Raw genomic sequence first — 57,671 nt, forward strand, 5'->3', positions numbered from 1 at the left:
TCCATTTCTAACATTACTGTGTTTTTTAGCATATACAAAATATATAAATACACCTATTATTACCCATGCTACAAAACTAATTAACGTAAGCTCAGAGAGGTTCAAAGCTAAATATATACAACTTACTATTGAAACGATTGGTAAAAAAGGTACTAGCGGCGCACGGAATGGCCTTTTCATATTAGGATGTGTCTTTCTTAATACAATAACAGCTATAGATACAAAAACAAATGCTGTTATCGTTCCCATATTCACTAAATTAGCTAATAAATTCAAATCCACTAATCCTGCTAATAAAGCTGCAATAATACCTGTAACCCACGTATTAAAAAATGGGGTTTGTAAACGTTTATGTACACTTGAAAGTCTTTTTGGTAACAACCCATCTCGACTCATCGAATAAGATACACGAACAAATGCAAACATAGCTACTAATAGAACTGTCGTTAGCCCCGCTATCGCCCCCACCGATAACAATCCAGCAATTCTATCTTCTCCCACAATACGCAATGCATATGCAACTGGATCAGCGACATTCAACTCCGTAAACGGAACCATTCCAGTTAATACAAATGAAACACCTACGTATAGAATGGTACAAATGAACAATGAAACCAGTAGCCCAATTGGCACATTACGTTGTGGACGCTTCACTTCCTCTGCAGCTGTTGCAACTGCATCAAATCCTAAAAAAGCAAAAAATACAGTAGCAGCACCTCCTACTACACCATGAAAACCAAAAGGTAGAAATGGTTGCCAGTTCTCTGGTTTTACATATTGTGTCCCTACAACAATAAACCCTACAATAACAGCCAGTTTAATAATAACCATTATATTATTTATTCGTGCACTTTCTTTTGCACCACGACTTAATAAAAATGTAACAACTAAAATAATAAGAACTGCTGGTAAATCAATAATTCCACCCTTTCCCATACCAGGTGCCGAAGCAAAGATCGTAGGGATGTGAATATTAAACCCTAGTAACAATGACTGAAAATACGCTGACCATCCTGCAGCTACCGCAGAAGTCGCTAATAAGTACTCCAACATAACGCACCAACCGACTATAAATGCAAAAATCTCACCTAGTGTCATATATGTATATGAATATACACTTCCCGAAACTGGAACTGTAGAAGCAAATTCAGCATAACAGAAAGCTACACACGCACATACAATCGCCGCTAATATAAACGATAATACAATCGCTGGGCCAGCATGTTTCGCTGCTACAATACCTGTTAATACGAAAATCCCTGTACCAATAATTGCTCCAATCCCTAAAAGAGTTAAGTCAATTGCACCTAAAGTTTGATTCAATACTTTTTTCTTTTCTTCATCCATTGTTTTCTTTATTAAAAGACTCATTCATTGAAACCTCTTTTTCAAGTTTATCTCTTACTTATTGCAATCTTTATTACTGTTCTGTTTAAAAAATAAAAATATACATAATTCACTCTCCATAAACTTAATAATTTAATAAAAGACTGAAAAATCAATCTTTTTAAAATGTAGTAAATTGTAAAACAATTAATTCAGCAACACATCACTAAGAATGCTGATTGAATTTATCATACAATTAATTATATTGTCAACAATAAAATTAATTAAACAATAACGGTTAATTATGTATCAAATGTTATTTTTAAACATAATTATTTTCTTGAAAACATTGTTCCTTCTCATCTTTATATTTATACTCATTTTTTTATATTGATTTTTATACATTTTTCATTATATGAAATTTAAGAAACATCATCGTATCCTTAACTGAACTGTTATCTTCAAATAACAATCCAGTTAAGGATATGGAACCATTTAAAGCAAATAAAAAGTGCAGATTTTCATCTGCACTTTTTTTATTCTTCTACTTCAGCTTCTGCACTGTTATTTTCAAGATGTTCCTTCTGAGCCTTTTCTTGTAGCTCAGCTGAAATCATTCCATAATAAATTTCTGGATACAATCCAAATATTTGATATACACTTCCTAAAAACGGCATCGGAATCCCTCTTTTCTAAAGTTGTATTGCCACTTTTAAGGATTCCCTTTTCATTCATTATACATTCGTTTTTGGCGTTTCCTCTTCATCATGAACGCTTAATAAATTTTGCCACTTTTTATAAGGAGCACTATTTGGATCTACATAGCCTTTCGCGTACGAACGATCCCACAATTGTTTAATAAACATTTCTTTCTCTTTCTTTGCAACCATATCGGCACCTGTACCGTAATAGTTTTGGAAATACAATTCAATTTCATCAAGGAATAATCTTAATAATTCATCAGAAGTTTCTTCTAACGTTGGATCATATTTCGCCTCACGGTCATACATTAAAATCATATCTAAAATATTATGGACATGCTCTTTACGAAGCCATCTAATATCTTGAGCACCTAATACGAACGGATGTGTATATAAATGTCCGCCCTGTATCATAGCTTTTTCTTGTTCTTCTTCAAATCTGGACAAGATGTTTTCATAAATAAACGGATTATGAAGCAATGCTCTGTGTAATTTGTAACTTTCATTTGAAATATTTTTTCCCATCGACTGAATTAAGAAACTACGTCCAACGCCGTTATATTGATACACGAACTGACCATCAACAGCAACTAAACTAATCCAGCGATACATATACGCGTATAGAAGAGCTCGATTACATTTATCGTAATCCAATTTCGTTTGCGTTGCATTTAAGTCTGGCATGAATGCTGGTAAGTGCCAATACTTATCTAAATGCGGCGTTAAACTAGATTTTTTACTATTCAACTTGTTCACACGGCGATAGTATGACTGAAAATAATCACCTTTATCATTCATAAATCCATTTGCAATATGCCCTGAGGAAAGCTTAGGAAAGTCTTGCAATGATAAACCATAATGCGCACGATAACAAATGACTTCAAATGGCGAAAAAGCTTCATGTACTGTATCTTTTTCTTTAAACATTTCTTGAATTAATTCTTCTTGCAGTTCTTTCTTTAAGGATGGATGTATACCCCAATATTGTAATTCCCTATGGTGGGAAACTTTCGGAACGAATGGACTTGCTAAATGAAACAAGTCTTCAATTTTTTCACGAACGTATTCATCACGATCACGCTTCTTATAATCCGCTTCTTTTCGTAATGCCTCAACGATATTCAGCTCTAATTTATCACGATAGCGGATTTGTAATTCATCATAGCAATAACTTAGTATGTGCTCACGATAAAAGTCTTCTACCTTTTTCGATTGAATCTCTTCTGTTTTCGCATCCCGGCTATATTCCCCGTATAAACTCATATAAATTTCCGCAGATATATCTTTCGGTAATACACCTAAATTCAAATGTTGCTGCATATCTAGCCATATCTTTTCTTGCAACTTCTCTTCAGCTAATACGTATACATTCGTTGGGTTTGTTTTCCCTTCAAATTCCTTGCTTCGTTTTTGAATTTCAAACAATAAATTTTCACGCGTTTCATGTAAATTATCAAAAAACCTTTCCCAATATTGAATCATTTTATTAACTGCTTGATAAAGTGATTGATAAACGAGTTCTAATAGCATTTCTTTACGATACTCGTTTAATTTGTGTACGTACTGCGTTACAATATCTTCAAATTCTTTTTTAAACAAACGCTGCTGATTATTCATCATTTTTCCAAACCAGCCTTGTTGCTGCGCGATTTCTACTCGGCGAACAGCTGTTACCGTTCCATCAATATTACTCACATTAAATTTCTTATCGTAGTTTTGAATTAAATTACGCTTTTGCTCATTATTTTCATGTAGTCGATTCATTTTCTCAACTAACTGCTTTCGAATTTCATACAACATAAAACGAGCTGATACTGGATGCACAGGATCTGTTTTCTTTAAAAACCATGTATTTAATTGATAGGACTGCCCTTCAGAACCACTTGGTGAAAAACGGTCTGATTCAATCATGTCATACAATAGTGTCGTTACATGCTCATGTACACGGCTCGGAATCGCATACGCATATAAACGAATCGCATGATCCACCCTTGCTACTTCACCTTTCATTTGCTCCATCATTTTCAGTTTCGCAGCCGAAATTTTACACTCGTGCTGCAGACGGTTTAATTCCTCATCTTTTTGCACCGTACGCTGTACATAGCTTTCTACAGCCTCTAAAAACAGTTTAGATTTCGCCACACCAACTTTACCGCCCTCTGCTCCTTCACGCGTTTCATTGTACATTTGTCTATAGAAAATATGGGCCTGTTCTGGACGAGTAGCAAGATGTTCTAAGTCTTCTAAATAACTTTTCCCACGCTCTGGCTTTTCACGTTGCATCCCACGTTTTACATCTTGATCATATCTTTGCTTCTTCTCTTGAAACAATTGATCTAAATGCAGCCACGATTCATCTAAACCTTGCACAGCCCATTTTAAAGCACAATATTTTAACACGTGCTCATACGGATAAATAATCTTGGCCGTTCCTGCCCCGCAATATCGCCCTTTCCCGCTTGATTCTGCTAATTGTTGAATTTGATTATCTTCCTGTGCAAAATGATTGGCAGACATCGGACTAAATAACTGTAAATAAATCGTATTTACCATTTGCTCCATATAATCTGATAAATTGTGCAGATGGTGTCCATGTAGATTTTCGTAATCGTATAAGAAACAATAATTGTACGGTAAATGATGTTGTTTAATCGTATGATTCGTTCTTCCTTCTTCATCTACTTGATCAGGTCGATATTCTAATTCAATTGTAACACCACCACGTTTGGATAATTCTCCAGTAGAACCGAGTGTAATGGCATGTAATTCTTTTAACGAAGCATAGCCGTTTGCTTGCACCGTTTCAAACTCTTTCGCACTAACCGTTCTCGTCTTAACTAAAACGTCCGGCATTAAAAACGCACCACGAATTAAAATGTTGTGATGCTGCAGTTTTTTCCGAAGCATTTCACGTAAATATAATGCAATTTGTAGAAACATCCCTGAACCTGTTCCGCCCGCTAGTGATGTTACGATAATGACACGCACTCCATATTCCGTTTGATCGCTTGTAACCGGAAAAATTTTCTCGATTTCTTGCCAAAAGGATGTCAATTTATCTTCTTTCATCGCAGCAAGTAACGCTAAACGGGAAATGACACGTAACTGTCCTGCCCCTTCTGTCAGTGGTTTATCAAGTATAGTCGGGTCCATCGGAAACCACTCTGGAATCGTTGGATCTCCCGCAATATACTCTCTTGGCGTTTTACTAGAACTCGTTTGCGTCTTAAACTTTCGAATATGATCAAATTTACTCAATGTATTCACATCTGTATCAAATACGTGCATTGCTACCTTTTTTCGGCGCTCCTCAGGTAGCCTTTCATATATTTGATGTGTCACAGTACTACCGATTCCACCTAAACCAATTAATATCGTTGGAACTTGTAACGTCATGTGAACCACCTTCCTATTCTTGCTTGTTTGAAAAGAGGGGGAGAAAGATGAGACTCCCTCCTTTTCCATACCTACTATTCACACTCATATTTGTAAATTTCTTTACCATACCCTCTATCAATTACTAAAAGTTCATTTGGATATAGCGTCTTATGTTCCATTCCAACCTCTTCCTCTGTTATAAACATTCCATCAATAATCATTCCTACTACTTGTGACTCTTTCGCTACAAATATCGATTTTGATCCTTTCTTCGCTATAAACGTAACGGATTGCACAGTCTTTCTTTCTGCTCGGAATGGAATGCCAAAATAGTGTTTCCACCATTTATTTTTAAGTAATTCTGGTTCAGATTGATATAACCAATCTTTCGCTACCTCTTGATCCCATTCGTAATACAATAGTGCTTTTCGGTGAAATCTTGGACGGATAATCCATCCTAAAACGATTATTCCTACTACTAACAGTAATAAAGTGATAGGAATAACAAACTTAAAAATAAGCGCATATTTTTCATAAAACGGTGCATTTTGAATATGAAGTGATATATTTTTCTTTACTTCTTGTAATTTTGAATCTTGTATAGTGATGGTAGCATCTACGGTGCCAGTATCTGTAAAATTGAATGTATCGGAGTAATGAGGGCGAGGATAAATATAAATTTGATTATCCTGTTGTTTTATTTCATAGTTGATTGATTGTTTAGATGTGACACCAGTAGATTTTAATAGTTTCTTTACAGCTTCTTCTGTCATCGGCTTACCATCTAACTGTGGTTGTATAATAAACGGTTTACTATTCTCTAAATTCGTTACTTTTTCTTCATAATCTTTCGTTATCGTTTGCAGTGATAATTTTGGTTTTTCCGTTACTTCGATTTTAAATTCTTTCGTCTGTCTGTAAAATCCCTTTATGTTCATATGAACTTTCCCGCGCACTAATCCTTTATCAACCTTCATTTCGTAGTAAAATACATGTTTTTTATCGTCCCACTTCATCGGGTACTGTTTTCCGTCTATTTCTACTTCTGCCTGAAAATATGAAGACTGAATTGGTAATTCCGTAGGCTTCGCTTCAATAACAGCAGTAACACCTTCGTACATTTTTCCCACATTTTTTTGACTACTATCGTCTTTGTCATAAGTAGAAACAGTATAGTTAAGCGCCGGTTCAACTAGTACTTGTAGTCCTTCTTTCTCAATATCTCGATCCACTTCTATCGTATACGTTCCTGGTTTAATAACTTCCTGATTTTCCGTACTTATATGAACTATATTTCCGAATAATTTCGCTTCTCCTGGTGCATGTATGGAATAGGAAGATTGTAATTGTAACGGTTTAGAAATTTGTGTGACCTGATAATTAGACAAAGAAGGTGATTGTCGTACAAGCGTCATGCGCTTTAACGGAAATGGTGTTGTAATCTCTACTTTCTTCCCTACTACTTTCGTTTTTACAATCGATTCAACAGAAGAGAACGGATCACGATTTGCAACTAATGCTGCCACTTGATTGACGCTTTTTACAATACCATCCTCTCCACTAGATGGCATCGTAACTCCGTTTATCTCTTTCTTCCATATTTCTTTAAACGTATTTAGTTGTGCCTTTTCTTGCTGTCCTAAATCCTCTTCCATCGTAATTAAAATTGGATGTAGCGATATCTTTTTTGTATCCATTTCTTTCTTAAACTGTGCTAACTTCTGTGTAATTTGTTCTTTTCCGCCAACCTTATCTTTCTCTAAATCATTAAATGCCCCGTCAGTTAAGACAATAAGCCAAAATTCACGTTTTCCATCTATATCTGCTTCCTTTTTTATAGATTGCATCGCCGTTTCTACTGCGCTAAACGGGGTATTTAAATACGTTTTCCATGCTCCAATTCCCTCAATTTCTGTTTGTCTCTTATCCTTCGTTAACGAAATGTTTAATGGATCATTCGGCTTGCTCATTGGAACATAAGAGAATTTATCTTTTTCATCTAATAGCGCAACTAAACTTTGCAAAGCATAATTGGCATATTTCCAGCGATCGTTATTTCTCATACTGCCCGAATCATCATATACAAGTGAAACGACCCTTTCCTTTCCCTCCTCTCCTTTTGCAAAAGTCCAAAAAGGATGTAACCATATAAATAGAAACAACATGAATGTGGCACAAATTCGAATTTTCATGATGAGGCTTCGCCACCTTTGTAGACAAATTCCTATGTTTAAATTTATGAGAGGATACAAGATATATGACTTGTATTTTAGGACAACTAGCTCATCATAACTTTATTATGTAAACAGTTATATATACTGAATATGATTCCTTCTAGCGTTTTCTATCCGATAATATAAGTAAAAAAGCCTGTTTAAGCTCTACACTTAAAACAGACTTTTCCTACTTTTCACATTGAAAACAAACATCAAAAAGTTTGATTTTGAATTAACACATCACTTCAATTGTAAATCCACCAGGTGCTTCCACATAAAACGTATACGCATGTGCATGCTTAGGAGCCTCAACCAAAAATCCAGCTTCCTTCAACCTTTGATTTATCTTATTTACTTGTTCTTCACTTTCTTGAGGAAACCCTACATGAAATGTTTGCGGATAATGTACGTCTTTCCCTTTCATTAACGTTAATATAAACCCATCATTATCACGCAAAACTGCAAAACCATTTCCCCTTGTTCCGCTACAAGTTAAACCAAAATATTTTTCTAAAAACTCTCTAGCAGCTACTACATCTGAAACTGTTAAATTAAGATGTTTAATTTCCAAACCGTCACCTTCTTTCTTAATTTTCTAACATTTTATCATACAAATAAAAAACACGCCTTTCACAGCGTGTTTCATTGCTTCACATACACTTCAACAATCGGATTATCTTTATTATCCGCATGTAAGCGTAAATTCTCTTCACTTGTACTATAAATGCTAGCTAATAACATAATCGTTAACACATTAGGAGTTTTTGCATCGCTCCCGTATTTCCTTTCCAGCGCTTCCTTATATTCAAAATCCAAATCCCCCTGCACATATGTATACACTTCAAAACCATCTTCTAAATTGCAAACTACTGTATCAATAATATCTGCCCCAACTTGCTTCTTCATTTCCTCTCGCAAAGCTTCAATAAACTCTTCCCACGGTACTTCGTATATCTGAAACTGATCTGTAGATTTCATTACTTTTTCCTCCTTATATATCCTTCTCCTATATTTCCCCTTTCTATAACAATTATGATAGATAGGACATTCGTACAAGCCGCACTTGTCCCCATTACATATCGTATTACTGTAATGGGGAAGGAGGAAAGAATATGCATAGACAAAAATGTTACGATACGTGCCAACGTTATTTCGGTAAAGTCGTTCGAATTGAAGATCGTGATGGTCGTATTCATTTAGGCAAAATAATTGATCTGACAAAAAGCTCTGTATGGATTGAACCAGTGCAACAGCGCTCATCTTTTGATATAGGATTTGGATACTATGACGCATATGCAAACGGTGGCTGTGACCTTTGTGGTGGCATTAGCAGATGTGATAGTTGCGGATTTGGTTGTGGTGGTGGATTCAGCGGCTGTGGATGTGGCGGTCGTGGTTGTGGTAGTTGCGGCGGCTGGGGAGGCGGCGGTTGTGGCTGGGGCGTCGAACTCGGATTTGGTTTCATCTTCGGAATTACATTAGCTGCATTATTTTTCATTTAATATAGTAAAGAGTTGACTATCTTTAGTCAACTCTCTTTCTTTATTTTTCACATATAAAAATACGATGACCTAAAATATGTTGGTACATAAGTCGTACATTTTCATGCTGTACCCATGCCTCATATAACTCATTCGGGACAAATTGTGATACATTCCATTCTGGCTCTTCTATATAGCCAGAGATCGTTTCTGCAATTGTACCGCCGCCAGCAATTGTAATTCTTTTAAAATTTGCTTTCTGAAATAATTGTACCCATTCATTCTCAGTTAATAGTTCTTTCATCCCGTATAATCGGGCAATTTTTTCTTCCTCATTCTTCTCAATGTGCCTATCAATAATCATTTCAATGACAACAAGCTTGCCATCCTTCTGTAATACACGATAGCACTCCGAGATAACTCTCTCTTTCTCTGTAAAAGCGAGTATCGATTCTCCGAGTACGAACTCAAATGAGTCATATAAGCAAGGTAATTGCTCTACATTCCCTTCAATTAATTGAATGTCTATTCCTTCAAACGACCATCTATCTTTCGCCTTTTGAATCATAATCTCATTCTTTTCAACCGCCGTTACTTTATAACCATACTCTTTTGTCATGTACGCCGCTGTTTTCCCTGTACCGCAGCCGATTTCAAGGACATTTGCACCATATTTAAAAGGCAATTGTGCTAACAACTGTTTTGTTAACGTAAAACCACCAGGATGAGCACTTCCTATTCCGTAATAAGCTAGGAAATCGATGTAAGTATTTCGTTTCATGGGATTCTCCCTTTTTTATTTTATATATTCGAAGAAGGAATAAAAGTGCATAGAAAAAGCATTTTCAAGTGCTCTAATACCGCAACTTGAAAATGCTTTTTCTTTTTATCTCACTATTCACCAGGCAGCCAGATTAAGGTTTCCCTTTATTATTTCTCTTCTACATACGCCCATTTGAAACTATATTCTGGACTAATGTTATGTTTCACAATTCCCTTTATATTTGGTTTCATTACATATGATCTAGCATTTTGATATAAAGGTACGAGTGCTACATCTTCTTCAAGTAACACTTTCTCAGCCTTTCCTAACTCTGTCCAGCGTTTTTTTGCATCAGCCATCCATTCTGTCTTACTTTTAGTAATAACGTCATCATATTTTGAATTTGAGTAGCTCATCTGGTTCTGAGAATTTGTCGTTTCAAACATATCAAGATACGTCATTGGATCCGCATAATCTGGATTCCAGCCACCATATGAAAAATCATAATCTTGGTCTGATTCTAATTTTAGTTTTTGCTTAAATGGTTGCAGTTTAATATTTACTGTCACGCCTTTTAAATTCTTTTCAACTTGATCTTTTACATACTCCCCAACTTTTTTCGCATTACCAGTATCATAATTTAACAGTTCAATTGTTACTTGATCTTTTCCAAGTTCTTTTTTCGCTTCTTCCCAAGCTGCTGCTGCCTTTTTGGAGTCTTGTTTTAAACCATTTTTGAACGTTTCTGCGAAATCTTTACCGTCTGGTCCACTCGCTAAACCTTTTGGTACTAAGTAATCCACTGGTTTTGAACCATCATTTAAAATGACATTCGTTAAAGCTTTTTTATCAATTGATAATGCGATTGCTTCACGTAGTTTTTTGCTCTTTAATGGTGTATCTTGCCCACCACGTTTTTGGTTTAGACGTAAATAAAATGTACTCGTTTCCGAATATGTGCCAAACTCCTCTTTATTATTTCTATACTTATCAACAAATTCACCTGATAAAAGTGCGAAATCAATTGCACCTGTATCATATAAATTTACTCTAGTAGCTGGTTCTTTTACTACACTAAAGTTGATTTCATCTAGTTTTACAGTCTTTTTGTCCCAGTACTGCTCATTTTTCTTTAATTTCCAGCCTTGCTCATGCTTCCAATCAGTAAGAATAAAAGGTCCGTTATATACTGTTGTATCAGATTCCAAACCGTATTTATTCCCTTTTTCTTTTACGAATTTTTCATTTAATGGATAGTATGACGCAAATGCCATTAAATTCAAGAAATATGGTACTGGTCTTTCTAGTTCAACTTCAAGCGTATAATCATCTACCGCTTTTACACCTAACGTAGAAACTTCTGCTTTGCCTTGATTAATTGTTTCTGCATTTTTAATATAGTAAGCAATAAATGCATACTCAGCAGCTGTTTTTGGATCTACTAGACGTTGCCATGCAAATACGAAATCTTTCGCCGTTACTGGATCACCATTTGACCACTTTGCATCTTTACGTAGTTTAAACGTATATTTTTTACCGTCCTCGCTTTTCGTGCTAGATTCTGCTACAGCTGGGATTGGCTTATTATCTTTATCAAGGCGATATAAGCCTTCCATCGTATTCCCTAAAATTTGTGCACCAAGCGTATCTGTACTTTTTGAAGTATCCATTGTCGGAATTTCATTCGTTTCTGTACGATTTAGCACTTGCTTTGCCGCATATTTAATATCAGATTTTTTCTCTTCTCCACCATTATTAGACGTTGTAGTCGGTTTCTTCTCCCCACCAGATCCAGAAGAGCATGCTGTTAAAGCCATACTCATTGCTAAAACTGGCGCTACAACTGCCGTGAACTTTTTCATCTTTTTCTTCATTCTTGTACCCTCCCCTATTATATGTACGAAACTAACTTTGAGAGATTTTCAGTTAACTTAGTGATTAGTACCTGTTCACCAATAAACATTCTGTTAATTACCTTCACTTTTGAAGTTTCAATTATTTTATTTTTATAGTAACTATGTATTTTACTATTATTACTATACGAATTCTCCCCCATCTACTATATGTCAGTACCACTTTTCTTATTCTTCTCTATTTAATTAAATTGAATAGTAAAAGAGCGTTTTAAAAGTAATGTATCTACTTTTAAAACGCTCTTTTTTATTATTTCCCTTCCGTTACATAAGCCCACTTAAAGCTATATTCTGGACTAATGTTATGTTTCACAATTCCTTTTACATTCGGTTTCATTACATACGCTCTACCAGTTTGATATAAAGGAACTAATCCTGCATCTTCTTCAAGGAATAATTTCTCTGCTTTTCCTAACGTTTCCCAACGCTTCTTCGGATCAGATAATAATTCATTCCCTGCTTTTGCTACCATTTCATCGTATTTTGGATTCGAATAACTCATTTGGTTATACGGGCTCTTTGATTCAAACATATCAATAAATGTCATTGGATCCGAATAATCTGGGCTCCAACCTGCAAACGAAACTTCATAATCTTGTGCAGACTCTAATTTTAGTTTTTGTTTGAACGGCTGAATTTTCGTGTTAACCGTTACACCTTTTAAGTTTTTCTCAATTTGGTCTTTAAAGTAGTCAGCAATTTTTTTCGCAGTTCCATCATCATAGCTTAGTAATTCAATTGTCACTTGATCTTTTCCAAGTTCTTTTTTCGCTGCTTCCCAAGCTGCTGCACCTTTTTTCGGATCATATTTCAGACCATTTTTAAATGTATCTTGGTAATCTTTACCGTCTGGTCCTGTCGCAAGTCCTTTTGGTACTAATTGATCGGTTGCTTTTGAACCGTTATTTAAAATAACGTTTGCTAAACCTTTTTTATCAATTGATAATGCGATTGCTTCACGAAGTTTTTTGCTCTTTAACGGTGTATCTTGTCCGTTACGCTTTTGATTTAAACGTAAGAAGAATGTACTTGCTTCTGAATACTCACCGTATTCCTCTTTGTTTGATTTATATTTATCAACGAATTCTCCAGATAGTAATGTAAAATCAATTGATCCTGTATCATATAAGTTTACTTTCGTCGCAACTTCTTTTACTACACTATAATTAATTTCTTCTAATTTTACAGTCTTATTATCCCAATACTTATCATTTTTCTTTAGCTGCCATCCTTGTTCATGTTTCCATGAAGCCATAACGAACGGTCCGTTATACAACGTTGTATCTGCTTCTAAACCGAATTTATCTCCTTTTTCTTTTACGAACTTTTCATTTAAAGGATAGTAGGATGGAAATGCCATTAAATTCAAGAAATATGGTACTGGCTTTTCTAATTCTACTTCTAGCGTATAATCATCTACCGCTTTTGCTCCTAATTCTGTTGCGGCTTTTTCACCTTTATTAATCGCTTCTGCATTTTTAATATAGTAGGCAATAAACGCATATTCCGCAGCTGTATTTTTATCCAGTAGGCGCTGCCATCCGTATACGAAATCTTTCGCCGTTACAGGGTCACCATTCGACCACTTTGCATCTTTACGTAATTTAAATGTATATTTTTTGCCATCCTCGCTTTTCGTACTAGATTCTGCTGCAGCTGGGATTGGCTTATTATCTTTATCTAATCGATATAAACCTTCCATTGTGTTCCCTAAAATTTGAGAACCTAATGTATCAGTAGATTTTGAAACATCCATCGTCGGAATTTCTTGATTCTCTGTACGATTTAACACTTGTTTCGCTGCGTATTTAATTTCTGATTTTTTCTCTTCCCCACCACCACTAGACGTCGTAGTTGATTTCTTCTCCCCACCAGATCCAGAACACGCTGTCAACGCCATACTCATCGCTAAAACTGGCGCTACAACCGCCGTGAAATTTTTCATCTTTTTCTTCATTTTTGTACCCTCCCCAATTATATGTACGAAACTAGTTTTGATAGATTTTCTAATAACCAGTTATCAGAAAATTCTTATTAATTAATATTCTACTAACTTTTCAGATTTTGTAAAGTTATTTTTAAAATATTCTAAAAATTATTTTTTTGTGATAGTAAAAAGTATTTTTTTACTATCATCACTATACAAATTCTTCCTATTTACTATATAAGTACTATTCCCCTTGTGCTTATTGGTTTGTTTACAATTTAATCTCATAATAAAAAAGCATTCCAAAAGTAGTCTACTTTCGGAATGCTTTTTTATTATTCAGTTACATAAGCCCATTTAAAGCTGTACTCCGGACTAATATTATGTTTAACAACCCCTTTTACAGTCGGTTTCATTACATAAGATCTAGCATTTTGATATAATGGTATAAGTGCTACATCTTGCTCAAGTAATAATTTTTCAGCTTTTCCTAGTTCTTCCCAACGTTTCTTCGCGTCACTCATTAACTCTCCGCCAGCTTTTTTAACCATTTCGTCATATTTCGCATCAGAGTAGCTCATTTGGTTGTGAGAGTGATTAGATTCAAACATATCTAAATATGTCATTGGATCTGCATAATCTGGGCTCCATCCACCATATGAAATATCATAATCTTGCTCCGATTCTAATTTTAGTTTTTGTTTAAACGGCTGCAGTTTAATATTTACTGTTACACCTTTTAAGTTTTTCTCAATTTGATCTTTTACATATTCCCCAACTTTTTTCGCATTACCAGTATCATAGTTTAAAAACTCAATTGTAACTTGATCTTTTCCAAGTTCTTTTTTCGCTTCTTCCCATGCAGCAGCTGCTTTTTTCGCATCTGGCTTAATACCATTTTTAAATGTTTCTTGGAAATCTTTCCCATCAGGTCCGTTTGCTAACCCTTTAGGTACTAAGTAATCAGCCGGTTTCGATCCATCATTTAAAATAACATTTGCTAAATTCTTTTTATCAATCGATAAAGCAATTGCTTCACGTAATTTTTGGCTCTTTAATGGTGTATCTTGTCCACCACGTTTTTGGTTTAAACGTATGAAAAATGTACTTGGTTCTGAATATGTTCCAAACTCCTCTTTATTATTTCTATATTTGTCAACAAATTCTCCAGTCAATAAAGAGAAATCAATTTGCCCACTATCGTATAAATTCACACGAGTTGCTGGCTCTTTTACAACACTAAAGTTAATCTCATCTAATTTCACAGTCTTTTTATCCCAATATTGATCATTCTTCTTTAGTTTCCATCCTTGTTCGTGTTTCCAATCAGTAAGAACGAATGGACCGTTATAAACTGTTGTATCAGATTCTAAACCGTATTTATCCCCTTTTTCTTTGACGAACTTTTCATTTAGTGGATAATACGACGGGAATGCTACTAAGTTTAAGAAGTATGGTACCGCTTGTTCTAATTCTACTTCAAGTGTAAGATCATCAACCGCTTTTACACCTAATGTAGAAACTTCTGCTTTCCCCTGGCTAATTGCTTCTGCATTTTTAATCGGGAATGCGATAAATGCATACTCAGCAGCTGTTTTTGGATCTAATAGACGTTGCCATGCAAATACGAAATCTTTCGCTGTTACAGGATCACCATTTGACCATTTTGCATCTTTACGTAATTTAAATGTATATTTTTTACCATCCTCACTCTTCGTGCTTGACTCTGCCGCAGCTGGGATTGGTTTGTTTTCTTTATCTAATCGGTATAAACCTTCCATTGTGTTCCCTAACATTTGAGAACCTAAAGTATCTGTACTTTTCGAAGTATCCATTGTTGGAATCTCATTCGTTTCTGTTCGATTTAGCACTTGTTTCGCTGCTAATTTTCCTTCTGATTTGCTATCCCCGCCAGAGCTAGAATTTGTGCTTGTCTTCTTATCTCCACCTGATGTAGAACATGCTGTCAATGCCATACTCATTGCTAAAACTGGTGCTACAACTGCTGTTAGTTTTTTCATTTTTTTCTTTTTCACTTTCTGTACCCTCCCTAATTCTTAACGCTCTCATTTAAGAGTTTTCTGATAATTCTGTTTTTCTTTATATATTTATCAGAAGATTCTTATTAACTATTATTCTACTAATTTTTCGAGTTTTGTAAAGTGTTATTATTGAAAATTTTTAAAAAATTATTTTTTTACAGTAATATTCATAAAAATTCCATACTCTTTCGAAACATTATATCTCATTGAATTCTATGTATTGATTTAATAGTCTTTATCTTCCTACACTATAAAACACTTGTAAATTATTGTTAATAAATAATGTATATCGTAACAAACCTCTTTTCTACAAAAATAAAAAGCAGACATTATGCCTGCTTCAATTCTCCTCAATCTGCTTTTCACTTAATCCTAAATGTGTTCTAAGCGTATTACTCAAACTCTGTAGATCTTTTTTATTAGGATTATAATAATATACACGTTGCCCATTTGGACCGTTAGGTAAATATAAATCATCACCAGCTAATTGTATTTTTTCAACTGAACCGTTTAAACCGTATTTATAAAATGATAAAATATCATCCATTACTAAGTTTGTTTTAAAATCGCCGTCAACCGCCTCAACTATTTTTTCTAGCTTCGTAATCGAGCCTACACTTTTTAATTTACTTAACATCGCTTCAATAACAAGTTGTTGACGCTGACCTCTCATTGCATCACTATCAATATGACGCGTCCTTGCCAGTGCAAGTGCTTCTTCCCCTGTTAATTTTTGTATTCCCTTTTTCAAATGGATTGCGCCAGGTTCATCTTTACTATTTTGCTCCGTAAATTCAACTGGGACATTTACTTCAATCCCATCTAATCCATCAACAATTTTAGTAAATGAATTAAAATTAAACTTCACAAAATAATCAACAGGCACTTGTAACAATTTTTCTACCGCTTCCACTGAAGCTTGCGGTCCTCCATCTTTACCATTTTTAACGAAACCACTTCCATATGCATGTGTTATTTTATCTTTTTTCTTTTCAACTGGAACATATGTATATGTATCACGTGGTATGCTCGTTAATTTCACTGTCTTATCATCTTTATTAAAAGTAGCTAACAGTAGTGCATCTGTATGAAAAGCACCATTATACTCCTTTTGTCGTTCTTGATTTTCATCAATTCCCATAATTAAAAGTGAAACATTATTTGTAATTGGTTTTACGGCGTTCTCACGTAAGTTTGATTTTTCACCACGCGCTAAATTCAAACTAGACTTTTGTACGAGATTAGAAGTTTTCATATATACATAAGTACCATATCCAACTCCGCCAAATAGTAATACTACTAACAGGACACTTATTATCATTGTCTTTTTATATTTTCTTTTATTTTTCTTTTCTCTTGAAGAAGAGTTATTCTCCATATAATTCCCTCCGTTTTCTATTCATCTAATATGTTTTTCAATTTTTTATAATTAACGCTATCCTTTTGAAATACATTCTCTTTCAACCCTTTGTTTATTTGTATCCATTCAGTCGTAATCGAATATTGAATCATACCTTCGTGGAAACTAAGGAACTTTAGCATAATCCCCGTATTTTTCTCTACAACCATTTCAAATTTCCCTCTTAAATCTTCAGATGTACTTACAGGCATTTCTATGTTTATTGTCCCTTCTATTTTGTAGCAATCCAGTCCCAGATACTTCGTTTCTTTATAATTCCAATCTTTATATCGAATTAATAGATCAGCAAATTCTGATTGAATACTATACTTAGAGAATCCCACATATTCATCATCATATCTTTTTTTCTCACCTGATTTTCTCAATAATCTTTCCGTAGGATTTAATTTTAATAGTTCATAGTTCCTTTCTTTCGGGCTCCATTTTGTCTCTTTATATGTATACTTCTCATCATCAAATTCTTTTTTCTTGCCCTCGTTATATATAATTGTTCGTTTGTTCGTTAGCTTATCTTCTTTCGAAGAGATACCTCTTTGTTGCTCCGTATCAATCGCATATTTGTATGTTGTAGCAATTCTTGACGAACTAGAATATTCCTCAAATTGTCCTGAAATATTTTTAAAATGATCAATGGAATCTAGCATCTTTTCATGAATCTTTTCTTTATCTGGATAATTTACATTCAATTTTATTTCTTCTTCATTTTCATAATCAGAAAACGCCTTTTTCTTTACATATTCAAATACTCCACCATTTTGAGCAAAAATTTGATCAGAAAACTCCGACATAGACACAATTGAAAGTGTTAGAACCGCAGCGCTTATAGCCATCATATAAACTCTATAACCTTTCTTTTTTACCGGAAGATTATGAAGTGTACTATTAATCTTTTCATTTAACTCTGGCGGTACTATAACATTCTCGTCTTTTATTCTCTTTTTTAATTTCTCATCAAATAATTTTTCATCATCCACCTTATACACCCCCTATTCCATCTTTAATCGTTTTTGCAGTTGTTCCCTCGCACGTGACAATCTCGATTTCACTGTTCCTTTTGGTATTTCTAAAAGCTTGGCAATACTCTCTTGATTCATATCTTCATAATAATAAAGCACCGTAACAGCTCTTAACTCTTCATGTAATGATTGAATCGCATTACATAAATCTATATCTTCATACTGATCATAAGCACTCATATTGTAATCATTTTCTTCTATTACCATTATCTTTTTGTATGATCTAATAATATTGTTACACTCATTTATCAAAATTCGAATTAACCAAGTTTGAAAAAACTCTTCTTTCTTTAATTTTTTTATATTTTCATATGCTTTTAAAATTGTTGCCTGTATCGCATCCTCTATATTTGTCTCATCACGTAACATTGCCTTTGCAATGCGATACATCTTCACTTTTTCTGTATGTATAAGCGCCATAAATGCTTCATGATCACCTTTTTTCGCTAAAGAAACATCAGTTTCTTCTTTTATAATCATTTTATATAAAGGGATTACTTTCACAATTGCTCCTCCTGTTTCATCCTCACTTCAAATTTAACTTTACATGTATTAGACGGATGAGCCTAGAAAAAGGTTCATTTTTTTGAATATTTCCATAAAAAAAGGTAAACATTTTTCATGTTTACCTTTACTCAGATGTAATTCTAAGGAAATATCCATCTGGATCCACAACTTTAAATCCCCTCATCTCCCATGGATAAGTTTGAATTTCTTCTTGTATTGTGCATCTCTTCTCTTTACAAAGTTCATATACTTCTTCAATTCGATTGACAACAATAATTAGTTCAAAGCCATTCCCCTTTATTTCTTTTCGATTGTAAAAATAGTGATTTTCATTCAATGTTAAATTACTAGCTAGTAATAGAGAAAACTGGTCGTGATTAAAACGTGCTGCATGCATACTTCTTTTATACAACTTTAAACCAATTACTTCTTCATAGAACAATAATGACTTTTCGATATCATTTACATATGGCTTCACCCGGAACAAATGATTCATTCGTTTCCTCCTCATCAAAAAAAAGCCCACTTTCTCAGTGGACTTCCTACTTTACAACGGTAAATCCCTCTTTCTAAACACTACAATTGCTACTATGAAAATACAAAGTGCTCCAGTAGTTAAACCTATACTCACTGGCCATATATTATACGTTCCCTCAGCAATTTCTTTCGGACGAAATAGCGTAAATAATGATATATTTCTCATCCACTCTAACTTATCGCTTAATTTACCTACCATGTCCGTTACGAAAAATAAAATAGTTAAACTTGCTGAGTAGCTAAGTGCCTTTCTTTCGTCATTACATATACAAGAAAAGAAAAATGAATACGCACTAACGACTAAAAATATTAACCCACCGACTATATTTATCTTCAGGAATAATTCTTTATTTAAGTTATTACCTTGTAGAAACCACTCTGCACCTACTATACCCGCTACATACGTAACAGTTACTATGATTAGTAGCCCTAATACGAGAATAGCCGCTTGCGTGATTGCAATTTGCACTCTAGATACAGGTGTTGCTAGCAAGTATGCCATCGCTCCTTTATCTACATGACGAGCAATTAAATGCGTTGCAACTGTTACACAAAAAATTGTTAATATGATAATAAACAATAGACTATAATATTCGCCAGCTAAAAAATCCATTACGTTTTGAATCGGACTTTCCATTCCAACAATTTTTTTCACACTATCAGGCATAGCACTTATTAATTCATTTAACCCTTTCGCTGATACCATTGAAGGGAAGATCCAAATTAATAACCATAAATATAGAGCTGCACCAGTTGCATAACTCAAAATACTTTTTTGTGTTTCTTTCAAACTAGCTAAAAACAATTGCTTATTCATGCTTTACCCCTTCTTCCTTATCGTAATAATGCATAAATAAATGTTCTAAATCCATTGCTCTCGTTTGAAGTGCCGTTACATTATAGTTTGAAAGTATTTGTAAAACAGCTTGATAGTTTCCTTTTACAATAATCGATGCTTCTCTTCCTTTCACTGCTTCAAATTGCAAATTACATTGTGTAAGAGAGTCAATCTCTTCTTGAGATGATACGGTTACATCGATTACCTGTCGTCTCATACTTTGTAAATCATGAATATTTTCAACCGTTACAAGGCGACCATCTTTAATAATCGCTACTCGATCACACGTACGCTCAATTTCAGTGAAAATATGCGATGACATAAGGATTGTTTTTCCTCTTTGCTTTTCCTCTACTATTAAATCTATAAATACTTGCTGCATAAGTGGATCAAGTCCTGATGTCGGTTCATCTAAAATTAACACTTCCGGATCATGCATAAAAGCAGCAACAATTCCTACTTTTTGCTTCATTCCTTTAGACATTTTTCGAATCGGTGTTTTCACATCAAATTGTAGACGTTCTATTAATTCATCTCGTCTTTTCGTATCCTTTAACCCACGCATTCCTTGCATTAACTTTAAAAACTCTAATCCGTTCATTCCTTCAATAAAAGAAATTTCTCCTGGTAAATAACCAACTTCTCTTTGAATTTTCGCTGCTTCATCCCAGCAATCTAATCCAAAAATTGTCGCTTTACCAGCTGTCGGTTTTATAAATCCCATTAAATTACGAATTGTTGTGGATTTCCCAGCACCATTTGGTCCTAAGTAACCAAATACTTCCCCTTCTTTTACATCAAATGTAATATGAAACAAACCTTTTCCATTTGAAAACTGTTTTGTGACATTTTGAACTGAAATCATAATTCCACCTCATTTTTTGAAATATTTAATATGTGATATTTCAAAAATATTGTACTCCTCATCTTTCATATTCGCAACAACTTTTTGAAATATTTATATGTCCATATTTCAAAAATATTGTTTTCCATTATTTTTTCTTGTATATTTTAATTGAGGTGATTGCATTGAACGGCTTTGAAAAAGTGAAAGAAAAGAAAAAACGTGCTATTAAAGAAGCTGCTTTCGTATTATTTTCAGAACGTGGATTTAATGAAGTGAAAATAGAGCACATTGCAAAAGAAGCAAACGTTTCTCAAGTTACCATTTATAATCATTTCGGAAGTAAAGAAGCATTATTTAGAGAGCTTATACAAGAATATATCATATCTGAATTTCAATATTATAAAGATCTTGCAGCGGAAAAATTACCTTTTCATGATATGATGCAAAAAATGATTGTAAGAAAAATGAATACTGGTGGGTTATTTCAGCCAGATATGTTACTACAAATGATGCAAAGAGATGAAGAGCTCCGCAAGTTTATTTATAGTTATCAAAACGAAAAAATCCTGCCTTGGTATTTAGAAATATTAGAACAAGCACAGCAAAAAAATGAAATTAACCCTCACCTTACTAAAGAAATGATGTTGCTATACATTCAAATGTTCACTAAATTAGGTGATGATTTCGGAGCACAGCTTCTTGAAGGAAATCGCGAAAAACATATACAAGATATCGTTACGATGTTCTTTTATGGACTGTCCGTCCCAAAAAAATAATGTTTCTAAAGAACAACTAACATCACAAAAAAAGCCCTTTGGATATTTAAATCTCAAGGGCTTCTTGGTGTTAAAAAAATTATTAATACTAACTTTATCTTAAAGAAATTAAATGCTGCTTTATAGATAATACCTTATTATAAATTAACTCTTTTAGCATAACTGGCTGAATTGAGATAATCGTTTCTCCGAAATTCAGAAAATAGTTCGAGATAAAATCAACTTCTTGTTTGTTAAAATAGCCTGTTATACTATAATTTTCATTTTCTTTTTGTATCCTCATGGAAGGATAATTCTCTTTATCGAAAATGTCTTTTCCTTTTTGATTAACAATGACAATAAAATCAGTTGCATCAGGATTTCTGTGAAAAGTAGTAAGATAACTTAATAATTCTTCAAGACTTTTTGGATTCGTATTGCTTGTTTCCTCAATAGAAAGAATTTTATCGCATCTAATTATTTGAACATGATTTGCCTCAAAGTTAAAGATTTTAGCATACCACTGGCCAAATTTAGATTCGATTCGAATAAATTGGGCGACCAATACTTTCTCCGCATCTTTTTTTAAATATGTTAACTGGTAAACTCGCTCCGCAAAAATCCCCTGTAAAATTTCTTTTAAGAACGGACTAAAATTACTATGATTTGTTACTTCAAAAGAAAGGGTTCGTTCCATAATTGAAATATTTTTACTCACATTATCAGGTAATACATGTTTAAATTTATTTTCAAGCGCAATACTTTCTATATTAAATGGTTTTGTCTTGTATCCATTTAATGTAAGAATCGAAAAATATAACGCATACATTTCATCCACACTAAAATAAATTGGCGATAACACACTATTTTCTATAATTTTATAGCTTCCATTTCTACCTAGCTCAGAATATATTGGTACACCTATTTCTTCCAATGATTGAATATCTCGCAACGCGGTACTTTTAGAAATATCATATCTAGCCATTAAATCTTTTAAATTAAAATATCTTTTATTATTTAAGAAAATAAGCATATCATTTATTCGTTCCGTTTTTTTCATATTTCCCTCCCAAAAAGGTGTCATGTATTGAAACCTTTTTAGTCTATATTATAATTATTAACTAATAAAGGAGTTATACATTTATGACATTAGAAATAGCTATTTTTCTTTCAATGAATGGGCAAGCAAAGGAGGCAATTAATTTTTACACACGTAATTTAGAAGCTAAGCAGTTAATGATTGTTACGTATGAAGAACTGGCGAAAAGAGATCGTTCTTTTAAAATTACAAGTGAAAATAAGGATCATATTGCTCACTCTGTTTTACAAATTGGGAATACAAAGCTAATGATAGCAGAAGATACAATGAGGCCTAATGAACGTTATAACGTTGGAAATAACATGTCACTTTGCATTCAAAGCGCTAATTTAGAAGAAATACAAAGGTTTTATAATAATTTAATTTCTGATAAGCATGTGAAGATAATCTCTCCGCTAGAAAAAAATATATTTAGTGAAGCATATGGTATTATTGAAGATCCTTACGGCATACAAATCCAGTTAATGTATGACAAACGATTAAACTAAATAATTATCCATATTCACATATTCCTAATAAAAAAGACACGAAATTCGTGTCTTTTTTACTTTACAGTGATGACTCTACCGGTTTCACTACTTTCAATCGCTAATTGAATAAGTTGAATAACTTCTAAGCCTGCTTGTGCTGTTACAGGTGGTTTCTCACCATTTACTATACTATCTCTTACACCTTTATAATACATGTCATAACAGCCAACTTCTGTTGGAATACGCTCTAGATTTTCTTCCGTATGTAAAGTAGCAAAATTCTCTTCAGCATCTATTCCATAACCGTTATCGCCTGGCTTCATTCCATTTTTTAATTGTTCTTCCTGTGAATCCATACCGTATTTCTCGATAGAACCTTTTTCTCCATGCAATGTAAAGTGTGGACCTGCTTGCTTTACGTAACTGCTACTATGTAAAGTGACACGTTTAACACCGTAGTGAAGTATAACATGGAAGTAATCATCAATCTCTGCGCCTGGTCGTTGTTTGATTACATCTGCACTTATCGCATCTGGTTTCCCAAATAATGATAATGCTTGGTCAATTAAATGCGATCCTAAATCATATAGTATACCTGATCCTGGTAAATTCTTTTCTCTCCAGCGATCACGTACATTCGGGCGAAAACGATCGAAATGCGCTTCATATGCGTATAGATTCCCTATTCTGTTTTCTTCTAACAATTTCTTTATCGTTAAGAAATCATTATCAAAACGGCGATTATGATATACGCTTAACACCACATTATGCTGTTTTGCTAATGAAATTAGTTCTTCGCCTTCTTCAATTGAAACAACGAATGGCTTCTCCACAACTACATGCTTACCATGTAAAATTGCTTCTTTTACATATGGAAAATGAGTTGTATTCGGTGAAGTAATGACCACTAAGTCAATATCAGCACGATTTACTAATTCCTCAATTGTGCCAACAACTTCAGCATTTGGTAATGCTTGTTTCACGAGTTCTTCTTTTGATGATAAAATAGCACGAATATCATATTCTTCTATCGTTTGTAATAATGGAATGTGAAATGTTGTACTAGAAAATCCAAATCCTACAATCCCTACACCTATTTTTTTCATGTTGCCCCTCCATTTATCACGCTTTAACGGACAGTAAGACCTCTACCTCAAAATTCAGCGAAAGTAAAGAAGTTAGTTGAGGAATCAACTGCTCGTAAAAGTCCGATTGATTAAAGTTTCACTTTATGAGAACGATTTCATTCAGTTATTATAACAAGATTATTATTATTTACATAATAATTTGCCTAGAAAAAAGCATCTTACCATTATTCATAGCAAGATGCTTTTCTTTACTCCGGTCGTTTTTTCGTCCACGTTTCAATAACTTCACCTGTATCGTTAACATCTAGCACTAAACTACCGTTACTATACCGGTCTTTATTTCGATACGCTTTCGGATCAATTTCTTCTACGATGTGTTTCTCTGTCTTCATGTAAACTAGTTCATCGTCTCTAACAATTTCAATACCGACAATACGGTATGGATTACGTTTTAACTCTTTGAAAATAACAAGACCTCGCTTCGCCCTCGTTGATTTCTCAATTTCTGATGCTTTTAGACGTTTTACAGCACCTCGCTGCGTTACGAGAATAAGTTGATCTTTGTCACCATTTAACGGTTTACCAGAAGCGACATAATCATCTTCTTTTAAGTTAATTGCTTTCACACCAGCGGCCCTTACACCGACTGGACTTACTTCATCTTCATGGAAAATAAGTGCATATGCACCATAGGTTGCAAGAACAATATCACTCGTTCCATCTGTTGCAAATATATCTACAACATAATCATCTTTTTTCAAATTCACAGCGACGAACGCTCTTGAATAACGCTGAACTTTATATTGGTTTAATTCTGTTTTCTTAATCATACCATTTCGTGTAACAAATACGATAAATCGTTTTTCTTCTTCAAAATTCGGTACGACGGTCGCCCAAATAATCATTTCATCCCGCTCGAGTGAAACGAGATTCGCAACGTGTTGACCTAAATCTTTCCAACGAATTTCTGGCATTTCATATACTGGCAGATATATATAGTTTCCTTTACTCGTAAATAAGAGGACTGTCTCTGTCGTATTCGTATCGAATCGCTCCAGTAAGATGTCACCCTCTTTCATACCGAAGTCTTTCCCGTTCGATGCATTATGTGAACGCCAACCTGTTCGTTTCACATATCCTTCTTTCGTTACAGTAACGATGACATCTTCCTGCGGAATCATAACTTCCACATCGATTTTAATTTCCTCAATTTGTTCTTCAATAATAGCACGGCGATCATCACTATATGTTTTCTTTACTCTCTTCAAATCTGTTTTAATAACTTGAAGAAGTCTTTTTTCACTTTGTAAAATTGACTGTAACTCTATAATCTTCTTATTAAGCTCGTCTGCTTCTTGTTCTAGCGCCGTAATATCTGTATTCGTTAAACGATATAGTTGCAGCGAAACAATTGCTTCCGATTGCGCTTCTGTAAATCCAAATTTCGTACTTAAATTATCTTTTGCATTACGTTTATCTTTAGAAGCACGGATTGTTTCAATCACTTCATCTAAAATCGATAATGCTTTCTTTAAACCTTCTACAATATGTTGACGATTTTCCGCTTTTCGTAATTCATATTGCGAGCGTCTCGTAACAACTTCTTTCTGATGCCCAATATATGCATCCAAAATCTTAGGTAATGTCATAAGTGTCGGACGACGATTATTTATCGCTACCATATTAAAGTTATATGGAATTTGTAAATCTGTATTCTTATATAAATAATTTAAAATACCTTCAGCATTTACTTCCTTTTTTAACTCTACAACGATGCGAAGACCTGTACGATCTGTCTCATCACGTACTTCAGCAATTCCATCTAGTTTTTTATCTAGACGTAATTCATCCATTTTTTTAACAAGGTTCGCTTTATTTACTTCATACGGAATTTCTGTAATAACGATTTGTTGCTTACCACCGCGGATCGTTTCAACTTCTGCTTTTCCGCGAATAATAATTTTACCTTTTCCTGTTTCATACGCTTTTTTGATACCATCAATCCCTTGAATAATACCACCTGTCGGGAAATCTGGTCCTTTCATAACTGTTAATAAATCATCAACAGTACTATTCGGCTTATCAATACGCATCATCGTTGCATCAATTACTTCCCCAAGGTGATGCGGAGGAATTTCTGTTGCATAACCAGCTGAAATTCCTGTCGATCCGTTCACTAGTAAGTTCGGGAACATCGCTGGAAGTACAACAGGTTCTTCACTCGTATCATCGAAGTTTGACACAAATTCTACTGTTTCTTTATCGAGATCACGCAATAACTCAGATGCGATTGGTGATAATCGTGCTTCCGTATAACGCATTGCCGCTGCTGGATCGCCATCAACACTACCATTATTACCATGCATTTCAACTAAAACATTACGTACTTTCCAAGTTTGACTTAAACGTACCATCGCCTCATATACAGAGGAATCACCGTGTGGATGGTAGTTACCGATAACATTACCGACTGTCTTAGCTGATTTACGAAACGCTTTATCATGTACATTTCCTTCTACATACATAGAATATAAAATACGTCTCTGTACAGGTTTTAAACCGTCACGCGCATCTGGAAGCGCGCGATCTTGAATAATATATTTACTATAACGTGCAAAGCGGTCACCTAACACGTCTTCAAGCGGGAGGTCATGAAACTTCTCTGCCTGCATGTTATTCCACCTCCGTCTCCATAATCATTTCATTTTCTAAAATATTTCCTTCTTCTTGCATACCAAATTGTACATTTCGTTCGATCCATTTACGGCGAGGTTCTACTTTATCACCCATCAATGTCGTAACTCGGCGCTCCGCTCTTGATGCATCGTCAATTTTCACACGAATCAATGTACGTGTTTCAGGATTCATAGTTGTTTCCCATAATTGATCGGCATTCATTTCGCCAAGTCCTTTATAGCGCTGCAGCATGTAGCCTTTACCGACTTTTTTTGTTACACCCTCTAATTCTTCATCAGACCATGCATACTCAATCACTTCACTCTTACCTTTTCCTTTACTTACTTTGTATAAAGGAGGAAGTGCAATAAATACTTTGCCAGCTTCGATAAGTGGTTTCATATATCTGTAGAAGAACGTTAGTAACAATACTTGAATGTGCGCACCATCTGTATCAGCATCGGTCATAATTACAACTTTATCGTAGTTAATATCTTCAACAGCGAATTCATTCCCTACACCACCGCCAATAGCGTAAATGATTGTATTAATCTCTTCATTTTTAAAGATATCAGCAAGTTTTGCTTTTTCCGTATTGATTACTTTACCACGTAACGGTAATACCGCTTGGAAACGTCGATCTCGACCTTGTTTCGCGGAACCGCCGGCAGAGTCACCCTCTACTAGGTACAGTTCATTTTTTTGCGGGTTACGTGATTGTGCTGGTGTTAACTTACCACTTAATGTACCTTCTGATTTCTTTTTCTTTTTACCAGTACGTGCTTCTTCTCTCGCTTTACGAGCAGCTTCACGTGCCTGCGCTGCTTTAACTGCCTTTCTCACAAGAAGTGTAGCAACATCCGGGTTTTCTTCTAAAAAGTAAGCTAAATGCTCAGATACAATTGCATCAATTGAAGAACGAGCTTCACTTGTACCAAGTTTCCCTTTCGTTTGCCCTTCAAACTGAAGTACTTCTTCTGGTACACGTACAGAAACGATAGCCGCTACACCTTCACGAATATCTGTACCTTCTAAGTTTTTATCTTTTTCTTTTAATAACGATACTTTACGAGCATACTCATTGAACACACGCGTCATTGCTGTTTTAAATCCAGCTTCGTGTGTCCCCCCATCTTTTGTACGTACGTTATTTACAAACGAAAGAATGTTTTCTGAATAGCCATCGTTAAACTGGAATGCTAACTCTGCTTCAATTCCGTTTTGTTCACCAGTGAAGTATACAACCGGATGAATCGAATCTTTCTCTTCGTTTAAGTATGAAACGAAAGCTTCAATTCCTGTTTCATAATGAAAGACATCCTCTAAATCATTACGTTCATCTTTTATCGAGATTTTCATTCCTTTTAATAAGAATGCAGATTCACGTAATCTCTCACATAATGTTTCATAATTGTAATTTGTTGTACTGAAAATCGTTGTATCTGGTTTAAAATGTATTGTCGTACCAGACTCTTTCGTCTTCCCGATCTTCTCCAGTGTCGTTGCAGGAATACCACCATTTTCAAAGCGTTGTTCATAAATATTTCCGTCACGTTTAATCGTTACTACTAACCATTCTGACAAGGCATTTACAACTGATGCCCCAACACCGTGTAAACCACCACTCGTTTTGTAACCACCTTGACCAAACTTACCACCGGCATGAAGTACAGTTAAAATGACTTCAGGTGTAGGTTTCCCAAGTTTATGCATTCCCGTAGGCATCCCTCGCCCTTTATCTATAACGCTAATACTATTATCTTTATGTATTACGACAGAAATTTCGTCGCCAAATCCCGCTAACGCTTCATCAACGGAGTTATCTACTATTTCATATACTAAATGATGCAATCCACGGCTATCCGTACTCCCGATATACATACCCGGGCGTTTTCGAACGGCTTCAAGTCCTTCTAGCACTTGAATTGCATCTTCATTATATTGGAACTGATGCTTCGCCAAACTCCTTGCCCCTTTCCTAATCAAATCAGAACATATGTTTCTATTATAGAATAACGCCTCGACTATAGTTTTGGCAAGTTATCTTATCTCTTTTATATACCATTTTCAATAGAAAAATCCTTGTTTTTTCACAAGGATTCCTCTAGGCTACTATTTCAGAAAAATAATCGTTTGTCAACGAGAAATGGATATGTATGCCAAGATTATACATTCCAAACCTTTATCATGATCCAAATGATCAATATCCAAAATGGGATAACAAGTAACAATCCCCAAAAACAGCCTTTAAAAAATCTCATGATGAACACCTCGTTCATCGGCCCTACTTATTTATAACGAGGGCTGAATCAATCTTTCTCTCTTTAAAACCTATACTATTTTGTCATCGCATGTTCTACTTTAATGCAACGATCCATTATTACAGTATAGCCTGTTTCTTGCAAAAGTTTATATGTATCTTCATCTTGTACTCCTAATTGTGCCCAAAAAACATCTGCATCAATCTCTACAAACTCTTTCGCAACATCCATTAAAAATTCTGAACGGCGGAATACATTTACAATGTCCACATGTTCCTTAATATCCTTTAGTGAAGAAACTGCTTTTTCTCCAAGCACCTCATTTACTGTTGGGTTTACTGGAATAATGCGATACCCAGCATCTTGCATTGCTTTTGAAACCATATACGATGTACGTTCTGGCTTATCCGATAATCCAACAACTGCAATCGTTTTGCTTTTCTTTAATACTTCACCAATTTCCGTACGAGTTGGGTTTTCAATTGTCATAATTTATCCCTCCTATTCCTTTAGTATAGCCGATAAAGAAAGTCTCTTTCAATATGAAAGAGACTTTCTTTTATTTCAATTATTGATTCTTTGTAGCTGAATTATCTGCTAAAGTAGCTGTTTTCGTCATTTTTTGACCGTTACGATAGAATGTAACTTCTACTTTCTCGCCTACTTTTTTCTTTTCATATAAATATTTACGGAATTGAAGTGAATTTTCTACTTTTTGATCATCTAATGATACTACAATATCATATTGCTCTAAACCAGCTTTTTCTGCAGGTGATATTGGGTAAATTTTACCTAATACAACGCCGTTTGTTACTTCTTTCGGTACTTTCAATTGATTTACTGCATAAGCTTGCACATCTTCTAATGAAACGACACCTACTCCAAGAGCTGGACGTTTCACCACTCCGTCTTTTTCAAGTGATTCAATGACTGGCTTTGCAATATTAATTGGAATAGCAAATCCAATTCCTTCAACTTCTTGTTGTGCAATTTTACTTGAATTAATCCCAATTATTTCACCATTTTGGTTAAACAACGCACCACCACTATTACCTGGGTTAATTGCTGCATCTGTTTGAATAACTTGAGCATTCCAATCTGCACGCTTATCGCCATCAATATCTACTGGAATTTCACGTTCTTTGCTACTAATAATACCTTCCGTTACACTTCCATCAAACCCTAGTGGGTTACCAATTGCAATCGCTTTTTCACCCGCACGAAGTTTACTTGAATCACCTAAAGTGGCAACTTTATTTACATTAGATCCTTCAATTTCTACAACCGCTAAATCTAACCAAGGGTCTTTCCCTACAAGTTTTGCATCTACCTTTTTACCATCACTTAGTTTTACAGCAAGTTTATTCGCTCCATCTACTACATGATTGTTCGTTACAATATACGCTTTATTTCCTGCTTTTTTATAAATAACACCTGATCCTGAGCCAGCTTGTTGTTCTTGGCCTGTCGGTTGCATTGCAAATGGATCAACACTTTGTTGCATATTAATCACACCTACAACAACATCTTTCGCGCCTTCAATCATACCAGGTAAATCAGTTTCATTTTTTGCTTTATTGACCACAGGAACTACAGTACCTTCAACTTTTGAATCCGAACTGAATGATGATACAACCGCTCCATTATTTTGAGCCCATGGCATATATGGTGCCGCAAAACTAATTGTGACAGCCCCGACTACTGCTCCAACTAAACCTGTGAAAAAATATCCTTTTTTACTACCTGTTTTTTTCATTTCTCTCGTTTCACTATGCTCTTCATTCAAATTCGGTCCGTCGTAATATCCCATGTTTTATTTCCCCTCTCTGGTGAATTCGTACTTTCAGTATAGTCACAGTTTGTGTCCTTCTTGTGAACTCATCGTGAAATCCAATTAAAAAAATACGCCTATCTATCATTGTAGACAAGAAAAGTATTTTTTGTACATTCCACCTACAAAAGAGAGTATAAATTTGCTATACCCCAAAGCCAAAGCGCATAGTAAATTAAAGGTTATTCTTCAAATTTATAACCAACTCGAATAACAGTACCGATATGCTTCGCTTTATCTCCTAGCTTATTTCGTAGTTTTTTAATATGAGTATCAACCGTTCGGTCATCACCGTAGTAATCATATCCCCATAACTGATCTAATAAATGTTGACGTGACAACACAATTCCTTTGTTCTCCATTAAATAAACAAGAAGTTCAAATTCCTTATGTGTCAATATAATTTCTTCTCCATCGACTAAAACGGTTCTAGATAGACGATTCACTTCTATTCCAGCTAAAGACATAGCATTTTCTTCCGCTACTCCTACCACACCATCCGCACGTTTCAATAACGTCTTCGCACGAGCTACTAACACTTTCGGGCTGAAAGGTTTCGTTACATACTCATCTGCACCTAATTCGAACCCTAGTAATGTATCATCCTCATCCGAACGTGCTGTCAACATAATGATTGGTACTGCTGATTCTTTTCTAATTCGTCTACAAACAGACCATCCATCTATTTCTGGTAACATTATATCTAACATAATTAAATCAATTTCATGCTCTGCAAATAATTCTAACGCTATTTTTCCGTCTTCTGCTTCGATTACTTCAAAGCCTTCATTACGAAAATAATCACTAACGATTTCACGTAATCTTCTTTCATCTTCAACAAGTAATACTGTTTTATTCATATCATCTATCCCGCCTTTTTACTCTTTCAATCGAATAATACGTTGATTGGAGCTTCCGCGAAATGGAAGTGTTAAATCTTTTTTCTCGATTTCAAATCTTCCATCGACTAAAACATCCCCATAATGTAACAACTCTATCATATCATTATTTTGAGAACTCTGTATCTCTTCTAACGTATAACCTGTATACATCCAAAGATTTTTTTTCAAGTCTTTCACAGCTTTTGCTACTTTTTTCACTTCAGCTGCTTGAAAAAATGGATCTCCACCTGAAAATGTTACATCAGTTAATGTATTACTTGCAATCTCTTTCACAATTTCTTCTACTGTCATTTCAGTTCCATTACAAATATTCCACGATTTCGGATTATGGCAACCGAAACAACGATGCGGACAGCCCGCAAAAAACACGACTGTCCGCAATCCTTCCCCATCTACTACACTATCATGAATGATGTTCATCACTTTCATTTATGCTTCACCCGATCCATCTCTTCACTACGTTTCGCACTATTCCACTTCGACATATCTCCTACAAGATAACCTGTTATACGGCGAATTTTTTCTATATTAGCCTCGTCTCCATTTCCGCAGCTGGGGCATTCATTACCAATAACTCCGTGATAACTGCAGCATTTACAACGATCAACAGGATGATTAATTGAACCGTATCCAACGCCATGATCTGCCATCGCTCGTACAATTTGTTTTAATGCCTGTTTGTTATGCATAGCTGCTCCGTCTAGCTCAATATACGTAATATGTCCCCCGTTACATAGAGCATGGAAAGGTCCTTCTAAACGAATTTTATTTATCGCTTGAATGCTATAGTAAACTGGAATATGGAATGAATTCGTATAATAATTATGGTTCGTTATACCGCTAATCACACCAAATTCTTCTCTATCTTTTTTCACAAACTTCCCTGATAACCCTTCTGCAGGAGTTGCAATTACTGAGAAATTCAGTTCCTGTTCTTCCGTCGCTCTATCCATTCTAGCTCTCATAAAGGAAATGATTTCATACCCGAGTTTCCATGATTCTTCATCTTCTCCATGATGCTTTCCTGTTAAAGCTACTAAGCACTCCGCAAGACCGATAAAACCAAGACTTAACGTCCCTTGCTTTAAAATGGATGCTACAGAATCTTCAGGCTGTAACTTCTCTCCACCGCGCCATACACCTTGTGAATATAAAAATCGAAAATCTCTTGCTCGCTTCGTACATTGATACTCAAATCTCTCTAATAATTGCTTAATTCCTAAATCTAAGTAATAATTTAACGCTTCAAAAAATGCTTCTTTTGAACCACTAATTAACGCTAATTTCACTAAGTTAATAGACGTAAATGATAAATTGCCTCTTCCAATCGCTGTTTCTTCTCCATGTATGTTAGACATAACACGGGTACGACATCCCATATAACATACTTCACTTTCCGGTCGTCCGTCATAATGCACTGCATTAAATGGCGCATCTAAAAATGAAAAGTTAGGGAATAATCGTTCAGCCGTTGTCTCTAACGCTAATTCAAATAAATCATAGTTCGGATCACATTCTTCAAAGTTCACACCTTTTTTCATTTTAAAAATTTGAATCGGAAAAATTGGTGTTTCTCCTTTACCAAGACCAGCTTGTGTCGCTTTTAAAAGTTGTCTAACTAATAACCGTCCCTCTTTTGATGTGTCTGTTCCATAATTAATAGAAATAAACGGTACTTGTCCCCCGCCCCTACTGTGCATACTATTTGAATTATGAACGAAAGCTTCACACGCCTGATACGTATCATTTTCTGTTTCTTTCCATGCAAATTCTTCTATTTGTTCTTTCGTAAGCGGATATGACTCTAATCGTTTCTTATGTCTCGCTACTGTTTTTCTCACATATGGAGCTAAATCAATATCAAAGAGTGCAAATGATTGACCACCGTGCTGCATATTTTGATTCGCCTGAAAAATAATAGACGAAAGAGCCAATGCACTTTTAATGTCTTGCGGTTGTCTCATATGCCCATGTCCGGTATGAAAACCGTTCGCAAGCATTTGCGCTAACGGAATTTGCGAACAAGTCGTCGTTCCTGTCGCATAAAAATCTAAGTCATGTGGATATAATATATTTTGATCTATCGCTTTTTTCACTTGATCTGACAATAAATTTTCAACTGCATAATATTTCGCACTCTCTGATGCGAACGTTCCCATTACTCCCATTGGAGAGCGACCATCTACATTTGCATTTTCTTGCATTAAATCTTGCTCACTACCGTGGACAATCGTCTCAAACACTCTCATTAATTCTTCTCCACGTACATTTCGTTGTAACATTTATAACCCTCCACCAATATGTTGTTGTCTTTTGATTAAAATGTTACTACATATAGTCTTGGTGTTTCTGTGAGAAATGTAACATTCCTGTGAAATTTTTTTCACGAAATAATGAATTTTTCATTTACAAAAAAGAAATGTGCTCTTTACAAATGTATGGTACAATATACGGGAAAAACTCTTTTTACCCTTTATCAACACATTTGAATAAAGGAGACTGAACTTATGGTTACTACATATCTTTTATTTATCGTTGCCTACTTACTTGGCTCGATTCCATTCGCACTAGTCGTTGGAAAAATCGGCTACGGGATCGATATTCGTGAGCATGGAAGCGGTAATCTAGGCGGAACAAATACATTCCGCACACTAGGGAAAAAAGCAGGTTTTATCGTTACAATTGCTGACATTTTAAAAGGTACATTAGCAACAAGTCTACCGATTATTTTCGGATTAGATGTTCACCCACTATGGTTCGGATTAGCAGCTGTTCTTGGACATGTGTATCCGATTTTCGCGAAATTCCGTGGTGGTAAAGCTGTTGCAACTTCTGCTGGCGTGCTATTATGCTACTCTCCAGTTGTTTTTGCAATATTAGCTGTTGTCTTTTTCAGCCTTTTATTTACAACAAGATACGTATCACTTTCTTCTATGGTAACAGCCGTCGTTGCTGTTATTGCATCCATTGTTAGCGGGGATAAAATCTTCATTATTGCGATGTGTTTATTAGCAGGTATGGTTATTTATAAACACCGTGCAAATATCGGACGAATTATAAATAAAACTGAACCGAAAGCAAACTTTTCAAAAAAGCAAAAATAAGATCGTAACCCACATAACGCAAAAAGAAAACGTGAAGCATATTAATAGCGTCTTTTTGCGTTATTTTTTATACTAAAGAAAAAGCAACATAATTTGGAGGAACTATACATGAATCTTTCCGTAACAAAAGAAGCAGCACAATGGTATAAAAACGAATTAAACTTACAATCGGGTGAAACACTACGCCTTTTCGTACAATACGGCGGTTGCAGTACTGTACAAAAAGGACTTTCTTTAGGTATTCGTAAAGATGATCCTGCACATCCTGCTGTTCAAACTCAAGAAGAAGGTATTAACTTCTTTATTGAAGGCGATGATGAGTGGTTCTTCGATGGACATAATTTAGCTGTTACATTTAACGACGGTGATGATTTCCCGCAATTTAATTATGAAAAATAAAAAAGCGTGGCTTCTGCCACGCTTTTTTATTTTTTCTTAATTTCCTCATATTTCGCATACCACTCTGGATATAACTTTTTAAATGATACGGGCCTGAACCCTTCTTTTTTCGCGCAAATATTCGTCGTACTTGCAGTAATACAAAGTTCACCTTCACCGTTATATATTTCATAACCATATACAACGCGAAGCGGACTAACAGTATCAATCCACGTTTTCACAATTGCTTTTTCTCCGTAACGCATCGCTTTACGATATGAAATTTGCAAATCTAACACAGGAGAAATAATTCCCTCTTTCTCCATTTCAACATATGAAAATCCTAAATCTTGTATAAGTTTCGTGCGACCTAGTTCAAGCCACACCAAATAGTTTGAATGGTAAACAACACCCATTTGATCTGTTTCCGCATAACGGATTTCAACTTCATGTTCTGCTACAAACATATGTATTCGCCTTCTTTCACTTCTGCTACCTTGCATACATTTAATCATAATACAGTGACATCAAAAATAAAATAAAAACAGTGAATCTTTTACTGAAAGGAGCAAGCATATGATTCAAATTGTAACTGTTCGTAGCGGTGATAGCGTATATAGCTTGGCATCAAAGTATGGATCAACACCTGACGAAATAGTAAAGGACAATGGACTAAACCCAGCTGAAACACTCGTTGTAGGTCAGGCACTGATTGTTAATACGAAAGGGAATAATTACTATGTACAGCCTGGCGATAGCCTATATCGAATCTCTCAAACATATAACGTACCTCTCGCTAGTTTAGCTAAAGTTAATAACTTATCTTTAAAATCCATTCTCCATGTTGGACAGCAATTATATATACCGAAAGGGACAAAACGTGCAGTAGAATCCATCGCTTATTTACAACCTTCAACAATACCAATAAAAGAAAGTTTGGTTAACGCTACGCGTGCCATTAATCCATTTTTAACATATTTGGCTTACTTTAGTTTCGAGGCAAAAAGAGATGGTACGTTAAAAGAACCAACTGAAACAGCTAAAATCGCTAATATTGCAACGCAAGGTAAAACCATCCCTATGCTCGTTATTACAAATATTGAAAATGGAAATTTCAGTGCCGATCTGACATCAGTTATTTTACGTGATGCATCGATTCAAAACAAATTTATTACTAACATTTTACAAACAGCTGGGAAGTACGGTATGCGAGACATTCATTTTGATTTTGAGAGTGTAGCACCTGAAGATCGCGAAGCGTATAATCGTTTTTTACGAAATGTAAAAACACGCTTACCTAACGGATACACATTGAGTACAACGCTCGTACCGAAAACAAGTTCAAATCAAAAGGGAAAATTTTTCGAAGCTCACGATTATAAAGCACAAGGGCAAATTGTTGATTTCGTCGTCATTATGACATATGACTGGGGATGGCAAGGCGGGCCACCGATGGCTATTTCTCCTATCGGTCCTGTAAAAGAAGTACTTCAATACGCAAAATCTCAAATGCCTCCCCAAAAAATTATGATGGGGCAAAACTTATACGGATTCGATTGGAAACTTCCGTTCAAACAAGGCAATCCGCCTGCAAAAGCAATTAGCTCTGTCGCAGCTGTTGCACTAGCTCGTAAATACAATGTCCCCATCCGCTATGATTTCACAGCTCAAGCTCCTCATTTTAATTATTTTGATGAAAATGGTGTTCAACACGAAGTTTGGTTTGAAGATTCACGGTCTGTTCAAAGCAAATTCAATTTAATGAAAGAACAAGGTATAGGCGGTATTAGTTACTGGAAGATTGGCTTACCATTCCCGCAAAATTGGCGTTTACTCGTTGAAAATTTTACGATTACGAAAAAGGGCTGACATAAGTCAGCCCTTTTTGATTATTAAAAACCCATCACAAAAAGAAGAATGACAACATTCTCCCTTTTTAACCGTTATCAACAATCGGTTGTTTGCCCGTTTGGTCTTGCATTTGCTTTCCTTTATTGCCACCAGCTTTTTTTGATTGTGTTCCAATATGATTCGGTGCAAAGTCTTTTGAATTCTTTTTCGGATTACCCATTACTATCGCCTCCTTAACACTAGTATCGTACTAGTGTTAAGAATTATTCAGCTTGCTTAAAAAGTTGCATTTCATAACGTTTTTCAATACGCTCTTCAATGCGATCGATTGCATCACGATCACTTAATAATTGTTGTTTATTTTCTTTCACAAGTTCGTCAAATGATTTACGGCGACTTCTTCTCATGCTGTTCACCCTCTCTCCTTCGCATTCTTACTATACATAGTATGAGCAAATGAAAAACTCTTTAATCAGATTTGCAAGAAAATTTTATGTTTTAGTACTCCTAAAAAAACTCCGTGTACAACTTCTTGTACACGGAGTTTTTTATACCATTATATTTAAATATTCTTTTAGCTTTTCATCTGCATTCATTTCACTTTGTTTATACTCACTTAGCGCTTGCAGTACGAAATCATACTGTCCTAAAATATAACTTTCTAATTTCAGGACATCCTCTAAGCTATTAAGCATAATTCTCGTATTACCAACTTCACTTTTTAACGCCGGTTCACAATTTAAACTCGTACATATTTCTTTCACATCATCTTCTAATATCTCTGTTAATACGTATTTCTTTCGCCCTTTTACTTTTATTCTCATAACTGGATAAAAAGCTTTTATATCTAAATAACTTCCTACATTCATGCAACGAACCCATTCGATATCACGTTTATTGCGTACAAGTATCTTTTTTACTGCCTCATATACTGCTGTTTCATCAAGTACTTCCGTATTCGATTTTCTTTTTTCTCCTTCTTCAATAGATGCACATTTTTGATAAACAGCTGCACACGTAATACAATCATCAAATGCATTATGAGAACTTAAACGAATACCAAGCATTCGCTTTAACGTTTCAAGTTTATGATTAGGCGCGTGCTTCATATATTTCTTTGCTAAAAACACAGTATCAATCACTTTATTTTTAGGTTCAGGCAGCCCAAGCATATTTACATTACTTTTTAAAAAACGCATATCAAACGATGCATTATGAGCGACAATTACATTTGTATGTAAAAATGCTAAAAATAAAGGTAACACTTCTTCAATCGTCGGGGCATCTGAAACACGATAATTTGTAATGCCTGTTAAACTCGTTATTCGGTCCGGAATTGAACGCTCTGGATTCACATAGGAAACAAATTGATCTACTAGTTCATGATTTCGATATTTCACTGCTGCGACTTGAATAATTTTATCATTATAAGGGTTAAATCCTGTTGTTTCAAAATCAATTACAACATAATCTAACGGTAAGGATATATTCCCCACTCCAAACACTCCTTTACCTCTAAACGTTTATATTTCTTTTATCATAACATGCTGCTATCACTACGTGAAAAAGAAAAGGCAGAAATGGTAACTTTCCACCTCTACCTTTTCACCGTTATTTTAATTTAGCAATCCGTTTCTCCATCTCTTTTTGCGTCATCGGTCCAATGAACTTATCTTGAATGACACCTTTCGTATCTATAAAATACGAAGTTGGGATCGTAATTACTTTATACGCTGTTGTCACATCAATGTTCTTGTCCAATAAAATCGGAAAAGTAATTCCTTTTTCCTTAGCAAAATTGCTTACCTTTTCTACTCCCCCGCCCTTTTCTGAAGGCGTATAATTTATTGCTAAAATTTCTACATTTTCTTTATGTTCTTTATAGAAAGCCTCCATATCCGGCATTTCTTGCTGGCAAGGTCCACACCACGTTGCCCAAAAGTTTAAAATCACTTTCTTTCCTTTTAAATCCGATAACTTTACATTCGTTCCATCTAACTTCGTTAATTCAAAGTTTGGCGCACTCTTCCCTATTTCGATACCATTACTTGCAATCATCTCTTTCATAGCAGCTTCACTTTTTTCTTGCTCCCCTTGTACCGCCTGATCTTTTTTACCAAATTGTTCATAAGCTGCATATCCCGCTAAACAAAGTAACACTACAATAATCGTAAGCTTCCGCCACATTTTATATCACCCTAACGTATTTATCTTCTTATTAACCTAATTACCCAAATACTATATACCTTATTTTAGCTTATACGGACGAGCTTGGAAATATTCACAGTCGAAATAATTAGAATGTTCTTATTTTAAGTGAAATTTTTTCCTTTTTATCATATAATTAGAAAAACAAATGAAGTGTTGCTTATCTTCTTATGGATACATTCACCTTTTTACTCTCGTAGTTATAAACCTACAACAAAAGGGGGATTTTTTATGAATTCATTCGAAAAAACAACATTATATATTCTAAGTTTTCTTTTATACCCAGTCGGTATTATTACATGGATCATTTCACTCTTTAGTAAAGACCTTGAAAAAAAGAAAGTAGGGCGTATTTGTCTCTACGTCTCTCTAGTCTCATTCGTCCTTTTCTTAATTCTTGGAATTGCCACTTTCCTTACGACCACTACCTTTAACGTTGATCTGAATCATTCAGAATCTATCGAGTATCAAATAAATGATGCTGAATAAAGATAAGAGCAGTACTCTTATCTTTATTCACATCACTTGCAAAACGAATGACTATTTATTAATTTTTTAGGACTTCCACATGCAACAATACGTCCTTCTTTCATTATGACAACACGATCTGCTAGTATCGCTTTCTCTACATCATGTGTTGCCACAATTCTCGTGACCTCTCTTCCTAATCCTTCTATCATATTCCAAATAGTTTCTTGGTTGCTCGGATCTAATCCCGCAGTTGGTTCATCTAAAATAATAAGATTCGGATTTGAAACAATGGCACGTAATAATGCAAGACGTTTTCTTTCCCCTCCCGAAAACTCTTCACCGCTTTTATGTAGTACAGTTTGAACCCCTTCCGATAAACCTCTAATTATCGGCTTCACATTTACAAGCTCAATATTTTTTTCTAACTGGTTTTCTAAACACTTTTCCTCGAAATACATATTCTCTTTTACTGTCGTCCGAAAGAAACGAGGTTCTTGCCACACTGTAGTCATACGAGCCTCATCACCATAATAAACAATGTTACCATTAGATGGTTTATACAACCCTGTCATTAATTTTAAAAGCGTTGTTTTTCCTGCGCCACTTTCTCCTACAATAATAACGAATTCACCTGGATTAATTTGCAAATCAATATTATGAATTCTGCATTTCTCTTCATCATTCTCCTGAAATGAAACATTTGTTACTGTCATCCCCATCCCTCTTTCTACCTTACTATCTGCCACTCGTTTATCTAAAAAGGAAAAAATTCTATTTGCCGAAGCGACTGCAACTTGTGTCATCATTAATAAATCGCCAACGTAACGGACTGGAAAAAAGAGCATTTCAATTGTGGCTAACACTGCAACAAGTGAACCAACTTCCATTTCTCCCTTCATTATTTTCTGCGCGCCCATAATGAGAACAACGATATATGCTCCTGTTTCAATCACTGTTCCAACTACTCCAATGCAGTGTTGCATCATCGTCTTCTTTACTTCCGATTTATAAGACTGTGCCGTTACTCCTTTAAATAATCGAATGGCCCATTTTTCTTTTTGTAAACTCCGTAAATCTTGTGCTCCTTTTACAAACTGTGACACCATCACTACAACACTTGATTGATTTTTTTGAGCAATGCTTGCAATATTTCTTACCTTTTTCCCCATCAACATTGGAACCGTTGCACTTAAAAATAAAAACGGAGTTACCCACAATATGAACTTTATATCTATATGTTTTAGTGCTATAAACGCACCTATAAATTGCGCAATGGCGTGTATATATTCTATTAATATAGAACCATATAATCTGACCCAGTTTGGAATATCAGACACAACTAACGTCTCTAACTCTCCTCCCTTAATCTGCTCACTCTCTTCAAACGGTAATACGAGAAAATGACGCATTACATCTATACGCTTCCTTCGCAATATTCGTTGACTTGCTTTGGAGCTTATATAATCAAATGAAAGATTGTTCACCCACATCAACAAGCGGCTAGCTGCAAACAAAGTAATGTAAAGATACACTCCCTTTAACTCTCGTTGAATAAGGTTATCTACAATTAGCCCCATGAATAGTGGACGGGATAAATTTAAAATAGCTGCAAAAATCCCACTACATATAGCAGCTATTACTAATAATTTTTCTTTCTGTAACGGTAACAATATTCTTTTATATTCTTTCATGATGTTCCCTCCATTTTTATAGTAAAAAGAAAGGGATGAAACCAATTGGTTTCATCCCTTTCCATAAAATAAGGAAGCTAACAGTTGTTAGCTTCCTTATCGTTCATTTCAATTATTTAGTTCGACACTTTTGACTCTTCAATTTTCTCACGAAGAACCATTTGTAGAATACCACCGTGACGGTAGTAGTCAATTTCTACTTCACTATCGAAACGAGCTACTACTTCAAATTGTTTTTCATTGCCATCTGCATCAGTTGCAACTACTTTTACAAGATCGCGTGGTCTAACTGTTTTGTCAATTTGAATTTCAAATGACTCGTTACCAACAAGGCCTAATGTTTCAGCGCTTTCGCCATCTTTAAATTGAAGTGGTAATACACCCATTAATACTAGGTTACTACGGTGAATACGCTCGAAGCTTTCTGCGATTACTGCTTTAATACCTAATAAGTTTGTACCTTTCGCAGCCCAGTCACGAGAACTTCCCATACCGTAATCTTTACCAGCAACAACTAGAAGACCTGTGCCATCTTCTTTATATTTCATAGCAGCTTCATAGATTGATGTTACTTCACCAGTTGGCCAATATGTTGTGTATCCGCCTTCTGTTCCTGGTGCGATTTGGTTTTTAATACGGATGTTCGCGAATGTACCACGCATCATAACTTCGTGGTTACCACGACGAGAACCGTAAGAGTTAAAGTCAACTGGTTGTACGCCGTTTTCTAATAAGTAGCGTCCAGCTGGTGTATGCTTACCAATTGAACCTGCTGGTGAAATATGGTCTGTCGTTACAGAATCTCCAAATTTACCAACTATGCGTAAATCTGATAATGTTTCAACTTCACCTGGTTCTTTAGATAATCCTTCAAAGAACGGTGGGTTTTGAATATAAGTTGAATCATTATCCCAAGTATATAAAGCTTCGTTTGAAGTTTGGATTTCATTCCAACGCTCATTGCTGTTAAATACTTGTGCATATTCTTTCTTGAACAGTTCAGATGTAACAACGCTTTGAACTACATCTTCAATTTCTTTAGCTGATGGCCAAATGTCGTTGAAGTAAACAGCATTGCCATTTGCATCTTTACCGATTGCATCATTTTTCAGGTCAATATCAACAGTACCTGCAAGTGCATATGCCACAACAAGTGGTGGTGATGCTAAGTAGTTTGCTTTTACAAGTGGATGAATACGACCTTCAAAGTTACGGTTACCAGATAAAACAGATGTTACTAATAAATCGTTTGCTGCGATTGCTTCTTCTAATTCCTCTGCTAACGGACCAGAGTTACCGATACAAGTCGTACAACCGTAACCAACTGTTTGGAAACCTAATTGATCTAAATATGTTGTTAAACCTGATTTATCTAAGTACTCAGTAACAACTTTAGATCCTGGTGCTAATGATGTTTTTACGTACTCAGGTACTACAAGCCCTTTTTCAATTGCTTTCTTCGCAACTAGACCTGCCCCAATTAATACGTATGGGTTTGATGTATTTGTACAGCTTGTAATTGCAGCGATTGCAATTGCACCTGTCTTCATCGTTACTTCTTTATCTTCTAATGTAACCTTCACTTCTTTATCGAACTCTTGCTCATTAAATCCAAGTCCTTGTGTTCCAACTGGTGCTAAAACAGCTTTATGGAACGCATCTTTCATATCTGAAAGTGGAATTAAATCTTGTGGGCGTTTCGGTCCAGAAAGGTTAGATTCGATTGTATTTAAATCAATTTCAACAAGATCAGTGTAAATTGGATCTTTGCTGTCTGCTGTATAGAATAAACCATTTGCTTTACAGTATTCTTCAACAATGCGAATTTGCTCTTCATCTCTACCTGTTAAACGTAAGTATTCTAATGAAATATCGTCAATTGGGAAGAATCCACAAGTTGCACCGTATTCTGGTGCCATGTTTGAAATTGTTGCACGGTCAGCTAAAGGCATGCTCTTTAGTCCATTACCGAAGAACTCAACGAATTTACCAACTACACCTTTTTGACGTAATACTTGTGTTACTTTTAATGCAACATCAGTTGCTGTAGTACCACTTGGAAGTGTACCAGTTAATTTCACACCAATTACTTCAGGTACTGGGAAGTATGAAGGCTGTCCAAGCATTCCTGCTTCTGCTTCAATACCACCAACGCCCCATCCAAGAACGCCGATACCGTTAATCATTGTTGTATGTGAGTCTGTTCCAACTAATGAATCTGGGTATGCAACTAAATCACCTTCAGCATTTTTCACAGCATGAACAACTGGTGCTAAATATTCAAGGTTTACTTGGTGTACAATACCTGTAGCTGGTGGCACTGCGCGATAGTTATCAAATGATTTTTGTGCCCAGCTTAAAAATTTATAACGTTCTTCATTACGTTTAAACTCTAAGTCCATGTTGAATGCAAGCGCGTCTGCCGTACCCGCTCTATCAACCTGTACAGAGTGGTCAATTACAAGGTCTACAGTAATTTCTGGATTAATTTTATCAGGATCCCCGCCCATATCTGCCATTGCTTTACGAAGCGAAGCCAAATCTACAACGGCTGGAACACCAGTGAAATCTTGTAAAATTACACGAGATGGTTTAAATGGAACATCGATATCTTGCACATCTTTCGTTCCCCATTTCGCTAAATTTGTAACATGTTCTTCTGTAATTACACGTCCGTCTACTTGACGAAGTACGGATTCAAGTAAAACTTTCACGGAATATGGTAATTGAGATACGTTGCCAACCCCTGCGTTTTCAAGCGCTTTCAAATCATAATAATGATACGTTTTTTCATCTACTTCAAAAGTTGCACGTGATTGAAATGGATTATGTTTGACCATTATGTTTCCCCCCTGTTAAACGTGACTAAGTTGTCTGAATATAAAATGTAGACAAACTTTTCAATACCTTACGATAATATCTTATTACAACTTTCTAAATAAGTAAATAATAAGAAACTTATAGATTATCATAAGTTTTCTTTATGTTTCTAAATTTGAATAGTGTTCACGCTCCTTATGAATACTATTACCATAAAGTAAAGTGCTCTATTAGTGCTTTACTTACAGTTCATACATACTATGAACTGCTCATCATTCAACATACAAAAAAGTTATAGAGGTGAAATAAAATGGGTAAAAGAAAAGCAAATCATACTATTTCAGGAATGAATGCTGCATCTGCACAAGGACAAGCAACTGGTTACAATGAAGAATTTGCAAACGAGCCGTTAACTCCAGCAGAGCGACAAAATAATAAAAAACGTAAAAAGAACCAGTAACGAAAAATCCCAAAAGGTCCATTTTCCTTTTGGGATTCTTTCTAATGTTTATAACGTAGTAATTCCGAAACCGTTACAAATCGATAGCCTTGCTTTTTCAGCTCAGGTAAAATTTTTGCTAATGCTGCTACTGTTTGACTACGATCATTTCCTCCATCATGTAACAATACGATATCTCCACTTTTAGCATGTTTCACTACATGATTTACAATGGATTCAACCCCTGGATTTGCCCAATCACGCGGGTCTTGATGCCACGACCATAGAACCGTTTGATAACCCGCTTCTTTCGCGGTTTTAAATACAGCATCGTTAATATATCCGCCAGGAGGACGGAATAGTAAAGGTTCTTTCACCCATTTTTTAAAATATTTCTTTCCATCTAAAATATCATTTTCTAATTTTTCATCTGATGAATTACTCGCATACAAATGGTTCATCGTATGATTTCCAATTTCATGTCCCTCTTTTAACACTTGTTTCACTAAATATGGATTACGCTGCACTCGAAATCCAATCATAAAAAAAGTCGCTTCTGCTTTATATTGACGTAATAAATGTAAAACTTGTGTTGTATAAGTCGGATCTGGTCCATCATCAAATGTAATGGCAATAACCTTTTCATTATTAGGTACTTCCCATGTCACATAGCCAGTTGGTTCCAGCTCTTTTCTGAGCAACATTTTCGCTTCCACTTTTTCAACTTGAAATATATGTACTGCGCATAATAAAGAAAAAACGAATAGAAAAATTTTCTGTTTTCGCATAATGTTCATTGAAGTAATAAGGTTGTCGAATACACAACAACCTCATTTACTTTTCTAATTGATCTACATTTCGAATAATGTTTTGGAGATTATTTTCGTATTGCTCAAGTTGTGGGCGTTGTGTTTCCGAAGCTACTTCTAACGCATTTTGAATCTGTTCATACGCCTCCTGAACTTCTTGGCGTAACTCTTTTAAATCCTGACCGTAGTTTGGATCATTTTTTACAATGTTGTTAAATGCATGTTCTGCTTGTGTAACCCCTTGCTGCGCTGCTTGAAAAGCTTGTTGTTTATCTTTATGATATGGCATTATATAATCCCCTTTCCATAATAGTTAGTCCCATTTATCTTTACCTTTTTTTCTAAAAACATTCTCGTATAAATTTGCAAACTTCTCTCATTCTAAAGAGAAAGAGGAGGTGTCACATACAATGGGAAAAAACAATCGTGAAGCGAAAGAAAAAAAAGGACAACCTGAACCATTAAGCGGATCTCATAAAGTAAAAAACCGTAACCATTCACGCCAAAAAAATCATGCACATCATGATATGTAAAACAAAAGGCTCACACTAGCTACCTTTATCACATACAATGTTTATATTTTTACATTTATTCTTCACCCCTACTTCATTCATGCATAACATAGTATGAATTGAGATTTTACGGAGGGTGTCTTACATGGGCAAGAAAAAGAAGGATTGTCTTTTTCATGTTGATGGTTTCGAAGAATGGATGGATCAATTTTGTTCTGATTCTTGTAGTAACTTTAGTTTCCCAAATCAAATTCATATTGACCTTTGCGAAACTGAACAAGAATACATTTTGGAAACAGATGTACTAAATGTATCCGAACAAAATGTAGTCATTAAAAAGATGGAGACAGGCCTAAACATTTGCATACTTCATAATAATAGTTCTTTACAGCGGATCATTCCTTTACCCGCTACTATTATTTATAAGAAGATGCTAGCCTGCTTAGAGAATGGATATTTAGCCATTCATATTTCCAAAAACGAAGTTGCTAATAAACATGAAGAAAAAGTTCTTTTTCAAATTGAGAATTAAAATAAAGTAAAACTTTAACCAATGGGAGTTTTACTGCCCGTTAATAGCGGGATAAATACAAAAATAAGCCCCAGTCATCTGCTGGGGCTTATTTTATTTCGCATGTAATTCTAAATTACAATTTCTATCATGCTTTTTTTTCAATAAACCTTTTGTAACTAAAAGTACAGGAAATGCTACAGTTGAAAATATAGCTAATGCTGAAAATACTACAAACCCATTTTGATATCCGTAATAATCGAGAAGTACGCCCCCAAGCCATGGACCAATTACTGCTCCAATTCCTGAGAATCCCATCGCTCCAAAATATGTTCCTTTTAAATGCGAAACAGCTATATCATCTATAAACACATCCGTCATTGAAAACATGAGAACTTCTCCAATTGTAAAAATAATTGTGCAGACGGCAGCACCTAGCGTAGATTCTACTATTCCAAACCCAAACAATCCTCCGCTCACAAATAAGGTTCCCACCATAATAGATACTAACGGTGTATACTTTTTACATATTTGAATAACAGGGTATTGAATTACGACTACAACAATCGCATTTAAAGCTAACATATACGAAAACAATGTCACTCCATCCTGAAATATATGCGCATTTGCAAAATATTGAGATACTGTTGTCGTTAAGTGAGAAAAACCACAATTACTCAAAATAATACCAACTAATGCAACTAAAAATACGACATCCTTTCGCAATATACGAACTGCATTCAACATTGTGACAGGCTTTTTTGTATTTACTTTCTTTTTTTCAATTGGATACTTCTTAAATTGGAACGCTAATATAGCTGTATATAGAATATATACTCCAGCTGCTACTAAAAAAGGAATTGTTGATTTTGCGCTTCCAATCTGTAATCCGACAAGAGGACCAATCGCCACTCCAACATTGATTGCACCGTAACGCAAATTATATACGAGTAAACGATACTCTGGTTTCGTTAAATCTGATAATAATGCTCTTGAAGTCGGTTCAAAAAAAGACCGACATAATCCATTCAGAGCATTTAATAAAAAGAAACTTAAAACATGATTTGCAAACGAAAAGCCTATAAATACAAACACCCAAACAATCATGGACCATATTATAATCATGTTTCGACCGAATCGATCCGATAAATTCCCTCCAATAAAACTAGCAAACACTCCAACAAGTGCACTCGTTCCGATAATAGCACCCGTCATTCCAGCTGATACACCTTTAACAGTCGTTAAATAAATTGCTAAAAAAGGAATGCTCATTGACGTGGCGAACCTCGCAAATAAAGTCCCTATTATAATTGTCATTCCTAACGGATGAATATTTTGTAACTTCCCCTTCATCACTAAACCTACTCTCCCCGTTCTTACATAAAAAAAGAAAGCAAAGGATCTGCTTTCTCTTCCCTTTTTATACTTGAGCTGTTGATACTCGAGCTGTTCTCGTTATATCCATATCTATGCCATATGTAAACTGTAATTCTTTACAAACATCTTTAATTAAAATTGTGACATTATACTTCTCATTAAATTGTAAAACGATATTTTCTACTTCTTCATATGTATACTTATATTCCCCTGTAATGACACTTTTTAAATCAAAGCATTCATTTATACAAAGTTGCACAAGTAGCTGGTCATATTTCTCTATTACATCTTCTTTCTTCCACAGTAACTCTTTTACATATAACCGATCAAACTTCACACTTTCTCGATTACAATCCGTTAAAATCCGGGTCATTTCATTTAATTCTCGATACAATTCAGAAATATTTTTGCTTAAACTAAGAAGTTTATCTACGCCGTTTTCATATAACATATTCATTCCACCCCCGCATTTTCTTTTTCTTATTATAGCAAGAAAATTCTAAAAATAGTTTCTTTCTTCTGAAATATTAGGAAACTAATTTCAATTGCTTTACAATGAAACTAGTGAACGCGAAAGGGGAAAGAAAATTGGAGCAAAAATTATATTACACTGACGCTTATAAGCAAGACTTTACTACAAAAATTATAAAGCAAGATTATGATAAAGACGGTAACTTATACGTCGTTTTAAACGAGACCGCATTTTATCCGACAGGTGGCGGACAACCGCATGATACTGGCACATTAAATGATATCGATGTAATCAATGTAGAAGAGATACATGGGAAAATTCGTCACTTCATTGTAGAAAAATTACATACAGAAGAAGTAGAAGGTAAAATCAATTGGGAGCGCCGTTTTGATCATATGCAGCAACATGCGGCTCAGCACATTTTATCTGCTGCTTTTTGGGACCATTTTAACATACCTACGATTGGATTCCACCTTGGTAAAGAAACGGTAACAATTGATTTAGAAATAGAAAATCTTCATACAGAAACGGTTGAAAAAGCAATAAACATTGCCAACAAAATTGTTTTCGAAAACCATCAAATCCATATCGAGTGGATGAACTTAGAAAAAGCGAAAACATTCCCCCTTCGTAAAGAACCGACTATAACAGAAAATATACGTGTTGTTATAATTGAGAACTTCGACTACAACGGCTGTGGCGGAACGCATCCGAAACGTACAGGTGAAGTAGGTCCTATTCAAGTACTAGGGTGGGAGCGCAATAAAGGTGGCATACGATTAACATTTATCGCTGGTTGGCGCACACTAAATTTAATGGGCAAACAACAACAAATTATGAAAGATGTTTCTAAACAATTAAACAGTAGCGAGAGTGATATCCCAGCAAAAGTAGCACAACTTCTTACTTCTCAAAAAGAAAATGAAAAAGCAATACAAACAATGAATGAAAAATTATTATTTGCAGAGGCAAATGAACTACTTCAACAGCCTTTAAAAATACACGCTGGCATACTTATTTCTAAAGTATTTACAAATCGTTCTATGCAAGAAATCGCAAAGCTTTCTGCTAGTATTACAGAACAACAAGAGCATGCCATTACATATTTCGTTATCGAAAATGATGACAAACTACAATGCATCCTCGCTTGCGGAAAAACAGTCACACTTGATATGAACGCACTTTTAAAAGATTCTCTTCCTGCAATTGAAGGAAAAGGTGGCGGAAATAAAAAGAGTGCGCGCGGCGGCGGGAAAGCGCTTATGACTGGGGACGAGTTTTTAAATCAACTTATTTCTTCTATACAGTCAGCAGTGTAAAACATGTTTATGAAGGATAGCTAACTGCTATCCTTCAACTATATTTACAGGCCTATATTTTGTTTCAAGCCTTGATAACTCCATGCACTTGCAAAACCTTTACTTATAAGAGTGATAAAAGTTTCCGAAAAACCATATTGACTTAAATCTTTAATCGGTACCATTTGCACATCATGAATCGGATTATGATCAAACTCGTTAGAAGGTAGCGTAATTTCACCTTCAATCTTTTCAAGCAGAAACGTAATATGCAATAAAGATGGGCTAGCATCCGGTTTATCACAAACATAGAGTAGCTTCTTAATTTTAACTTCTAACCCTGTTTCTTCTCTCATTTCTCGACTCATCGCTTCTTCTAACGTTTCACCATTCTCTACCCTTCCCCCAGGTAAAGACCAATTGCGACTAGCAACTTTTTGCTTTACTAGCAATACTTTTTCATCTTCAATTAAAATTCCCGTAACACGAACTTGCATTACATTTTCCATATGTAATCCCCTCTTCCCATTATATTTACAAATTAATCCTTCCACAAAAAGAACATACGTTTTATAATTAAAGAAAATTATGGAAGAAAGAAGTTGTTACATCTATGCGTCCACCCTTAACAAAACCTATATCACTTGAAGATTTCCAAAACTATTATTGGTTAAAAACAGAACTCCAAACATTTTGCCGTGAGCATGGTTTGCCAGCTAGTGGCTCTAAGATTGAAATAACTGAGCGTATCTCACATTATTTAACTACTGGTAAAATATTAAAAAACAGCTCTGGTCAAAAGGTGAGTAAAGCTTCTCTCTCTTATAAAGAACTTTCTCTTCAAACGATTATTACTAACAATCACCGCTGTAGCGAAGATGTTCGTGCTTTTTTCAAAGAAAAAATCGGAGCAAACTTCCGCTTTACAGTAGCTCTCCAAAAATTTTTTAAAGAGAATGTCGGAAAAACATATGAAGACGCGATAACGTTTTGGTATGAAGAAAACGAACGAAAAAAAGATCCTATTTATAAAACAACTATCAGCGCACAGTTTGAATACAATCGCTTTACTCGCGACTTTTTCGAAGATCCAAATAACAAAGGGAAATCAAAAACTGATGCTATCGCTGCTTGGAATGAAATAAAAGCAAAACCTGGTAGCAATGCTTATGTTCCTCAGAAGTAGAAAACTAGTTCTTTTCTAGTCTTCTACTTTTTCAAATAATAGCGCTAACCCTATTCCACCACCAATTCCTAACGTCGCAATTCCATATTTCATATACTCCCTTTGTGCCTGATAAAACAATCGTGTTACGAGCATAGCACCAGATGCACCGTACGGATGACCGAGCGCAATTGCTCCACCATTGACATTTAATTTTTCATACGGAATTTGTAACGTCTTTGCACAAGCAACAACTTTTGAAGCGAACGCTTCATTTATTTCAAAATAATCGATGTCCTCTACTTTTACATTCATTTCGTTTAATAATTTGTTTACCGCAAATATCGGACCAGTTCCCGGAAGATTTGGATTTACTCCCACTACAGCACTATGAACGAAACGAAGAACAGGCTTGTATCCTAATTTTCGTGCTTGCCCCTCTTTCATTACAAGAACGGCACATGCTCCATCATTTACACCGCACGAATTACCTGCCGTTACTGTACCATTTTGTAAAAATGCGGGCTTTGTTCTTTTAATCATTCTTTCATAATTCATTTCTCGTTTTATAGCTTCGTCAAAAGATCCATTAAACGAAAGTATCTCATCTTGTAAATATCCATTCTCTAATGCTTGCAGTGCCCGTTTATAACTAAGGCAAGCATACTCGTCTTGCATTTCTCGCGTTATATTATAACGCTCTGCAACATATTCAGCCGCCACTCCCATATTAGGATCACCAATTGTTTCTGGTGAAAATCGCGCTCTATTTTGAAAAGGTGATGTACTTGTACTCTCTACTCCTCCTGCAATATAACAATTACCTGCGCCGCCTTGAATGAAATGACATGCAGTACGAATCGCTTCCAATCCGGCACCACATTGCCGGTCAATCGTTACACCAGGAATATGATAGCCAAGTCCTGCTTCTAAAGCAGATAATCTCGCAACATTCCCTCCCGGCCCCACAATATTCCCTAATATGACATCGTCTATTTCTCTCTCAATTCCTTTACTTAAAAACGTAAGAAGCGGCGTTACTAATTGCTGAACTTCATAATCTTTCAACATCCCATTCTTCTTACCAATAGGTGTCCTTTTTGCTTCTACAATAACCGCTCTATTCATATATTTTCTCCAGGTTTTCAATCATATTTTTTGCTGCAATACGAGCGATTTTCCCGCTATTTGTATACGGTATTTCATCTACAAAATGCCATTCTTTCGGTATTTTAAACGAGGATAATCGTTGTAAGCAAAAACTTTTTAATTGTTGCTTCGTAGCACTTCCTTTTACGATAGCGACAGGTTTTTCACCCCAATAACTATCTTTCACGCCAACTACAACTATTTCATCCACAGCTGTATGTTCATGTAATACACTTTCTATTTCTTCTGGGAAAATATTAATTCCTCCAAATAAAATCATATTCTTCTCTCTACCTACTATATATATAAAGCCTTCTTCATCTTCATAACCTACATCTCGCACTGTCATCCAGCCATCCGCAGTCAACTCTGGAACTAAAACCTTATCCAATATGTAGCCCATAAAAAACTGATCACTTTTCACATAAACAGTTCCTATCTCGCCTTTCTGTACTTCTTCTCCTGCTTCGTTACATATTCGAACTTGCACATTGTGACAAGGTTTTCCTACTGAATTTGGCCTTCTATCACTCTCTTCATCAACTAGTGCTGTTACAAAACTTAGTTCCGATGCACCGTAAAATTCATATTTTTGCGCATAAGGAAATATACTCTTTATTTTTTCTTTCGCTTCAGCTTCCCATTTCGCTCCTGACGAAATAATTTTCATTCCATTTTCTATTACTCTATTTTCTTTATATAAAGATTCTAGCATTGTCGGAACTGTATACATGACCGAAACGTGTTCCGTTTCTAACTTATCCAGCACTTGATCTGGAATAAACTTTTTCATAATATGCACCGTTTGCCCTACATATAATGCACTTATTGCACCGTATAAAAAAAGAGAATGAACGAGCGTCCCAGCTATTAAAATAGAATCTTCTTTTTTCATATGGAAGTCATGTATATTGCAATCAAAACTATGAACCCACGATTGTTGTGCACGTAAAAATGCTTTTGCCTTTCCAGTCGATCCTGATGTAAATCCCATATAAAACGGAGCATTTTGTACAATTTCTACAGGATTATATGTAGGAAGATAGTTCTCTATCATTCTTTTCCACTCATCAATTTCAATTACTCTTCCTTCTTCATCCGGTAGATCATTTACCTTATATCGCTCTGTCACAATTATAGCCGGGTTACTGATCGCAATTCTTTCTTTGAGCTCATACTCTTTCCACTTTATATCTAACGGCACACAAACCCATCCGGCCATAGCAGCACCAGCAAATAGTTGTAAAAACTCCATACTATTTTCTAATACAATTGCTATCGTTTTATTCTGCGATTCTTTTTCATTCAACCAGTTTGCTACTTTACATACTGACTCAAACCATTCTTTAAATGTTAATACTCGATCATTTTCCTTTATTGCTATTTTATTTGTTTGTAAAGAGGCATACTTTTTATATTCTTTTGTAATCCCCATTTGAGACGTCCTTTCTTTACAAAATAATAAAAAGAAACACGCAATGAACGTGTTTCTTCTCTTTCTTATCCCGCATTTGTATATTTCCCACTCTTGAGAGCAGGCGTAATAATATGTTTCAATGAACGATGTAATTTCGTTACAAGAATTGCTGCTATAATCGCTTTTATGCAATCACCTGGTAAAAATACGGCACTTACTTTCATCGTCTGCCATATAGAAACATCCATAAAGAAAGCTTGTACAATGATACCAAATACATAAACTACGAAAATACCACCAATTATATTAATACATAATACCTTTATTATAGAGACTTCACGTAAACGCTCAATTAAATAACCAATGACAAACGCTCCAACGATATAACCAAGTAAATATCCTGCACTTGGCCCAACAAATACGCCTGGACCACCGCGTCCACCAGCAAGTAATGGTGCTCCAACTCCAACTATAAGTAAGAAAATAAGCTGACTTAACGCACCAAGACGTGATCCTAACAATCCACCAGCAAGCATAACACCGAGTGATTGTAATGTAATCGGAACTGGTGTAATAGCAAGAGCAATTGGAGGTATTAACCCTAACACTCCCATAATAGAACTAAATAAAGCGACGAAAACTAGGTTTTTTGTATTCATATTTGCTTCTCCTATTTGTAAACTTAAAATGATTTTTAGATAACATATTATAGGAGTTATATTATCTTTCTATTTAGTCTTTGTCAACTTATTTTAAATATAGGTTTACAAATATTTTTTCAATTATTTCTCTTTATGCAAATGCTCAAGTTCTTTCCGAAGCGCCTGTTTTAAAAACTTCCCAACAGATGTTTTCGGTATTTCTTCCATAAATACAATATCGTCTGGTACCCACCACTTCGCAAACTGTGGTTTTAAAAACTCATATATTTCTTCTTTTGTTACTGTACTATTTTTCTTTTGAACGACGCAGGCAATTGGTCGCTCTTGCCACTGCGGATGAGGAACGGCAACGACAGCTGCTTCAAATATAGCATCATGTGCCATTAATGCATTTTCAAGGTCAACTGAAGAAATCCACTCACCTCCGCTTTTAATAACATCTTTCGTACGGTCAACAATTTTCACGCAGCCTTCCTCGTCAACCGTAACGACATCTCCTGTATATAACCAACCATCACGAAAACCTTCGACAGTACGTTCATCGTTATAATAACTTTCAGCGATCCAAGGTGCTCGTAAACATAACTCTCCCATCTCAGTACCATCCCACTTCACTTCACCGTTTGTACCGACTACTTTCATCTCTACACCAGGGACAAGATATCCTTGTTTTGAGCGGATTTCTAATTGCTCTTCATATGATAATTCTGTTTCATAACTTTTTAAACGTGCAAGTGTTACGAGTGGGCTTGTTTCAGTCATACCATATGCATGTACGAAAGGAACATTATATTTTTGTTCAAATGCTTTAATAACGCTTTTCGGTGCAGCAGCACCACCGCATAATATTCTCGTTATACTAGATAAATCGTAACTATTATTTTCTAATTCTTGTAATACGCCGAGCCAAATTGTCGGCACACCTGCTGCTATCGTTACTTTTTCAGCTTGAATCATCTCTAATAAAATTTTTGGAGTAAACATTGGTCCGGGCAGAACTTGTTTAGTTCCAAACCAAGTAGCTGCAAAAGGAAGCCCCCAAGCGTTCACATGGAACATCGGTACAATTGCCATCGCCGCATCACTTTCCGATAAAGCAGCTGTATCCGCTAAACCGAGTGCCATACAATGCAGTACAGTACTACGATGCGTATATACAACACCTTTTGGATTTCCTGTAGTCGCTGACGTATAACACATACCAGCAGGTGTATTTTCATCAATATCTTTTACAAATTGGAAATTCGGATCGCCTTCTTCTAATAGTTTTTCATAATGATATACAGGTTCTAGCGTAGTATTGGGAAGTTCATCTTTATCAGTCATAATAATGTAGGCTTGTACAGTTGATAATTGTGATTGAATATTTTCAACGAGTGGTACGAGATCTTCATCTATAAGTAGAATTCGATCTTCTGCGTGCTGAATAATGTATGAAATATGTTGAGGAGATAAACGAATATTAATTGTGTGTAAAACGGAAGCAATACCAGGAATAGCAAAATATGCTTCCACATGTCGATGATGATTCCACGCTAACGTTCCTATACGCTCGCCTTCTTTAATTCCTAATTTTTTTAACGCACTTGAAAGTCTTCTCGTCCTTTCACCTAACTGCTTATACGTTAACGTCGTAACTGTATCATGTGTCCGTGAAACAATTTCTTTCTTCGAAAACAGTTTCTCTGCTCTTTCCATCATAGAACTAATTGTTAGCGGTACATTCATCATCATATTGGTTACATCCCCCTTTAAAGCGTTTTCATTTTTCGTTTATTATAACAGACTTTTACGAATAATTACGACATTTTTCTGTATTTTCTGAATTATTTCTTTGGAAATAATTCAGAAAATACTAAGAGAAAATATATTAAAATTCTTTCTTACGATATATAAATATCGAAATGAAATAAGAAAAGATATATATGATAACGCCAAATGTTGTATATAGAATTGAAACGTATACAGATGAATTTAAATTTGATATTGGAAATTGTTCTATTAGATATCCAATTACACTTTGTAATCCAAAATAAGTAACAAGTCCCCCACATGCGCCTCCAATTGTAATAGCATCAGATTTTTCTGCTCCAAAAACATAGAGAAGCGGATAAGCTATTGCTCCGGCATTAAGAATGATGAACGTCCCTAAAGAAACACTCTTAAATATACCATCATCAATTGGTGTATCTGAAACTAAACCATGTACATAAAATATGCCATACGATAATAAAGTACCAATAATTACAACTAAAAAATAGAAAAGGTAGTGACTTTGCACAATGTCATTTCTAGTAACCGGTAAAGTAAGTACATATTTTTCATACCCCGACTTACTCTCATATTTAATAACTTCAAGTGCAGGAATCGCAGCAAATAAGATAATGAATGTAGCAATTAAACGGTACATTGAAGCATTACCAAAATAAAAAAACAATCCCGCTCCTAATATCGCTATTCCCATGAACGTAAAGAAAGTTCGATACACTAGATAATAGTTTGTCAATAATAAACCTTTCATTTATTTTTCACTCCTCGTTAATAAAATACTTATTTCTTCTATCGAAATGGTTCTATGAGCAATCCCATTTGGTAGTTTATGCACATCTGATACAAGTACATTGAAATAAGAACCATTATTCCTTTTCACCACAACTATATCTTTGTTGATTAAAGTTAGTTGTTCCTCATCAACATCTACAATGGCATAATTGTCCAAAACCTTATCCTTTTCTTCATTCAATAAAATTTCTCCATCTTTTATCACAATAAGGTGACTAGCTATTTTTTCTACATCACTCATAATATGTGAAGAAAGTAATATACCACCATTACTTTTATTCACAAAACTTTTTAATTCCTCTAACACCTCCTCCCTAGATGAAGGATCAAGACCTCCTGTCGCTTCATCTAGAATTAATAATTTTGCATTATGCGACAATGCAACAGCTATAGTTAGTTTCATTGACATTCCACGCGAGAATTTACCTACTTTCTCATTAGTAGGTAAAGAAAAAGTATTAACTAATCGATAAAAATTATCTTGATCCCAAGATTCAAACATCTTTTTAAAAACTTTGTTTAATTGCTTTATCGTAAGATGAGCCGGTAGATTCATAGCATCAAATACGACTCCAATCTTCCCCTTATTCTTGGCATCTTTATTTATATTCTCTTCACCAAATATTTTTACTGTACCGCTATCTTTAGAAATTAATTCTAGTACTGTTTTAAATGTTGTTGATTTACCTGCCCCATTGTCACCAATGAATCCAATAATTGCCCCTGATGGCACATTGAATGTAACATCTTTTAAAACAACGTTGCTTCCAAATGATTTACT

General features: G+C 35.1%; 55 protein-coding genes (2 of these 55 cut by a window edge). 12 read left to right on the forward strand and 43 right to left on the reverse strand.

What is annotated here, in order from left to right:
- The 6 genes from ILS93_RS05320 to ILS93_RS05345 form a co-directional block, all read right to left on the reverse strand.
- On the reverse strand, positions 1-1,371 hold the 5' portion of the coding sequence (locus tag ILS93_RS05320; protein WP_098103038.1) for an APC family permease. It extends 12 nt beyond the left edge of the window; 1,371 of the gene's 1,383 nt are visible here — the first part of the coding sequence; the start codon lies at positions 1,369-1,371; the stop codon falls past the left edge of the window.
- A 491-nt stretch (positions 1,372-1,862) separates the two neighbouring features.
- A complete protein-coding gene (locus ILS93_RS05325; RefSeq protein WP_001116184.1) occupies positions 1,863-2,003 on the reverse strand; it encodes a hypothetical protein in 141 nt (46 codons plus the stop codon).
- Between the two features lie 57 nt (positions 2,004-2,060).
- The gene (locus tag ILS93_RS05330) at positions 2,061-5,423 is read right to left on the reverse strand and encodes a tubulin-like doman-containing protein (RefSeq protein ID WP_222660105.1); all 3,363 of its coding nucleotides are present in this window, start codon (positions 5,421-5,423) and stop codon (positions 2,061-2,063) included.
- Between the two features lie 74 nt (positions 5,424-5,497).
- Positions 5,498-7,597, reverse strand: coding sequence for a vWA domain-containing protein (locus ILS93_RS05335; RefSeq protein WP_222660107.1), 2,100 nt, complete (start codon positions 7,595-7,597; stop codon positions 5,498-5,500).
- 256 nt (positions 7,598-7,853) lie between these two features.
- Positions 7,854-8,192, reverse strand: a complete 339-nt coding sequence (locus ILS93_RS05340; protein ID WP_048562601.1) for a VOC family protein — start codon at positions 8,190-8,192, stop codon at positions 7,854-7,856.
- Between the two features lie 71 nt (positions 8,193-8,263).
- Positions 8,264-8,599, reverse strand: coding sequence for a hypothetical protein (locus tag ILS93_RS05345; RefSeq protein WP_064476959.1), 336 nt, complete (start codon positions 8,597-8,599; stop codon positions 8,264-8,266).
- Positions 8,600-8,733: 134 nt separating this feature from the next.
- Between ILS93_RS05345 and ILS93_RS05350 the strand changes: the two genes are divergently transcribed.
- On the forward strand, positions 8,734-9,123 hold the full coding sequence (locus tag ILS93_RS05350) for a hypothetical protein (protein WP_222660109.1): 390 nt from the start codon (positions 8,734-8,736) through the stop codon (positions 9,121-9,123).
- A 40-nt stretch (positions 9,124-9,163) separates the two neighbouring features.
- Here ILS93_RS05350 and ILS93_RS05355 read toward each other — a convergent pair whose 3' ends face one another.
- The 10 genes from ILS93_RS05355 to ILS93_RS05400 all read right to left on the reverse strand — a co-directional run bounded on the left by ILS93_RS05355 (position 9,164) and on the right by ILS93_RS05400 (position 20,930).
- The gene (locus ILS93_RS05355) at positions 9,164-9,883 is read right to left on the reverse strand and encodes a class I SAM-dependent methyltransferase (protein WP_064476961.1); all 720 of its coding nucleotides are present in this window, start codon (positions 9,881-9,883) and stop codon (positions 9,164-9,166) included.
- Positions 9,884-10,032: 149 nt separating this feature from the next.
- Positions 10,033-11,739 carry a peptide ABC transporter substrate-binding protein gene (locus tag ILS93_RS05360; RefSeq protein ID WP_222660111.1) on the reverse strand — a complete coding sequence of 569 codons (1,707 nt, stop codon included), beginning with the start codon at positions 11,737-11,739 and terminating at the stop codon, positions 10,033-10,035.
- A gap of 289 nt (positions 11,740-12,028) precedes the next feature.
- Positions 12,029-13,735, reverse strand: coding sequence for a peptide ABC transporter substrate-binding protein (locus ILS93_RS05365; RefSeq protein ID WP_222660113.1), 1,707 nt, complete (start codon positions 13,733-13,735; stop codon positions 12,029-12,031).
- 305 nt (positions 13,736-14,040) lie between these two features.
- Positions 14,041-15,741 carry a peptide ABC transporter substrate-binding protein gene (locus ILS93_RS05370; protein WP_064476964.1) on the reverse strand — a complete coding sequence of 567 codons (1,701 nt, stop codon included), beginning with the start codon at positions 15,739-15,741 and terminating at the stop codon, positions 14,041-14,043.
- 346 nt (positions 15,742-16,087) lie between these two features.
- Positions 16,088-17,125, reverse strand: coding sequence for an LCP family protein (locus tag ILS93_RS05375; protein ID WP_064476965.1), 1,038 nt, complete (start codon positions 17,123-17,125; stop codon positions 16,088-16,090).
- Between the two features lie 17 nt (positions 17,126-17,142).
- Entirely contained in the window at positions 17,143-18,141 is a 999-nt protein-coding gene (locus ILS93_RS05380; RefSeq protein ID WP_064476966.1) for a hypothetical protein, read from the reverse strand.
- A 12-nt stretch (positions 18,142-18,153) separates the two neighbouring features.
- Positions 18,154-18,687, reverse strand: a complete 534-nt coding sequence (locus ILS93_RS05385) for an RNA polymerase sigma factor (RefSeq protein ID WP_064476967.1) — start codon at positions 18,685-18,687, stop codon at positions 18,154-18,156.
- Positions 18,688-18,814: 127 nt separating this feature from the next.
- Complete coding sequence (locus ILS93_RS05390) at positions 18,815-19,186, reverse strand: VOC family protein (RefSeq protein WP_064476968.1); 372 nt, start codon at positions 19,184-19,186, stop codon at positions 18,815-18,817.
- Between the two features lie 51 nt (positions 19,187-19,237).
- On the reverse strand, positions 19,238-20,044 hold the full coding sequence (locus ILS93_RS05395) for an ABC transporter permease subunit (RefSeq protein WP_222660116.1): 807 nt from the start codon (positions 20,042-20,044) through the stop codon (positions 19,238-19,240).
- Positions 20,037-20,930 (reverse strand): ABC transporter ATP-binding protein, encoded by an 894-nt coding sequence (locus ILS93_RS05400; protein ID WP_149173503.1) that lies wholly within the window; start codon positions 20,928-20,930, stop codon positions 20,037-20,039. The genes ILS93_RS05395 and ILS93_RS05400 overlap by 8 nt, the downstream gene beginning before the upstream one ends.
- A gap of 155 nt (positions 20,931-21,085) precedes the next feature.
- Between ILS93_RS05400 and ILS93_RS05405 the strand changes: the two genes are divergently transcribed.
- Complete coding sequence (locus tag ILS93_RS05405) at positions 21,086-21,688, forward strand: TetR/AcrR family transcriptional regulator (RefSeq protein ID WP_240368830.1); 603 nt, start codon at positions 21,086-21,088, stop codon at positions 21,686-21,688.
- Between the two features lie 94 nt (positions 21,689-21,782).
- Here ILS93_RS05405 and ILS93_RS05410 read toward each other — a convergent pair whose 3' ends face one another.
- Complete coding sequence (locus tag ILS93_RS05410; RefSeq protein WP_222660118.1) at positions 21,783-22,751, reverse strand: helix-turn-helix transcriptional regulator; 969 nt, start codon at positions 22,749-22,751, stop codon at positions 21,783-21,785.
- Positions 22,752-22,810: 59 nt separating this feature from the next.
- Between ILS93_RS05410 and ILS93_RS05415 the strand changes: the two genes are divergently transcribed.
- On the forward strand, positions 22,811-23,254 hold the full coding sequence (locus tag ILS93_RS05415) for a VOC family protein (protein ID WP_222660120.1): 444 nt from the start codon (positions 22,811-22,813) through the stop codon (positions 23,252-23,254).
- 56 nt (positions 23,255-23,310) lie between these two features.
- Here the strand turns inward: ILS93_RS05415 and ILS93_RS05420 are convergent, their stop codons facing one another.
- From ILS93_RS05420 to ILS93_RS05455, 8 genes are all read right to left on the reverse strand, one after another.
- Positions 23,311-24,342 (reverse strand): oxidoreductase, encoded by a 1,032-nt coding sequence (locus tag ILS93_RS05420; protein ID WP_222660122.1) that lies wholly within the window; start codon positions 24,340-24,342, stop codon positions 23,311-23,313.
- Positions 24,343-24,572: 230 nt separating this feature from the next.
- Positions 24,573-26,996: a DNA topoisomerase IV subunit A gene (gene parC, locus ILS93_RS05425; RefSeq protein ID WP_064476975.1), complete on the reverse strand. Its 2,424-nt coding sequence runs from the start codon at positions 26,994-26,996 to the stop codon at positions 24,573-24,575.
- A gap of 1 nt (position 26,997) precedes the next feature.
- The gene (parE, locus tag ILS93_RS05430; protein ID WP_064476976.1) at positions 26,998-28,962 is read right to left on the reverse strand and encodes a DNA topoisomerase IV subunit B; all 1,965 of its coding nucleotides are present in this window, start codon (positions 28,960-28,962) and stop codon (positions 26,998-27,000) included.
- A 374-nt stretch (positions 28,963-29,336) separates the two neighbouring features.
- On the reverse strand, positions 29,337-29,750 hold the full coding sequence (locus ILS93_RS05435; RefSeq protein ID WP_000151395.1) for a CoA-binding protein: 414 nt from the start codon (positions 29,748-29,750) through the stop codon (positions 29,337-29,339).
- Positions 29,751-29,829: 79 nt separating this feature from the next.
- Positions 29,830-31,071 carry a S1C family serine protease gene (locus ILS93_RS05440; RefSeq protein ID WP_064476977.1) on the reverse strand — a complete coding sequence of 414 codons (1,242 nt, stop codon included), beginning with the start codon at positions 31,069-31,071 and terminating at the stop codon, positions 29,830-29,832.
- Between the two features lie 203 nt (positions 31,072-31,274).
- Entirely contained in the window at positions 31,275-31,952 is a 678-nt protein-coding gene (locus ILS93_RS05445; protein ID WP_001044675.1) for a response regulator transcription factor, read from the reverse strand.
- 18 nt (positions 31,953-31,970) lie between these two features.
- On the reverse strand, positions 31,971-32,423 hold the full coding sequence (nrdG, locus tag ILS93_RS05450; protein WP_000867065.1) for an anaerobic ribonucleoside-triphosphate reductase activating protein: 453 nt from the start codon (positions 32,421-32,423) through the stop codon (positions 31,971-31,973).
- A complete protein-coding gene (locus ILS93_RS05455; protein ID WP_222660124.1) occupies positions 32,420-34,276 on the reverse strand; it encodes an anaerobic ribonucleoside triphosphate reductase in 1,857 nt (618 codons plus the stop codon). Before ILS93_RS05455 ends, nrdG begins: the two co-directional genes overlap by 4 nt.
- 225 nt (positions 34,277-34,501) lie before the next feature.
- On the opposite strand from ILS93_RS05455, the gene plsY reads away from it, so the two are divergent.
- Positions 34,502-35,098 carry a glycerol-3-phosphate 1-O-acyltransferase PlsY gene (gene plsY, locus ILS93_RS05460; RefSeq protein WP_000258967.1) on the forward strand — a complete coding sequence of 199 codons (597 nt, stop codon included), beginning with the start codon at positions 34,502-34,504 and terminating at the stop codon, positions 35,096-35,098.
- A 108-nt stretch (positions 35,099-35,206) separates the two neighbouring features.
- Entirely contained in the window at positions 35,207-35,497 is a 291-nt protein-coding gene (locus tag ILS93_RS05465; RefSeq protein ID WP_001054448.1) for a HesB/YadR/YfhF family protein, read from the forward strand.
- 26 nt (positions 35,498-35,523) lie between these two features.
- Here ILS93_RS05465 and ILS93_RS05470 read toward each other — a convergent pair whose 3' ends face one another.
- Positions 35,524-35,943 (reverse strand): acyl-CoA thioesterase, encoded by a 420-nt coding sequence (locus ILS93_RS05470; protein WP_000495804.1) that lies wholly within the window; start codon positions 35,941-35,943, stop codon positions 35,524-35,526.
- A gap of 109 nt (positions 35,944-36,052) precedes the next feature.
- On the opposite strand from ILS93_RS05470, the gene ILS93_RS05475 reads away from it, so the two are divergent.
- A complete protein-coding gene (locus ILS93_RS05475; protein ID WP_098273673.1) occupies positions 36,053-37,345 on the forward strand; it encodes a glycoside hydrolase family 18 protein in 1,293 nt (430 codons plus the stop codon).
- Between the two features lie 67 nt (positions 37,346-37,412).
- Here the strand turns inward: ILS93_RS05475 and sspN are convergent, their stop codons facing one another.
- The 4 genes from sspN to ILS93_RS05495 all read right to left on the reverse strand — a co-directional run bounded on the left by sspN (position 37,413) and on the right by ILS93_RS05495 (position 39,514).
- The gene (sspN, locus tag ILS93_RS05480; RefSeq protein WP_000527987.1) at positions 37,413-37,547 is read right to left on the reverse strand and encodes an acid-soluble spore protein SspN; all 135 of its coding nucleotides are present in this window, start codon (positions 37,545-37,547) and stop codon (positions 37,413-37,415) included.
- Positions 37,548-37,590: 43 nt separating this feature from the next.
- Positions 37,591-37,734, reverse strand: a complete 144-nt coding sequence (locus ILS93_RS05485; RefSeq protein ID WP_001254698.1) for an FbpB family small basic protein — start codon at positions 37,732-37,734, stop codon at positions 37,591-37,593.
- Positions 37,735-37,875: 141 nt separating this feature from the next.
- Complete coding sequence (locus ILS93_RS05490) at positions 37,876-38,823, reverse strand: 3'-5' exonuclease (protein WP_222660126.1); 948 nt, start codon at positions 38,821-38,823, stop codon at positions 37,876-37,878.
- A 115-nt stretch (positions 38,824-38,938) separates the two neighbouring features.
- Positions 38,939-39,514, reverse strand: coding sequence for a TlpA family protein disulfide reductase (locus ILS93_RS05495; RefSeq protein ID WP_000269060.1), 576 nt, complete (start codon positions 39,512-39,514; stop codon positions 38,939-38,941).
- A gap of 252 nt (positions 39,515-39,766) precedes the next feature.
- Here ILS93_RS05495 and ILS93_RS05500 point away from each other — a divergent pair, with 252 nt between their 5' ends.
- The gene (locus ILS93_RS05500) at positions 39,767-40,024 is read left to right on the forward strand and encodes a hypothetical protein (protein WP_064476981.1); all 258 of its coding nucleotides are present in this window, start codon (positions 39,767-39,769) and stop codon (positions 40,022-40,024) included.
- Between the two features lie 32 nt (positions 40,025-40,056).
- On the opposite strand, the gene ILS93_RS05505 is transcribed toward ILS93_RS05500, so the two are convergent.
- Positions 40,057-41,742, reverse strand: coding sequence for an ABC transporter ATP-binding protein (locus tag ILS93_RS05505; protein ID WP_222660128.1), 1,686 nt, complete (start codon positions 41,740-41,742; stop codon positions 40,057-40,059).
- Between the two features lie 71 nt (positions 41,743-41,813).
- Entirely contained in the window at positions 41,814-44,537 is a 2,724-nt protein-coding gene (gene acnA, locus ILS93_RS05510; protein WP_064476982.1) for an aconitate hydratase AcnA, read from the reverse strand.
- A gap of 290 nt (positions 44,538-44,827) precedes the next feature.
- On the opposite strand from acnA, the gene sspO reads away from it, so the two are divergent.
- On the forward strand, positions 44,828-44,977 hold the full coding sequence (gene sspO / locus ILS93_RS05515) for a small acid-soluble spore protein O (RefSeq protein WP_000518050.1): 150 nt from the start codon (positions 44,828-44,830) through the stop codon (positions 44,975-44,977).
- A gap of 41 nt (positions 44,978-45,018) precedes the next feature.
- Here the strand turns inward: sspO and pdaB are convergent, their stop codons facing one another.
- Both pdaB and ILS93_RS05525 read right to left on the reverse strand, forming a co-directional pair.
- Positions 45,019-45,744, reverse strand: a complete 726-nt coding sequence (pdaB, locus tag ILS93_RS05520; protein ID WP_098102376.1) for a polysaccharide deacetylase family sporulation protein PdaB — start codon at positions 45,742-45,744, stop codon at positions 45,019-45,021.
- Positions 45,745-45,790: 46 nt separating this feature from the next.
- Complete coding sequence (locus ILS93_RS05525) at positions 45,791-46,054, reverse strand: hypothetical protein (protein ID WP_222660130.1); 264 nt, start codon at positions 46,052-46,054, stop codon at positions 45,791-45,793.
- 121 nt (positions 46,055-46,175) lie between these two features.
- On the opposite strand from ILS93_RS05525, the gene ILS93_RS05530 reads away from it, so the two are divergent.
- The gene (locus ILS93_RS05530; protein WP_000517650.1) at positions 46,176-46,298 is read left to right on the forward strand and encodes a small acid-soluble spore protein P; all 123 of its coding nucleotides are present in this window, start codon (positions 46,176-46,178) and stop codon (positions 46,296-46,298) included.
- A gap of 124 nt (positions 46,299-46,422) precedes the next feature.
- Positions 46,423-46,809, forward strand: a complete 387-nt coding sequence (locus ILS93_RS05535; RefSeq protein ID WP_064476984.1) for an Hsp20/alpha crystallin family protein — start codon at positions 46,423-46,425, stop codon at positions 46,807-46,809.
- Between the two features lie 93 nt (positions 46,810-46,902).
- Here the strand turns inward: ILS93_RS05535 and ILS93_RS05540 are convergent, their stop codons facing one another.
- Both ILS93_RS05540 and ILS93_RS05545 read right to left on the reverse strand, forming a co-directional pair.
- Positions 46,903-48,141, reverse strand: coding sequence for an MDR family MFS transporter (locus ILS93_RS05540; RefSeq protein ID WP_064477046.1), 1,239 nt, complete (start codon positions 48,139-48,141; stop codon positions 46,903-46,905).
- A gap of 67 nt (positions 48,142-48,208) precedes the next feature.
- Complete coding sequence (locus ILS93_RS05545) at positions 48,209-48,616, reverse strand: hypothetical protein (protein ID WP_064476985.1); 408 nt, start codon at positions 48,614-48,616, stop codon at positions 48,209-48,211.
- A 137-nt stretch (positions 48,617-48,753) separates the two neighbouring features.
- Here ILS93_RS05545 and ILS93_RS05550 point away from each other — a divergent pair, with 137 nt between their 5' ends.
- Positions 48,754-49,956: an alanyl-tRNA editing protein gene (locus tag ILS93_RS05550; protein ID WP_222660131.1), complete on the forward strand. Its 1,203-nt coding sequence runs from the start codon at positions 48,754-48,756 to the stop codon at positions 49,954-49,956.
- Positions 49,957-50,000: 44 nt separating this feature from the next.
- Here ILS93_RS05550 and ILS93_RS05555 read toward each other — a convergent pair whose 3' ends face one another.
- Positions 50,001-50,444, reverse strand: coding sequence for an NUDIX hydrolase (locus tag ILS93_RS05555; protein ID WP_103655069.1), 444 nt, complete (start codon positions 50,442-50,444; stop codon positions 50,001-50,003).
- A gap of 104 nt (positions 50,445-50,548) precedes the next feature.
- Here ILS93_RS05555 and ILS93_RS05560 point away from each other — a divergent pair, with 104 nt between their 5' ends.
- Positions 50,549-51,121: a DUF6434 domain-containing protein gene (locus ILS93_RS05560; protein WP_222660133.1), complete on the forward strand. Its 573-nt coding sequence runs from the start codon at positions 50,549-50,551 to the stop codon at positions 51,119-51,121.
- A 15-nt stretch (positions 51,122-51,136) separates the two neighbouring features.
- Here the strand turns inward: ILS93_RS05560 and ILS93_RS05565 are convergent, their stop codons facing one another.
- From ILS93_RS05565 to ILS93_RS05590, 6 genes are all read right to left on the reverse strand, one after another.
- A complete protein-coding gene (locus ILS93_RS05565; RefSeq protein WP_064476989.1) occupies positions 51,137-52,228 on the reverse strand; it encodes an acetyl-CoA C-acyltransferase in 1,092 nt (363 codons plus the stop codon).
- On the reverse strand, positions 52,221-53,684 hold the full coding sequence (locus tag ILS93_RS05570; RefSeq protein WP_222660135.1) for an acyl-CoA synthetase: 1,464 nt from the start codon (positions 53,682-53,684) through the stop codon (positions 52,221-52,223). Before ILS93_RS05570 ends, ILS93_RS05565 begins: the two co-directional genes overlap by 8 nt.
- Positions 53,685-53,749: 65 nt before the next feature.
- Positions 53,750-54,325 carry a biotin transporter BioY gene (locus tag ILS93_RS05575; protein WP_001093321.1) on the reverse strand — a complete coding sequence of 192 codons (576 nt, stop codon included), beginning with the start codon at positions 54,323-54,325 and terminating at the stop codon, positions 53,750-53,752.
- A 123-nt stretch (positions 54,326-54,448) separates the two neighbouring features.
- Positions 54,449-56,062 carry a long-chain fatty acid--CoA ligase gene (locus ILS93_RS05580; protein WP_222660137.1) on the reverse strand — a complete coding sequence of 538 codons (1,614 nt, stop codon included), beginning with the start codon at positions 56,060-56,062 and terminating at the stop codon, positions 54,449-54,451.
- Between the two features lie 136 nt (positions 56,063-56,198).
- On the reverse strand, positions 56,199-56,849 hold the full coding sequence (locus ILS93_RS05585) for an ABC-2 transporter permease (RefSeq protein WP_222660139.1): 651 nt from the start codon (positions 56,847-56,849) through the stop codon (positions 56,199-56,201).
- On the reverse strand, positions 56,850-57,671 hold the 3' portion of the coding sequence (locus ILS93_RS05590) for an ABC transporter ATP-binding protein (RefSeq protein ID WP_088047028.1). It continues 30 nt past the right edge of the window; only the last 822 of its 852 coding nucleotides appear in the window; its start codon lies beyond the right edge, outside the window — the gene reads right to left on this strand; it ends in the stop codon at positions 56,850-56,852.

Source organism: Bacillus sp. 16GRE42 (genome assembly GCF_019837435.1).
Lineage (GTDB): Bacteria > Bacillota > Bacilli > Bacillales > Bacillaceae_G > Bacillus_A > Bacillus_A wiedmannii.

Excerpts from the sequence above, each read along its gene's own strand:
- ILS93_RS05545 (WP_064476985.1), bottom strand. The coding sequence starts at position 48,616 with ATGTTATATGAAAACGGCGTAGATAAACTTCTTAGTTTAAGCAAAAAT.
- ILS93_RS05415 (WP_222660120.1), top strand. The coding sequence starts at position 22,811 with ATGACATTAGAAATAGCTATTTTTCTTTCAATGAATGGGCAAGCAAAG.
- ILS93_RS05355 (WP_064476961.1), bottom strand. The coding sequence starts at position 9,883 with ATGAAACGAAATACTTACATCGATTTCCTAGCTTATTACGGAATAGGA.
- nrdG (WP_000867065.1), bottom strand. The coding sequence starts at position 32,423 with ATGAAAGTGATGAACATCATTCATGATAGTGTAGTAGATGGGGAAGGA.
- sspN (WP_000527987.1), bottom strand. The coding sequence starts at position 37,547 with ATGGGTAATCCGAAAAAGAATTCAAAAGACTTTGCACCGAATCATATT.
- pdaB (WP_098102376.1), bottom strand. The coding sequence starts at position 45,744 with ATGCGAAAACAGAAAATTTTTCTATTCGTTTTTTCTTTATTATGCGCA.
- ILS93_RS05470 (WP_000495804.1), bottom strand. The coding sequence starts at position 35,943 with ATGTTTGTAGCAGAACATGAAGTTGAAATCCGTTATGCGGAAACAGAT.
- ILS93_RS05350 (WP_222660109.1), top strand. The coding sequence starts at position 8,734 with ATGCATAGACAAAAATGTTACGATACGTGCCAACGTTATTTCGGTAAA.
- ILS93_RS05445 (WP_001044675.1), bottom strand. The coding sequence starts at position 31,952 with ATGAATAAAACAGTATTACTTGTTGAAGATGAAAGAAGATTACGTGAA.
- ILS93_RS05560 (WP_222660133.1), top strand. The coding sequence starts at position 50,549 with ATGCGTCCACCCTTAACAAAACCTATATCACTTGAAGATTTCCAAAAC.
- ILS93_RS05345 (WP_064476959.1), bottom strand. The coding sequence starts at position 8,599 with ATGAAATCTACAGATCAGTTTCAGATATACGAAGTACCGTGGGAAGAG.
- ILS93_RS05440 (WP_064476977.1), bottom strand. The coding sequence starts at position 31,071 with ATGGGATATTACGACGGACCGAATTTGAATGAAGAGCATAGTGAAACG.
- ILS93_RS05420 (WP_222660122.1), bottom strand. The coding sequence starts at position 24,342 with ATGAAAAAAATAGGTGTAGGGATTGTAGGATTTGGATTTTCTAGTACA.
- ILS93_RS05410 (WP_222660118.1), bottom strand. The coding sequence starts at position 22,751 with ATGACACCTTTTTGGGAGGGAAATATGAAAAAAACGGAACGAATAAAT.
- sspO (WP_000518050.1), top strand. The coding sequence starts at position 44,828 with ATGGGTAAAAGAAAAGCAAATCATACTATTTCAGGAATGAATGCTGCA.
- ILS93_RS05335 (WP_222660107.1), bottom strand. The coding sequence starts at position 7,597 with ATGAAAATTCGAATTTGTGCCACATTCATGTTGTTTCTATTTATATGG.
- ILS93_RS05465 (WP_001054448.1), top strand. The coding sequence starts at position 35,207 with ATGAATCTTTCCGTAACAAAAGAAGCAGCACAATGGTATAAAAACGAA.
- ILS93_RS05525 (WP_222660130.1), bottom strand. The coding sequence starts at position 46,054 with ATGCCATATCATAAAGATAAACAACAAGCTTTTCAAGCAGCGCAGCAA.
- ILS93_RS05565 (WP_064476989.1), bottom strand. The coding sequence starts at position 52,228 with ATGAATAGAGCGGTTATTGTAGAAGCAAAAAGGACACCTATTGGTAAG.
- ILS93_RS05395 (WP_222660116.1), bottom strand. The coding sequence starts at position 20,044 with ATGAATAAGCAATTGTTTTTAGCTAGTTTGAAAGAAACACAAAAAAGT.
- ILS93_RS05555 (WP_103655069.1), bottom strand. The coding sequence starts at position 50,444 with ATGGAAAATGTAATGCAAGTTCGTGTTACGGGAATTTTAATTGAAGAT.
- parC (WP_064476975.1), bottom strand. The coding sequence starts at position 26,996 with ATGCAGGCAGAGAAGTTTCATGACCTCCCGCTTGAAGACGTGTTAGGT.
- ILS93_RS05500 (WP_064476981.1), top strand. The coding sequence starts at position 39,767 with ATGAATTCATTCGAAAAAACAACATTATATATTCTAAGTTTTCTTTTA.
- ILS93_RS05475 (WP_098273673.1), top strand. The coding sequence starts at position 36,053 with ATGATTCAAATTGTAACTGTTCGTAGCGGTGATAGCGTATATAGCTTG.
- ILS93_RS05575 (WP_001093321.1), bottom strand. The coding sequence starts at position 54,325 with ATGAATACAAAAAACCTAGTTTTCGTCGCTTTATTTAGTTCTATTATG.
- ILS93_RS05330 (WP_222660105.1), bottom strand. The coding sequence starts at position 5,423 with ATGACGTTACAAGTTCCAACGATATTAATTGGTTTAGGTGGAATCGGT.
- ILS93_RS05485 (WP_001254698.1), bottom strand. The coding sequence starts at position 37,734 with ATGAGAAGAAGTCGCCGTAAATCATTTGACGAACTTGTGAAAGAAAAT.
- ILS93_RS05365 (WP_222660113.1), bottom strand. The coding sequence starts at position 13,735 with ATGAAGAAAAAGATGAAAAATTTCACGGCGGTTGTAGCGCCAGTTTTA.
- ILS93_RS05360 (WP_222660111.1), bottom strand. The coding sequence starts at position 11,739 with ATGAAGAAAAAGATGAAAAAGTTCACGGCAGTTGTAGCGCCAGTTTTA.
- ILS93_RS05435 (WP_000151395.1), bottom strand. The coding sequence starts at position 29,750 with ATGACAATTGAAAACCCAACTCGTACGGAAATTGGTGAAGTATTAAAG.
- plsY (WP_000258967.1), top strand. The coding sequence starts at position 34,502 with ATGGTTACTACATATCTTTTATTTATCGTTGCCTACTTACTTGGCTCG.
- acnA (WP_064476982.1), bottom strand. The coding sequence starts at position 44,537 with ATGGTCAAACATAATCCATTTCAATCACGTGCAACTTTTGAAGTAGAT.
- ILS93_RS05585 (WP_222660139.1), bottom strand. The coding sequence starts at position 56,849 with ATGAAAGGTTTATTATTGACAAACTATTATCTAGTGTATCGAACTTTC.
- ILS93_RS05325 (WP_001116184.1), bottom strand. The coding sequence starts at position 2,003 with ATGCCGTTTTTAGGAAGTGTATATCAAATATTTGGATTGTATCCAGAA.
- ILS93_RS05400 (WP_149173503.1), bottom strand. The coding sequence starts at position 20,930 with ATGATTTCAGTTCAAAATGTCACAAAACAGTTTTCAAATGGAAAAGGT.
- ILS93_RS05535 (WP_064476984.1), top strand. The coding sequence starts at position 46,423 with ATGGGCAAGAAAAAGAAGGATTGTCTTTTTCATGTTGATGGTTTCGAA.
- ILS93_RS05495 (WP_000269060.1), bottom strand. The coding sequence starts at position 39,514 with ATGTGGCGGAAGCTTACGATTATTGTAGTGTTACTTTGTTTAGCGGGA.
- ILS93_RS05570 (WP_222660135.1), bottom strand. The coding sequence starts at position 53,684 with ATGGGGATTACAAAAGAATATAAAAAGTATGCCTCTTTACAAACAAAT.
- ILS93_RS05530 (WP_000517650.1), top strand. The coding sequence starts at position 46,176 with ATGGGAAAAAACAATCGTGAAGCGAAAGAAAAAAAAGGACAACCTGAA.
- ILS93_RS05390 (WP_064476968.1), bottom strand. The coding sequence starts at position 19,186 with ATGAATCATTTGTTCCGGGTGAAGCCATATGTAAATGATATCGAAAAG.
- ILS93_RS05375 (WP_064476965.1), bottom strand. The coding sequence starts at position 17,125 with ATGGAGAATAACTCTTCTTCAAGAGAAAAGAAAAATAAAAGAAAATAT.
- ILS93_RS05455 (WP_222660124.1), bottom strand. The coding sequence starts at position 34,276 with ATGTTACAACGAAATGTACGTGGAGAAGAATTAATGAGAGTGTTTGAG.
- ILS93_RS05580 (WP_222660137.1), bottom strand. The coding sequence starts at position 56,062 with ATGATGATGAATGTACCGCTAACAATTAGTTCTATGATGGAAAGAGCA.
- ILS93_RS05540 (WP_064477046.1), bottom strand. The coding sequence starts at position 48,141 with ATGAAGGGGAAGTTACAAAATATTCATCCGTTAGGAATGACAATTATA.